Annotated in this window: 52 protein-coding genes, 1 tRNA gene, 2 pseudogenes and 1 riboswitch (1 of these 56 running past the window's edge); of the genes and pseudogenes, 35 read left to right on the top strand and 20 right to left on the bottom strand. The window is 52.6% G+C overall.

The genetic code is table 11. From position 1 onward, the window contains the following. Positions 1 to 99 carry the start of a DUF1353 domain-containing protein gene (locus WNY38_RS11720; RefSeq protein WP_342857523.1) on the bottom strand. Its footprint begins 708 nt before the window's first position, so 99 of the gene's 807 nt are visible here — the first part of the coding sequence; the start codon lies at positions 97 to 99; the stop codon falls past the left edge of the window. A 109-nt stretch (positions 100 to 208) separates the two neighbouring features. Further along, positions 209 to 685 carry a DUF2938 domain-containing protein gene (locus WNY38_RS11715; RefSeq protein WP_342857522.1) on the bottom strand — a complete coding sequence of 159 codons (477 nt, stop codon included), beginning with the start codon at positions 683 to 685 and terminating at the stop codon, positions 209 to 211. A 274-nt stretch (positions 686 to 959) separates the two neighbouring features. On the opposite strand from WNY38_RS11715, the gene WNY38_RS11710 reads away from it, so the two are divergent. Beyond that, positions 960 to 1,166, top strand: a complete 207-nt coding sequence (locus tag WNY38_RS11710) for a cold-shock protein (protein WP_085848732.1) — start codon at positions 960 to 962, stop codon at positions 1,164 to 1,166. Positions 1,167 to 1,299: 133 nt separating this feature from the next. Here the strand turns inward: WNY38_RS11710 and WNY38_RS11705 are convergent, their stop codons facing one another. Then, a complete protein-coding gene (locus WNY38_RS11705; protein WP_342857521.1) occupies positions 1,300 to 1,809 on the bottom strand; it encodes a PhnA domain-containing protein in 510 nt (169 codons plus the stop codon). Positions 1,810 to 1,958: 149 nt separating this feature from the next. On the opposite strand from WNY38_RS11705, the gene WNY38_RS11700 reads away from it, so the two are divergent. Continuing rightward, positions 1,959 to 3,737, top strand: coding sequence for a BamA/TamA family outer membrane protein (locus tag WNY38_RS11700; RefSeq protein ID WP_342857520.1), 1,779 nt, complete (start codon positions 1,959 to 1,961; stop codon positions 3,735 to 3,737). After that, positions 3,734 to 7,081 (top strand): translocation/assembly module TamB domain-containing protein, encoded by a 3,348-nt coding sequence (locus tag WNY38_RS11695; protein ID WP_342857519.1) that lies wholly within the window; start codon positions 3,734 to 3,736, stop codon positions 7,079 to 7,081. The genes WNY38_RS11700 and WNY38_RS11695 overlap by 4 nt, the downstream gene beginning before the upstream one ends. A gap of 45 nt (positions 7,082 to 7,126) precedes the next feature. On the opposite strand, the gene WNY38_RS11690 is transcribed toward WNY38_RS11695, so the two are convergent. The 5 genes from WNY38_RS11690 to gltX form a co-directional block, all read right to left on the bottom strand. Continuing rightward, on the bottom strand, positions 7,127 to 7,573 hold the full coding sequence (locus WNY38_RS11690; protein WP_342857518.1) for a thioredoxin domain-containing protein: 447 nt from the start codon (positions 7,571 to 7,573) through the stop codon (positions 7,127 to 7,129). Between the two features lie 94 nt (positions 7,574 to 7,667). Beyond that, positions 7,668 to 10,514, bottom strand: a complete 2,847-nt coding sequence (gene gcvP, locus WNY38_RS11685) for an aminomethyl-transferring glycine dehydrogenase (RefSeq protein ID WP_342857517.1) — start codon at positions 10,512 to 10,514, stop codon at positions 7,668 to 7,670. An 84-nt stretch (positions 10,515 to 10,598) separates the two neighbouring features. Further along, positions 10,599 to 10,958: a glycine cleavage system protein GcvH gene (gene gcvH / locus WNY38_RS11680; protein WP_342857516.1), complete on the bottom strand. Its 360-nt coding sequence runs from the start codon at positions 10,956 to 10,958 to the stop codon at positions 10,599 to 10,601. Positions 10,959 to 10,977: 19 nt separating this feature from the next. Then, positions 10,978 to 12,105: a glycine cleavage system aminomethyltransferase GcvT gene (gene gcvT / locus WNY38_RS11675; RefSeq protein WP_342857515.1), complete on the bottom strand. Its 1,128-nt coding sequence runs from the start codon at positions 12,103 to 12,105 to the stop codon at positions 10,978 to 10,980. A 157-nt stretch (positions 12,106 to 12,262) separates the two neighbouring features. Next, positions 12,263 to 12,360: riboswitch (glycine riboswitch) on the bottom strand. Between the two features lie 126 nt (positions 12,361 to 12,486). After that, positions 12,487 to 13,809, bottom strand: a complete 1,323-nt coding sequence (gltX, locus tag WNY38_RS11670; protein WP_342857514.1) for a glutamate--tRNA ligase — start codon at positions 13,807 to 13,809, stop codon at positions 12,487 to 12,489. A 108-nt stretch (positions 13,810 to 13,917) separates the two neighbouring features. On the opposite strand from gltX, the gene WNY38_RS11665 reads away from it, so the two are divergent. Next, positions 13,918 to 14,331 carry a metallopeptidase family protein gene (locus tag WNY38_RS11665; RefSeq protein ID WP_342857513.1) on the top strand — a complete coding sequence of 138 codons (414 nt, stop codon included), beginning with the start codon at positions 13,918 to 13,920 and terminating at the stop codon, positions 14,329 to 14,331. A gap of 3 nt (positions 14,332 to 14,334) precedes the next feature. Here the strand turns inward: WNY38_RS11665 and WNY38_RS11660 are convergent, their stop codons facing one another. Further along, entirely contained in the window at positions 14,335 to 15,579 is a 1,245-nt protein-coding gene (locus tag WNY38_RS11660) for an Hsp70 family protein (protein WP_342857512.1), read from the bottom strand. A gap of 121 nt (positions 15,580 to 15,700) precedes the next feature. Next, positions 15,701 to 17,359 carry an NAD+ synthase gene (locus tag WNY38_RS11655; protein WP_342857511.1) on the bottom strand — a complete coding sequence of 553 codons (1,659 nt, stop codon included), beginning with the start codon at positions 17,357 to 17,359 and terminating at the stop codon, positions 15,701 to 15,703. 222 nt (positions 17,360 to 17,581) lie between these two features. On the opposite strand from WNY38_RS11655, the gene WNY38_RS11650 reads away from it, so the two are divergent. Continuing rightward, the gene (locus WNY38_RS11650; protein ID WP_342857571.1) at positions 17,582 to 19,024 is read left to right on the top strand and encodes a 2-isopropylmalate synthase; all 1,443 of its coding nucleotides are present in this window, start codon (positions 17,582 to 17,584) and stop codon (positions 19,022 to 19,024) included. 83 nt (positions 19,025 to 19,107) lie between these two features. Here the strand turns inward: WNY38_RS11650 and WNY38_RS11645 are convergent, their stop codons facing one another. Then, positions 19,108 to 19,770, bottom strand: a complete 663-nt coding sequence (locus WNY38_RS11645) for an SDR family NAD(P)-dependent oxidoreductase (RefSeq protein ID WP_342857510.1) — start codon at positions 19,768 to 19,770, stop codon at positions 19,108 to 19,110. Positions 19,771 to 20,032: 262 nt separating this feature from the next. Here WNY38_RS11645 and WNY38_RS11640 point away from each other — a divergent pair, with 262 nt between their 5' ends. The 9 genes from WNY38_RS11640 (at position 20,033) to WNY38_RS11600 (ending at position 29,895) form a co-directional block, all read left to right on the top strand. Continuing rightward, positions 20,033 to 20,389, top strand: a complete 357-nt coding sequence (locus WNY38_RS11640) for a cupin domain-containing protein (RefSeq protein WP_342857509.1) — start codon at positions 20,033 to 20,035, stop codon at positions 20,387 to 20,389. Between the two features lie 13 nt (positions 20,390 to 20,402). Then, complete coding sequence (locus tag WNY38_RS11635) at positions 20,403 to 21,965, top strand: 2-isopropylmalate synthase (protein WP_342857508.1); 1,563 nt, start codon at positions 20,403 to 20,405, stop codon at positions 21,963 to 21,965. 180 nt (positions 21,966 to 22,145) lie between these two features. After that, positions 22,146 to 23,123, top strand: a complete 978-nt coding sequence (locus tag WNY38_RS11630; RefSeq protein WP_342857507.1) for a zinc-binding dehydrogenase — start codon at positions 22,146 to 22,148, stop codon at positions 23,121 to 23,123. Positions 23,124 to 23,335: 212 nt separating this feature from the next. Then, on the top strand, positions 23,336 to 24,373 hold the full coding sequence (locus WNY38_RS11625; protein ID WP_342857506.1) for a rod shape-determining protein: 1,038 nt from the start codon (positions 23,336 to 23,338) through the stop codon (positions 24,371 to 24,373). A 66-nt stretch (positions 24,374 to 24,439) separates the two neighbouring features. Beyond that, complete coding sequence (gene mreC, locus WNY38_RS11620; protein ID WP_342857505.1) at positions 24,440 to 25,345, top strand: rod shape-determining protein MreC; 906 nt, start codon at positions 24,440 to 24,442, stop codon at positions 25,343 to 25,345. Then, positions 25,338 to 25,877 (top strand): rod shape-determining protein MreD, encoded by a 540-nt coding sequence (locus WNY38_RS11615; protein ID WP_342857504.1) that lies wholly within the window; start codon positions 25,338 to 25,340, stop codon positions 25,875 to 25,877. Before mreC ends, WNY38_RS11615 begins: the two co-directional genes overlap by 8 nt. Beyond that, positions 25,874 to 27,799 (top strand): penicillin-binding protein 2, encoded by a 1,926-nt coding sequence (mrdA, locus tag WNY38_RS11610; protein WP_342857503.1) that lies wholly within the window; start codon positions 25,874 to 25,876, stop codon positions 27,797 to 27,799. Before WNY38_RS11615 ends, mrdA begins: the two co-directional genes overlap by 4 nt. Continuing rightward, entirely contained in the window at positions 27,796 to 28,944 is a 1,149-nt protein-coding gene (rodA, locus tag WNY38_RS11605) for a rod shape-determining protein RodA (protein ID WP_342857502.1), read from the top strand. The genes mrdA and rodA overlap by 4 nt, the downstream gene beginning before the upstream one ends. 18 nt (positions 28,945 to 28,962) lie before the next feature. Further along, on the top strand, positions 28,963 to 29,895 hold the full coding sequence (locus tag WNY38_RS11600) for a glyoxylate/hydroxypyruvate reductase A (RefSeq protein ID WP_342857501.1): 933 nt from the start codon (positions 28,963 to 28,965) through the stop codon (positions 29,893 to 29,895). A gap of 31 nt (positions 29,896 to 29,926) precedes the next feature. On the opposite strand, the gene WNY38_RS11595 is transcribed toward WNY38_RS11600, so the two are convergent. Next, a complete protein-coding gene (locus WNY38_RS11595; protein ID WP_342857500.1) occupies positions 29,927 to 30,730 on the bottom strand; it encodes an SseB family protein in 804 nt (267 codons plus the stop codon). Positions 30,731 to 30,838: 108 nt separating this feature from the next. After that, the gene (locus WNY38_RS11590) at positions 30,839 to 31,525 is read right to left on the bottom strand and encodes a GntR family transcriptional regulator (RefSeq protein ID WP_342857499.1); all 687 of its coding nucleotides are present in this window, start codon (positions 31,523 to 31,525) and stop codon (positions 30,839 to 30,841) included. Positions 31,526 to 31,775: 250 nt separating this feature from the next. Here WNY38_RS11590 and WNY38_RS11585 point away from each other — a divergent pair, with 250 nt between their 5' ends. The 7 genes from WNY38_RS11585 (at position 31,776) to WNY38_RS11555 (ending at position 39,266) form a co-directional block, all read left to right on the top strand. Beyond that, on the top strand, positions 31,776 to 32,750 hold the full coding sequence (locus WNY38_RS11585; protein ID WP_342857498.1) for an ABC transporter ATP-binding protein: 975 nt from the start codon (positions 31,776 to 31,778) through the stop codon (positions 32,748 to 32,750). A 38-nt stretch (positions 32,751 to 32,788) separates the two neighbouring features. Then, entirely contained in the window at positions 32,789 to 34,054 is a 1,266-nt protein-coding gene (locus WNY38_RS11580) for a PotD/PotF family extracellular solute-binding protein (protein WP_342857497.1), read from the top strand. Between the two features lie 105 nt (positions 34,055 to 34,159). Continuing rightward, on the top strand, positions 34,160 to 35,014 hold the full coding sequence (locus WNY38_RS11575; protein WP_342857496.1) for an ABC transporter permease: 855 nt from the start codon (positions 34,160 to 34,162) through the stop codon (positions 35,012 to 35,014). 1 nt (position 35,015) lies between these two features. Beyond that, positions 35,016 to 35,852 carry an ABC transporter permease gene (locus WNY38_RS11570; protein ID WP_342857495.1) on the top strand — a complete coding sequence of 279 codons (837 nt, stop codon included), beginning with the start codon at positions 35,016 to 35,018 and terminating at the stop codon, positions 35,850 to 35,852. Continuing rightward, complete coding sequence (locus WNY38_RS11565) at positions 35,852 to 36,508, top strand: aspartate/glutamate racemase family protein (protein ID WP_342857494.1); 657 nt, start codon at positions 35,852 to 35,854, stop codon at positions 36,506 to 36,508. Before WNY38_RS11570 ends, WNY38_RS11565 begins: the two co-directional genes overlap by 1 nt. 300 nt (positions 36,509 to 36,808) lie before the next feature. Further along, entirely contained in the window at positions 36,809 to 37,462 is a 654-nt protein-coding gene (locus WNY38_RS11560) for an ATP-binding cassette domain-containing protein (RefSeq protein ID WP_342857493.1), read from the top strand. Beyond that, positions 37,446 to 39,266, top strand: a complete 1,821-nt coding sequence (locus WNY38_RS11555) for a capsule biosynthesis protein (protein WP_342857492.1) — start codon at positions 37,446 to 37,448, stop codon at positions 39,264 to 39,266. The genes WNY38_RS11560 and WNY38_RS11555 overlap by 17 nt, the downstream gene beginning before the upstream one ends. Positions 39,267 to 39,326: 60 nt before the next feature. Here the strand turns inward: WNY38_RS11555 and WNY38_RS11550 are convergent, their stop codons facing one another. Continuing rightward, positions 39,327 to 39,449 carry a hypothetical protein gene (locus WNY38_RS11550; protein ID WP_342857491.1) on the bottom strand — a complete coding sequence of 41 codons (123 nt, stop codon included), beginning with the start codon at positions 39,447 to 39,449 and terminating at the stop codon, positions 39,327 to 39,329. 394 nt (positions 39,450 to 39,843) lie between these two features. Between WNY38_RS11550 and WNY38_RS11545 the strand changes: the two genes are divergently transcribed. Beyond that, positions 39,844 to 39,918 (top strand) — tRNA-Gln (locus WNY38_RS11545). Between the two features lie 302 nt (positions 39,919 to 40,220). On the opposite strand, the gene WNY38_RS11540 is transcribed toward WNY38_RS11545, so the two are convergent. Next, positions 40,221 to 41,378 (bottom strand): ROK family transcriptional regulator, encoded by a 1,158-nt coding sequence (locus tag WNY38_RS11540; RefSeq protein ID WP_342857490.1) that lies wholly within the window; start codon positions 41,376 to 41,378, stop codon positions 40,221 to 40,223. Positions 41,379 to 41,488: 110 nt separating this feature from the next. On the opposite strand from WNY38_RS11540, the gene WNY38_RS11535 reads away from it, so the two are divergent. The 7 genes from WNY38_RS11535 (at position 41,489) to WNY38_RS11505 (ending at position 48,210) form a co-directional block, all read left to right on the top strand. Continuing rightward, entirely contained in the window at positions 41,489 to 42,787 is a 1,299-nt protein-coding gene (locus WNY38_RS11535) for an extracellular solute-binding protein (protein WP_342857489.1), read from the top strand. Positions 42,788 to 42,857: 70 nt separating this feature from the next. After that, positions 42,858 to 43,739, top strand: a complete 882-nt coding sequence (locus tag WNY38_RS11530) for a sugar ABC transporter permease (RefSeq protein WP_342857488.1) — start codon at positions 42,858 to 42,860, stop codon at positions 43,737 to 43,739. A 5-nt stretch (positions 43,740 to 43,744) separates the two neighbouring features. Next, positions 43,745 to 44,665 (top strand): carbohydrate ABC transporter permease, encoded by a 921-nt coding sequence (locus WNY38_RS11525; protein WP_342857487.1) that lies wholly within the window; start codon positions 43,745 to 43,747, stop codon positions 44,663 to 44,665. Positions 44,666 to 44,667: 2 nt separating this feature from the next. Beyond that, positions 44,668 to 45,726 carry a sn-glycerol-3-phosphate ABC transporter ATP-binding protein UgpC gene (gene ugpC, locus WNY38_RS11520; protein ID WP_342857486.1) on the top strand — a complete coding sequence of 353 codons (1,059 nt, stop codon included), beginning with the start codon at positions 44,668 to 44,670 and terminating at the stop codon, positions 45,724 to 45,726. A gap of 1 nt (position 45,727) precedes the next feature. Beyond that, the gene (locus WNY38_RS11515) at positions 45,728 to 46,498 is read left to right on the top strand and encodes a DUF1868 domain-containing protein (protein WP_342857485.1); all 771 of its coding nucleotides are present in this window, start codon (positions 45,728 to 45,730) and stop codon (positions 46,496 to 46,498) included. Then, positions 46,495 to 47,319 carry an inositol monophosphatase gene (locus WNY38_RS11510; protein WP_342857484.1) on the top strand — a complete coding sequence of 275 codons (825 nt, stop codon included), beginning with the start codon at positions 46,495 to 46,497 and terminating at the stop codon, positions 47,317 to 47,319. Before WNY38_RS11515 ends, WNY38_RS11510 begins: the two co-directional genes overlap by 4 nt. A gap of 3 nt (positions 47,320 to 47,322) precedes the next feature. After that, on the top strand, positions 47,323 to 48,210 hold the full coding sequence (locus tag WNY38_RS11505) for a hypothetical protein (RefSeq protein WP_342857483.1): 888 nt from the start codon (positions 47,323 to 47,325) through the stop codon (positions 48,208 to 48,210). Here WNY38_RS11505 and WNY38_RS11500 read toward each other — a convergent pair. Continuing rightward, positions 48,208 to 48,405, bottom strand: a pseudogene (locus tag WNY38_RS11500) (IS30 family transposase); the annotation flags it as partial. The gene WNY38_RS11505 and the pseudogene WNY38_RS11500 overlap by 3 nt on opposite strands. Positions 48,406 to 48,550: 145 nt before the next feature. On the opposite strand from WNY38_RS11500, the gene WNY38_RS11495 reads away from it, so the two are divergent. Genes WNY38_RS11495 through WNY38_RS11480 form a run of 4 tightly spaced genes read left to right on the top strand, consistent with a single transcriptional unit; the run spans position 48,551 to position 52,284 of the window. Further along, a complete protein-coding gene (locus WNY38_RS11495; protein ID WP_342857482.1) occupies positions 48,551 to 49,321 on the top strand; it encodes an ATP-binding cassette domain-containing protein in 771 nt (256 codons plus the stop codon). Positions 49,322 to 49,359: 38 nt separating this feature from the next. Next, positions 49,360 to 50,343, top strand: coding sequence for an autoinducer 2 ABC transporter substrate-binding protein (locus WNY38_RS11490; protein WP_342857481.1), 984 nt, complete (start codon positions 49,360 to 49,362; stop codon positions 50,341 to 50,343). A 7-nt stretch (positions 50,344 to 50,350) separates the two neighbouring features. Next, complete coding sequence (locus WNY38_RS11485) at positions 50,351 to 51,313, top strand: ABC transporter permease (protein ID WP_342857480.1); 963 nt, start codon at positions 50,351 to 50,353, stop codon at positions 51,311 to 51,313. After that, complete coding sequence (locus WNY38_RS11480; RefSeq protein WP_342857479.1) at positions 51,310 to 52,284, top strand: ABC transporter permease; 975 nt, start codon at positions 51,310 to 51,312, stop codon at positions 52,282 to 52,284. The genes WNY38_RS11485 and WNY38_RS11480 overlap by 4 nt, the downstream gene beginning before the upstream one ends. A 2-nt stretch (positions 52,285 to 52,286) precedes the next feature. On the opposite strand, the gene WNY38_RS11475 is transcribed toward WNY38_RS11480, so the two are convergent. Genes WNY38_RS11475 through WNY38_RS11460 form a run of 4 tightly spaced genes read right to left on the bottom strand, consistent with a single transcriptional unit; the run spans position 52,287 to position 56,341 of the window. Beyond that, positions 52,287 to 53,285 carry an SIS domain-containing protein gene (locus WNY38_RS11475; RefSeq protein ID WP_342857478.1) on the bottom strand — a complete coding sequence of 333 codons (999 nt, stop codon included), beginning with the start codon at positions 53,283 to 53,285 and terminating at the stop codon, positions 52,287 to 52,289. Positions 53,286 to 53,300: 15 nt separating this feature from the next. Further along, the gene (locus WNY38_RS11470) at positions 53,301 to 54,242 is read right to left on the bottom strand and encodes a hypothetical protein (RefSeq protein ID WP_342857477.1); all 942 of its coding nucleotides are present in this window, start codon (positions 54,240 to 54,242) and stop codon (positions 53,301 to 53,303) included. After that, on the bottom strand, positions 54,235 to 55,161 hold the full coding sequence (locus tag WNY38_RS11465) for a carbohydrate kinase family protein (RefSeq protein ID WP_342857476.1): 927 nt from the start codon (positions 55,159 to 55,161) through the stop codon (positions 54,235 to 54,237). The genes WNY38_RS11470 and WNY38_RS11465 overlap by 8 nt, the downstream gene beginning before the upstream one ends. After that, positions 55,151 to 56,341, bottom strand: a complete 1,191-nt coding sequence (locus WNY38_RS11460; protein ID WP_342857475.1) for a PfkB family carbohydrate kinase — start codon at positions 56,339 to 56,341, stop codon at positions 55,151 to 55,153. Before WNY38_RS11460 ends, WNY38_RS11465 begins: the two co-directional genes overlap by 11 nt. A 232-nt stretch (positions 56,342 to 56,573) precedes the next feature. On the opposite strand from WNY38_RS11460, the gene WNY38_RS11455 reads away from it, so the two are divergent. Together WNY38_RS11455 and WNY38_RS11450 are read left to right on the top strand one after the other, a co-directional pair. After that, positions 56,574 to 57,236, top strand: a complete 663-nt coding sequence (locus WNY38_RS11455; protein ID WP_342857474.1) for a hypothetical protein — start codon at positions 56,574 to 56,576, stop codon at positions 57,234 to 57,236. Positions 57,237 to 57,504: 268 nt separating this feature from the next. Further along, positions 57,505 to 57,671, top strand: a pseudogene (locus WNY38_RS11450) (IS3 family transposase); the annotation flags it as partial.

The raw sequence follows: 57,671 nt of genomic DNA, 5'->3' as shown, positions 1-57,671 counted from the left end.
ATTGCCTTCAAAGGTGCCACGAGACACCTGCGCGGGGTCGACTTTGCCACAGCTGGCCAAAACCAGCGCAGCACACAACGATAAAAGACATCTTTTCATAGTCATCCTCAAAATTTATTCGATCAATGTCGGACGGCTATCACAAAAAGGGTCAACGAAGTAGTGTCACTATCCGCATCCGCGCGCCCAAACAGGCCCGCGTGTATGTTCAAATGATGAGAGCTGTGAGCCAAAGCCCAATTCCAAAGGATGTATGCGCCATCAGACCAAAGCAACGGTTTTTCCAAGGCGTATCGGTTTTGGACAAAGCCCAGCCCAGACCAAGGCCAGGATGCAACAAAAACCAGCCTGCGCCGATGGTCACAATGGCAAAGATCCAAGCGGGGAAAAATGTCGGGGCCGCGAGCCAGTCTGCTCCAGCAATTGCCACGAAGATCACACCGTAGACCAGACCGACCACATAGTGAAATACCCAACCGATGACGGTTTCACGCGGCACAGGCGTGGCCTCAGAGATCGCATTGTGAAACACCGTGCCATGGCGCAGATGTGCAACCCAACGCCCAACATTGCCCCAATTCGGCAAAGGCATTCCGAGCAATCGATTCAAAGCAAGCGCCCAAATATCCATGGCAATTGTGCCACCAAGCCCAATCGCGAGTCCTGCAATCAATAACGTGCCCATTCTGCCTACCCTTCAAATTTCTATAAATAGTGGTCTATGTCGTTGTTTTCACAAGATCATGCAAAAGGCGCAAGACGCTATCTGCACAATATTGCTCATAAGGGATGTGCATTCGAAAAGTCTTTCCTTACGCGCGGATATGTGATCTATAGGCGTTGCGACGTTATCTCTATCGACCCTTCTGTTTTCCCTTTATCCGGCACTCAGTCTTCGATCGACCCCTGACACGCCGATCTGCCGCAATATCGTGGGCAGTGATTTAGGAGAAAATAAAATGGCTAATGGCACAGTAAAATGGTTCAATTCCACTAAAGGTTTCGGCTTTATCGAGCCTGAAGGTGGCAACAAAGACGTGTTCGTTCACATCTCTGCTGTTGAGCGTTCCGGCCTTACAGGTCTTCGCGACGGTGCGAAAGTTACTTTCGACATCGAAGCTGGCCGTGACGGTCGCGAATCTGCGATTAACTTGACTGTAGAATAATCTACACTCTCGTTTGAGATAACGCTCGGTGCTTTTGCATCGGGCGTTTTTTTATGCCCAATTGATTGAGTGAACTGAAAAAGCGCGAGGGGGCCACCCGCGCTTTTGTTGATTTAAAGACGACCCGAAGCCGTTACTTCTTTTTGACGAATTCGGTCAAAATGACGATACGCTGACTTTCAACACGTCCCTCAATGTGACCAGCATTGTCAGCAACCAATGAAATACCGCGCACAGCTGTGCCACGTTTGGCGGTAAATCCCCCGCCCTTCACGGGCAAATCTTTGATCAACACAACCGTGTCGCCCGCAGACAGAACAGCGCCATTGCTGTCACGGTGGATCACATCCGGCCCGCCTGATTTGGCCCACTCTTCGACGTCCGGTTCAAGGTAGAGCATTTCCAGCGCATCCGCGGCCCATGCCTCTTCTGCAAAGCGAGTCAGTAGACGGTATGATAGTACCTTCACCGCATCAGATTCAGACCACATAGAGCCGGTCAAAGCGTTCCAATGCCCATCAGGCACCGCCTCACCTTTCAAGCCGCCTGAACAGACGTCACACAGGGCGACCACATCGTGACGAGGCGCCACAGAGACCTGGGTCAAAGTGCCTGCAGCACCACAAATTTCACATTCAGACATATCGTTCTCCATGATTTGATCGGACCCTAGGCGCGCGCCCAAAACAGAGCAAGCGACAAACCGCCATTTAGAGCGCTTAGCACTGGAAACTGGTTCACAAACAGACCATATTGAGCGGATGTCCCGCGCATCGAATTGGATCAAAAACCATGACCCTTCATACTACACTGATCGCGGCAGCTTTGTGCGCAACTGTGTCCACGCCCGTTTTTGCGTTCAATGCCCGTTTGGAAAGCGACGCGTCAGATGCTGTAAAAGAACGGCTATCGTCCGCCTCGGCCATTTTAGCGGCCCAACGCGACGGGATCACAGCCACCTCCGACATCATAGCCGCCGTCCAATCGGACTATCGCACCTTGTTGGGAACACTCTATCGATCAGGGTATTACGCTCCAGTCATCCGTATTTCCGTCGATGGGCGCGAAGGCAGCACGTTGTCGCTGATTACCTTGCCAAAAAGTGTCGAAGACGTCGTCATATCCGTTGACACAGGTGCAAAATTTACATTCGGGGCAACAAAGGTCGCGCCACTCGCGCCGCAAACAGAATTGCCCGAAGGGTTCTCCACCGGACTGACTGCCAAGTCTGGCAACATAAGCTTAGCCAAAAACAGTGCCGTTGACGCATGGCGCGCGGCATCATACCCAAAGGCTGCACTCTCGTCCCAATCCATTGTGGCGGATCACAACGCCAAAACCCTCGACGTTGCTCTTGGCATCGCGCCCGGCCCTGAAGCTGTGTTTGGGCAGTTGAGCTTTGCTGGCACCAAACGCGTGTCGCAAGAGCGACTGACGGAAATTACTGGCGGGATCGAAGGCAAAGCCTTTAATCCAGAAACGCTTGAAACCGCAGCGGCGCGATTGCGCAAAACCGGTGCGTTTCGCTCGGTTGCCATAAGTGAAGCCGACACGCTGAACGCCGACGGTAGCTTGGACATTACCGCCACCGTCACCGATGCCGCCCCGCGCCGCGTCGGGTTTGGCGCCGAAATTGATTCCGTCGAAGGAGGCACGCTTTCGGCTTACTTCATGCACAGAAACATTTCAGGCAATGCAGATCGCTTGCGCTTTGATGCTGAAGTTTCAGGTCTTGGGTTGGATTCAGGCGTCGACTACACTCTGTCGACAACCTACCGCAGGCCTGCGACGACACGCCCTGTTTTGGCGCTCGTAGCCGAAGCTGAGATTGCGCGCACAGATGAGTCAAGTTACCTGTCGAACTCGGCTACGTTCTCGGTTGGCGCAGAGGTCACTCTGTCAGACACAACCTACTTCACCAGCGGCATCGGATATCGTTATTCTGATGACTCGGACGATCTTGGCGATCGCACGTTTTCGCATTTCATTGTGCCCATCACCGGCGCACGTGACTCGCGTAATAATACTCTAAACCCAACAACTGGGACGTATTTTGAAGCCGAGATCATGCCATTCATTGGATTTTCAGGCTCAACCACAGGCGGACGCCTGTTTGCCGACACCCGCGCCTACAAAGGGTTCGCAGATGACAGGTTTGTTTTTGCGGGGCGATTCATGATCGGATCTATCGTCGGCAGCGATGTCTCAGACACACCGCCCGACTTGTTATTTTACTCCGGCGGGGGCGGTACTGTTCGCGGACAACCTTATCAATCGCTTTATGTAGATTTGGACGATGACACCACGACCGGAGGTGCCAGCTTTATTGGTCTTTCGACCGAATTGCGTGCAGGAATTACGGACAAAGTCTCTTTGGTTGGCTTCGCAGATGTCGGTGGCATTGGTGAAAATGCGACACCCGACGACACGATGAACTGGCACGCGGGCGCAGGACTTGGACTGCGCTATGACACTGGATTTGGCCCCGTTCGCCTCGACATCGCGGCCCCCGTTTCGGGCGACACAGGCGATGGCGTGCAATTTTATGTTGGAATTGGACAAGCATTTTGAACACTCGTTTTGCACTCATAGCTGTCGCCTCATTGCCTTTGATCACTGCTGCACAGGCTCAAGACACGTCGGACGATACATCGCGGGATCGGTCCCTAATTGTCGGATTTCTTGAGGACAATTTGTCAGGCGCAGGCCGTGACATTCGCATCGATGGATTCAAGGGGTTGTTATCTTCCACTGCCACGATGGACAGCCTCACCATCTCAGACACGGAAGGTGTTTGGTTCACGTTGAACGATGCCGTTCTGGACTGGAACCGGTCCGCTTTATTGGCAGGGCGGCTCGAGATTGAACAAGTGTCAGCCGCCTCAATCGAAGTTCTCAGACGCCCGATATCACAAGCCTCTCCTGCCGAGCCCGAGGCGAGCGTTTTTTCCTTGCCAGAGTTGCCAGTCAGTATCGAAATAGGCGAAATCACGGCCGAAAGCGTCAAGCTTAGCGCCGATATCTTGGGTCTGAGCGAAGCGGTTGAGCTGTCGATATTGGGGGCAGCAACGCTCAAAGACGGCGATGGTTCTGCCGTGTTGGAAATCAAAAAGCTAACCGGCTCTGCTGGGGCCTTCACATTGGACGCGTCTTACAACAATTCCGACGCCTATTTTGATCTCGACCTGTCGCTGTCTGAGGGGCCAGACGGGATCATTTCGACGCTCATCGGCTTGCCCGACACTCCCGATCTGTCGCTGACCGCCAAAGGCTCAGGCCCGCTTGACACCTTCACAGCTGACATCGAATTGGCCACCTTGGGTCAACCGCGCTTGTCTGGCACAATCGGATTATCGACGTTCATTGAAGCAACCGCGACGGACCAAAAGCTTTCACCAACGCAGAGCGCAAACACCGACGAAACAGAGGCGGCGCAACCCAAAGTTCGAGCATTTTTCGCGGACATCAGTGGCGATGTCACTCCACTGTTCGATTCATCATACGCGCCATTCTTTGGTGCCTCCACATCTTTGACCGCCAAAGGGACATCGTACCCAGACGGTCGTTTGACGCTTGAAGACTTCGCGTTGGCAACAAGCACCCTTTCGCTGGGGGGCTCTGTGGCCATTGGCACGGATTCTTTGCCAACATCCTTTGACGTCTCTGGCGTGGTTGCAAACACATCTGGGGCCCCGACACTATTACCCGTCGCGGGAGACAAACAATATTTGCAGCGCGCTGAAATCTCAGCTCAATACGACGCATTGAAGGGTGAAACTTGGACGGCGACAGCACGCGTGACTGATTACAGCCAAACAGATATCGCCATCGCGGACATGTCTTTGGACGCTTCCGGCACCATTTCTCGCAGAGCAAATCCGCAAGGATCAACCTTGCTGCGGGCGTTTGATGCCAGCCTTAAGATCGTCGCAGACGGTATTGATCTGGACGATACGGCACTGATGTCCGCTGTCGGTTCCAACGTAACGGCGCAAACCAAACTGGTATGGCGCGATGGCTCTCCTTTGGAGCTTGAAGCGGTTTCTATTGTTGCGGCGGATGCATCCATGACCGCGGACGGCACAATTTCCGGCTTGGACAGCGGCTTCACGTTTAAAGGCAACCTTGGCCTTGAGGCACCCCGCCTGTCCCGTTTCGCGGATATCACAGGCCTGTCGTTGCAAGGCAGCCTCAGCGGCGCGGCCACAGGGACATTCACACCGCTTGGCGGCAGTTTTGACGCCGAGATCGCCGCCCAAGCGCAAAACGCCCGCATTGGCATTCCCAAAGTGGATGCGCTTTTGACCGGCAAAAGCCAAGTGAGCCTGCGCGCACAGCGCAATGAAACAGGCCTGTCGCTTGAAGCGTTTGATGTCGAGACATCAGCTGTGACTGTGCAAGGGTCGGGCACCTTAACCGGCACGACAGCAGATATGAACCTCACCGCACGATTGGATGATGTCGCACGCCTAAATGCAGGGGTAAGCGGCCCACTGACGGCGACGGCGCGCATATCTAAAGAAACACGAGATGGCCCGTGGCAAACCTCTGCCGAGATGAGTGGGCCCGGTGGATCAACGGCGAACCTTTCAGGGGATATCGCCCAAAGCTTTGGCTCTGCGGCTCTGCAAGTTTCCGGATCGGTCCCTCTTGGTCTTGCGAACAGTTTGACCACAGCGACTTTATTACAAGGCACCGCTGATTTCGACCTGCAGTTAAACGGGCCACTGGCTATGTCTTCTTTGGCGGGGACGGTGTCTGCGCGCACAGGTGCACGTGCCGTTTTACCTGCAGCTGGACTTTCGCTGACTTTCGATCAATTGCGTGCAAACCTGACCAATGCCAATGCGGATATCACCGCGACAGCGCGTGCGGACACGGGCGGCCGCATTTCTGTCTCTGGGGCCGTTGGCCTAAGCTCTAATTATGCAGCAGATATCAAACTGATTTTAAACAACCTTGTTGTGGCTGACCCAGAGCTTTACACCACCTCGATGAATGGCACCATTGCGCTGACGGGACCGATGTTGAGCGGCCCAAGGGTCAGCGGTACAATAAATCTAGGGAGCACGGACGTGCAGCTCGCAACAGTATCGACAGGGGCTGGCGGCGACATCCCAGAGATTGTGCATAAATTTGAACCAAACTCTGTGCATCAAACCCGTGATCGCGCAGGTGTTTTGTCAGACGGCCAATCCTCTGCCAGTGGCGGCAGTAGCAACGCCATTGCTCTTGATGTCACCGTAATCGCGGAAAATCAGGTGTATATTCGCGGACGCGGCCTAGATGCAGAACTCGGAGGTCGATTGCGCTTGGTAGGGACCACTCAGAATATTGTTCCTATCGGCCAGTTTTCTTTGGTTCGCGGGCGTCTGAGCTTGCTTGGAAAACGTATAGACATGGAAGAAGGCGAATTATATCTGCAAGGGAACTTTGATCCTAGCTTTTCACTGGTCGCGGCCACAACCACCGATGATTTGACCATTAGCATCACGACTTCAGGACAGGTCAGCGCGCCAACAGTCGGTTTCTCATCTTCGCCAGAATTGCCTGAAGACGAAATTTTGGCGCAGCTTTTGTTTGGGCGTGCGATTTCGGAAATTTCAGCGTTTCAAGCCGCGCAAATGGCGGCCGCCGTTGCCACATTGACAGGTGGCGGCAGCGACATTGCCGGATCAATCCGTGATGAGCTTGGCGTGGACGACTTGGACGTGACAACCTCTGACGAGGGGGAAACCGAGTTACGAGTTGGCAAGTATTTGTCCGATGAAATCTATACAGATGTGACCATCGACAGCGCGGGGCAGTCGGTCATCAACCTAAACTTGGATGCCTCTGACTCGGTGACGTTCAAAGGCTCTGCATCACCTGATGGGGCAACCAGCCTTGGGGTTTTCTTCGAAAAAGACTATTAAAGCCCTTATCAAAGCGCGTGACTTCCACATTTCAAAAGTAACGCTTTAGGCCGGTTTTTTGGTTTTTTGCTGCACAAAGGCGACGATATCACGCGTAGGGCGCGCGCCCGTCAACCGCGCGATTTCTTTGCCGCCTTGAAACAAAATCAACGCAGGGATGCCGCGAATGTTGTTCTTTTGGGACACAGCGGGAAAGTCTTGGGTGTTCACTTTTGCAAAGCGCGCACGGCCTTTCAAAGCGATCGCAGCCTTGGCAAAATCAGGCGCCATCTGACGGCAAGGCCCACACCACGGCGCCCAAAAATCGACAATCAAAGGCATATCGTCCAGCTTGGCGGCTTTGGCCAAAGACGTTGGATTCAACTCCGCCACTTTGTCAGAAATCAAGCCAACACCACATGTGCCGCACTTGGGGCTTGAGGCCAGTTTTTCTGCGGGCACACGATTGGCCTGACCACATTTGAGACAGGCAAGTTTGACAGGATAGGTCATCGTGTGATCCCTCATTAAATTCACTACACAGCATATATTTGTGCTTGAGGCCAAACAATCAAGGCCCCGATCTGTGGATCAGGGCCTACGTCGTTTACTCAGCGGCTTCAACGTAGTTTTCAAGCGGAGGACATTGGCAGATCAAATTGCGATCCCCGTGCGCATTATCGACACGCCCAACAGGGGGCCAATATTTGTCAACGCGGAACGCACCCGGAGGGAAACACCCTTGCTCTCGGCTGTAGGGACGATCCCACTCTGCAACCAAATCGTTAACCGTATGTGGCGCAAGCTTGAGCGGGTTGATGTCCTTGGGCAGAGCCCCACTTTCGATCTCGGCGATCTCAGAGCGGATCGACAACATCGCCTCGATAAACCGGTCCAACTCGGCCTTGGTTTCAGATTCCGTAGGCTCGATCATCAAGGTGCCCGCGACGGGCCAAGACATCGTCGGCGCGTGGAAACCACTGTCCATCAAACGCTTGGCAATGTCTTCGACAGTGACCTCAGAGCTTTCATCAAAAGCACGCGGGTCGATGATACATTCATGAGCCACGCGCCCGTGCCTGCCACGATACAGGACCGGAAACGCATCATCCAAGCGCGCGGCGATGTAATTGGCATTCAAGATAGCGACCTTTGTGGCCTGCGTCAGACCTTCGCCCCCCATCAACATACAGTAAGCCCATGAAATTGGCAGGATCGACGCCGATCCATACGGTGCGGCAGACACTGGACCAGTTTCGCCACCGCTCTCAGGATGCCCCGGCAAGAACCGTTCAAGGTGCTTTTTCACCCCGATCGGCCCCATGCCCGGACCGCCGCCGCCATGAGGAATGCAAAAGGTCTTGTGCAAGTTCAGATGGCTGACATCCGATCCGATTTCACCTGGTTTAGATAGACCAACCATAGCATTCAAATTCGCGCCATCCAGATAGACCTGCCCGCCAAATTCGTGGGTGATGTCGCAGACCTCTTTGACGGTTTCCTCAAATACACCGTGGGTCGATGGATAGGTGATCATGCAAGCAGAGAGACGATCACCAGCGGCCGCGGCCTTGGCGCGGAAATCGCCGATATCGATATCGCCGTTTTCCGCAGATTTCACCACGACAACCTTCATCCCGCACATCTGAGCAGAAGCAGGATTTGTGCCATGCGCTGACATCGGGATCAGGCAGATATCGCGTGCGTCCTGCCCGTTTGCACGGTGATAGGCCGCGATGGCCAACAGTCCCGCATATTCGCCCTGCGCGCCAGAATTGGGCTGCATCGACATTGCATCATAGCCTGTGATTTCGCAAAGCTTCGCAGACAGATCATCGATCATCTCTTGATAGCCCACGGTTTGATCCACAGGTGCGAACGGATGGATCGTATTGAATTCAGGCCATGTCACGGGCATCATTTCAACAGCAGCATTAAGCTTCATCGTGCAAGATCCAAGCGGGATCATCGTGCGGTCCAGCGCCAAATCACGGTCCGCCAAACGGCGCATATAGCGCATCATTTCGCCCTCGGCACGGTTCATGCCAAAAATCGGATGGGTCAGGTAATCGGTGTCGCGCACGAGCGCCTCAACAAAGCCCAAGTCAGTGGGCTCATTGCCCGCCTCTGCTTCATGCCCGAAAGCGCGCCAAACCTTTTCGATGATCTCTACATCGACCATTTCATCGACAGAAATACCAATATGCGTCTTGCCGATGGCACGCAAATTGATGCCTTCGGCTACAGCGGAGCGCAAAATAACCCCTTGCATCGCGCCGACATCGACAGTGAAGGTGTCATAGAAATTGTCAGGCGCGATTTTAAAGCCTGAGGATTTCAAACCATCGGCCAACCGCACCGCGTTAAAGTGGATCATCTCGCCAATGGCACGCAGTCCTTGAGGGCCATGAAATACCGCATAAAAAGACGCCATCACCGCGAGCAAGGCCTGCGCCGTACAGACATTGGACGTCGCTTTTTCGCGGCGGATATGTTGTTCGCGCGTTTGCAAAGATAAGCGGTAAGCCCTGCCGCCATTGGCATCAATTGACACGCCAACAATACGCCCTGGCATGGCGCGTTTCATCGCGTCTTTGCACGACATAAACGCAGCATGGGGACCACCAAACCCAATCGGCACGCCAAATCGCTGGGCAGAACCCACCGCGATATCGGCATCCATGGAACCGGGATCTTTAAGCATTGTCAACGCCATCAGGTCTGTCGCCAAAATGGCCACGGCTTTGGCCACGTGCAGCTCTGCTATATCGGTGGTGTAGTCACGCACACCACCATTGGTGCCAGGGTATTGGAAAATCGCCCCAAATACTTTGCTTGTGTCGATGTCTTTTGGATCACCAACAATCACATCTATATCCAGTGGGGCTGCGCGGGTTTTCATCACAGCGATATTTTGCGGGTGGCAGTTTTCATCGATGAAAAAACCCTTGGCCTTGGATTTTGACACGCGCTGCGCCATGGTCATAGCTTCAGCGCAGGCTGTGGCTTCATCCAGCAAAGAGGCATTGGCGACAGGCAAGCCCGTCATATCCGATACCATCGTTTGAAAGTTCAACAGTGCTTCCAAACGGCCTTGGGCGATCTCGGGCTGGTAGGGCGTGTAAGCCGTGTACCATGCGGGATTTTCCAAAATATTGCGCTGGATCGCAGGCGGTGTCGCGGTGGCGTAATAGCCCTGCCCGATCAAAGAGGTCATGATCTTATTCTTGCCCGCGACCTTGCGCATCGCGCCCAAAACTTCATGTTCCGTCATTGGCCCCCAAGACAGTGGCTCTAGCTGACGGATATTCATGGGCACGGTTTGGTCGATCAAGGCGTCCAAAGACGAAGCTCCGACAACGTCCAACATCTCGTGCATTTCATCAGGCGACGGGCCAATATGGCGGCGGTTGGCAAAGTCGTATGGATTGTATGTAGACGGAATATAGGCCACAAAATGATCCTTTTGAGCGAACAGGGGAAGACGCTGAGGGGGGGTGTTGTGGGGCCAAGGCTGCACGCCAAGGCCCCCTAAAGTTTAGCCGACCAAAGTTTTGTATTCAGCTTCATCCATGAAATCGTCAAGCACAGAGAGGTCTTCGATTTTCATCTTGAAAAACCAAGCATCGCCAATGGCGTCTTCATTTACTTTCGACGGATCAGCGACCAAAGCCTCGTTCACTTCAACAATTTCGCCATCAAGCGGTGCCAAAATATCGGACGCGGCTTTCACGCTTTCAATCACGCAGATCTCTTCGTCTTTGGTCACGGTGATGCCCTCATCCGGCAGCTCAATAAACACAACATCGCCAAGCTGCGCGGCCGCGTGTTCGGTGATGCCGACAACAACAAGATCGTCTTCGACGCGCAGCCATTCGTGTTCTTCAGTGAATTTCATAGGTCTTATCCTTGGAGTTTTAGCGTTTGTAAGTGGATGGGCGAAACGGCATTGGCGCGACTGTCACAGGCAGGCGCTTGCCACGCAGTTCAGCAAAAATTTCGACCCCATCGGCGGCAAAGTCAATGGGCAGATAGCCCATGGCAATAGGTCCTGCGACAGAGGGACCAAAACCACCAGAGGTGATCGTACCGATTTGATCTGTACTCTCAGCTGTGGCAAACAAGGGCGTGCCTTCGCGCATCGGCGCGCGGCCTTGCGGCAACAGGCCAACGCGCAGCTTATTCGCACCCTCGTCCAGTTCGGCCAAGATACGAGCCGCACCAGGAAAACCACCGACACGCGCGCCGCCTTTGCGCCGGATGCCTTGGATTGCCCATGCGATATTGCCCTCAACAGGCGATGTCGTGGCGTCGATGTCATGGCCATAGAGGCACAGCCCAGCTTCTAAGCGCAGACTATCGCGCGCGCCAAGGCCGATCAGTGCGACCTCGTCCATATCGACCAATTTGGTTGCCACATCCGTTGCGATATCTGCAGGTATCGAAATTTCAAACCCGTCTTCGCCGGTATAGCCAGAGCGCGAAATCCACCACTGGGCGCCGTCCACAGTCACACGATGACTGTCCATAAAGCGCATGGTTGTGACATGCGGCACGATCCGCGCAAGGACCGCTTCGGCTTTGGGGCCTTGCAGAGCAAGCAATGCGCGATCGGTTATTTCTGTAACAGTGACATAATCTGGTAGATTGGCACGCATATGGGCAATGTCTTGGGCTTTGCAGGCTGCATTGACGACCAAAAACAAATGATCGCCGGTGTTGGCAATCATCAGATCATCCAAAATACCGCCGTCGTCGTTGGTGAAAATGCCGTACCGCTGACGATCGGCTTTGAGACCCGCCACTGACACAGGCACCAAAGCCTCAAGCGCAAGCATCGCGGCCTCAAGACCCTGCGTGGATGTCAGCGCGACCTGTCCCATATGCGACACATCAAACAATCCTGCATCGGTGCGCGTGTGCAGGTGTTCTTTCATCACGCCAAGCGGATATTGCACAGGCATATCATAGCCCGCGAATGGCACCATTTTACCACCGTTTGCGACGTGAAAATCGTATAGGGCAGTGCGTTTAAGCTCCGTCATTTTGTCCTTTCCAAGCGCATCACACGCTGAATTTCAAAACCGGAACATGTACCGGCATCATGACAAAGCCATCCTTTGTCTGATGCCCCCTCTGTCTTTTGCGCCTGAGATCGTTATCCCTTCGGCGGGCGCATCCACGCCTCTCTCCAGAGTTTTATGTTCTTCGAAGGTCCGTTTGCCTGAGAGTTTACCGGGGCGGTTGCTCCTTCGGCACGGGTACACGCGCGATGCGCCCCGTTCTCCCAACGAAGATGATGCTTGATCATTATGTCAGCTGATCGATTCCAGCAAGAGGGGCTGTGCAAAAAAGCGAGCCCCTAAAGAAAAACCCGCCAAGCGCATCAGCGTGGCGGGTTTTTAGACGTTCATTTGGCTGTGTGATTACAGAGCAGGCGCTTTTTGCAACAAAGGCATCACGTTGGACATATCTGGTCCACGTTCCAAACCAGTGACAGCTTTGCGCAGCGGCATGAACAGGCCTTTGCCCTTGCGACCCGTCGCTTCTTTCACGGCTGTGGTCCACTCTTTCCACGTTTCGTCAGTGTAAGGCTGTGCTGGCATCATCGCGAAAGCTTGCGCGACGAAATCTTTGTCCTCGTCGTCCACAAGCGGCGTAGCCCCGTCGCGGAACAGGTCCCACCAGCCCGCCATATCGGCCTTAACTGTGATGTTTTCACGCACAACGTTCCAGAACAATTCGGCTTTGTCGGCCGGCACACCCAATGCTGCGATCTCGTCTGCGACATCCGCAAATGGACGCCCCAAGTTGACTTGCGCCGTCAGCGGAAACAGGTCTTGTTCGTCGAATTTGGTTGGCGCAGATCCGAATGTGGAAATGTCGAACCCCTGAATGAGTTCTTCCATTTTTGAGCGCACTTCAACAGGCTGCGATGATCCAGTGCGGGCCATCAGAGACATCAAGGCCATAGGCTCGATCCCTTGTGCGCGTAGATCGCGCAACGACAGCGTGCCCAAACGTTTAGACAAAGCCTCGCCTTGTGGGCCAGTCAACAAAGAGTGGTGCGCAAAGTTTGGCACGGTGCCGCCCAAAGCTTTGATAATTTGGATTTGAGTCGCGGTATTTGTCACGTGATCAGACCCGCGCACAACGTAAGTTACGCCGTAATCGATGTCGTCACAAACAGACGCAGGCGTGTACAAAAACTGCCCATCTGCTTTGACCAAAACAGGATCAGACACAGATCCACAATCGATAGAGATATCGCCCAAGATGCCATCAGTCCATTCAACGCGTTCCAGATCAAGTTTGAAACGCCAATGACCATCGCCGCGCTCAGCGCGCAGGGCGTCTTTTTCGGCATCCGTCAGGTTCAGGCCAGCGCGATCATAAACCGGTGGCTTACCCATGTTGAGCTGTTTTTTGCGTTTCAAATCAAGTTCTACAGGTGTCTCGAAACACTCGTACAAACGCCCTGCCGCTTTCAACTCTTCCATCGCCGCCGTGTAGCGATCAAGACGTGCGGATTGGCTCTCTGTGCGATCCCATGTCAGACCCAACCATGTCAGGTCTTCTTTCAACGCGTCGATGTATTCTTGCTTTGAGCGCACAGGGTCGGTGTCGTCGATGCGCAAAATAAACTGCCCACCCGCTTTACGCGTGATCAAGTAGTTGAAAAGCGCCGTGCGAAGGTTGCCGACGTGGATATAGCCTGTGGGGCTTGGTGCAAAACGTGTGACGGTCATGGTGATCTCCTGTTGTGCTTGCTCTTTCATATTGCGCGCAAAGAGTCCATATCTGTGCGCGTGCTTGCCTCAGATGTGAGTGCAAAACCTGCGCTATTGGAGCCCAATATGTCCGACGTCCTACTTAACGCTATTGCCCCCGATCTTGCGATGTTTGAACAGATCGCGCGTGCCACGATTTCTGAGCTGCCGCCTGCGTTCAAAGTTCTGGCGGCTTCCGTTGGCGTCACCGTGATGGATTTTATACCAGAGGATTTGATGGCTGAAATCGGCCTTGAGGACCCTTTTGCGCTCACAGGGCTTTATACGGGCATTCCGATGACGGAAAAGTCCACGATGGATCAGGCCACGTCGCCTGACACCATTTGGCTGTTTCGCCGGCCTATTTTGGACGAATGGTGCCTGCGTGGTGATGTAACGATCCAACAAATGGTCGCCCATGTGACGGTGCATGAATTAGCGCATCACTTTGGGTGGTCAGATGAAGAGATCGCCAAGATCGACAAATGGTGGGAACACTAGGTTTCAGGCGGCGACAGATCTTTGCCCCGCCGCTATCGCCAAGCCATCCACCACGGCTGTGAAGGCTTCGGATTTGATGGATCGTGCGTTGGGGACAACCTGTTTGATGGCGTCCGGCACGATTGACATCAGACTTGTGCCGCCGACATAGACAACCGCGCCGATGGCATCAGGGGATACGCCAGCAAGCTTCAATGTCTCAGTCGCGGCCTCAGTCAGTTCTGATTTATAACGCTCAAGTGATGCGCTCATCCCCGCCTCATTCAGCTGTGCAGACAGACCTTTTTCAACCAATCCAAGCTCGATCAGGCCCTGCCCGTCGGTGTTGACCGCAATTTTTCCGGCCTCTACTGCAAAGGCGACGTCATGGCCAAGTTCTGCCTCGATCACCTCGTAAAGCCGTGCCAATTTGTCGGGTTCAACCGCATGACGTTGCAGGTCTTTGACCAAACGTTCGGTGTCTTTGGTGTAGAGAAACGGGATTTTCTGCCATGTCGCCAAATCGTTAAATAAGGTGGCAGGCACAGGCAAAAGCCCATCAGCCAAAGCGCGACGCACGTTCGTTCCTGCCCCAAACAGTGGCATCACATGATCAAGCGACAAAGCGCGATCCAAATGCGTACCGCCAAGGCGCACACCGTAGGACGCCAAGACATCCGCCTTGCCGTCAGCTTTGCGAAACACGGTAAAATCCGATGTGCCACCGCCGATATCGACCACCAAACCGATTTCGCCCCCGGCCAAATCTTGTGCTGCCAACGCGGCAGCTTCGGGTTCGGGCAGAAAATCGATGTGCTTGAACCCCGCCATTGTATAGGCTTCAGCCAAGTCGATCAAAGCCTGCGCGTTTGCCGTGTCATTTTTGGAATGGAAGCGAACGGGACGACCAGAGACAACGCCTGTTACAGGCTGGCGCACGTGATTTTCGGTGCGGATACGCAGCTCGGTCAAAAATTGCGCGATCACATCCAAAAGGCTTTGCCGTTTGGGGCCGATCATCCGCGTTTCGCGCAGCAAAGGCGTGCCCAAAACCGACTTGAGCGCACGCATATAACGCCCCTCATCCCCCGCAATCAGCGCGCGGTTAGCGGCAGACCCAAGGCGCATATTGCCGCGCGCATCAAAGAACACCGCCGTGGGCAGGGTTTTCGACCCTTCTTCGATGTCCACCAACCAAGGTTGCCCATTCACGGCCAAACCCACAGCAGAGTTGGAGGTTCCGAAATCGATTCCGACAGTGAGTTCCATAACCGCGCGCTCTATCTTATGCTGTAAAGAGCGTCGTGATACGGCAAGGATTGGACCTGTTCAAGAGTTCAAATCGGCGCAAGCCAACTTGGGCGCATCGGCGATCTTTTATTCTGCGGTTTTATCCCTGATCACGCCAGCGGTTGGCGATCGGATACCGACGATCCAACCAAAACGCGCGCGGCGTCAGGCGTGTGCCGGGGGCAGATTGGAACCGCTTGTATTCAGAGATATACAGCAGATGCTCGACCCGTTTCACCACATCGCGCGCGTAACCTTGTGCGACGATTTCTGCCACGCTTAGTTCATGATCGACTAAGCCTTCTAAGATGGCATCCAGTACCTCATAGGCCGGCAAACTGTCGTCATCGCGTTGATCCGGGCGCAGCTCTGCCGAGGGCGGTTTATAGATGATCGACACAGGGATCACCTCGCCCGCAGGACCAGCCATCCAAGGCCGGTGGTTGGCATTGCGCCAACGACATTGTTCAAACACACGGGTCTTGTAGAGATCTTTGATCGGGTTATAGCCACCATTCATATCGCCATAAATCGTGCAATAGCCCACTGCGACTTCGGATTTATTGCCTGTGGTCAGCAGCATTTCACCAAATTTATTGGACAAGGCCATCAACAAAAGCCCACGAAGGCGCGACTGCACGTTTTCTTCGGTGGTGTCGGCCTCACGCCCTTCAAACAGCGGCGCAAGCGTGTCAGTAATCGCATCACGTCCCGCTTTGATTGGCACGAAATCATAGTGACAGCCCAATCGATTGGCGATGTCTTTGGCGTCATCCAGCGAGCTTTGCGATGTATATTCGGACGGCAACATCACACAGCGTACATTCTCTGCGCCCAGCGCATCGACTGCAATCGTGGCCACAATCGCAGAATCGATCCCGCCAGACAGACCCAACAAAACCTTTTTGAAACCCGTTTTGCTCATGTAATCGCGCAAGGTTTCGACCATGGCGCGATAGTCTTGTTCCCACTCATTGGGGTGTGATGTGATCTCGCCTTGTTCGGCCATCCAAAGCCCATCCGTTTGCACGAAATCGACATGGCGCAGCACTTCATCAAACACGGGCAGTTGGTGAGCGATTTGACCATGACGATTGAGCACGAAAGAGCCACCATCGAACACTTGATCGTCCTGACCGCCCACCATGTTGAGATAGACCAACGGCAAATCGTTTTCCGTCACACGAGCGACCATGTGCCCCAAACGACGGTCAAATTTATTGCGGTAATAAGGCGATCCATTGGGCACGAGCAGGATTTCAGCGCCTGTTTCAGCCAAAGCCTCAGATACATCGGCATGCCAAGCGTCTTCGCAAATAGGCGTGCCGATGCGCAGCGGTCCAATGCGGTAGGGCCCATGCACATCGCCGCTCTCAAACAGGCGCACCTCGTCAAAAACCAATTCATTGGGGCGGTGATGTTTGAGCACCACGGTTTGCACCTTGCCCTCGGCCAAAATCCAATAACCGTTGTAAAGTTTGCCCTCGCGCAAGCATGGCCCGCCGATGCCAATAGCTGGCCCATGCGCGGTGATCTCAGCCAGCTCTTCAATCGCCAGAATCGCATGTTTGGCGAAAGCTGGCTTCATAACCAAATCTTGCGGTTGGTAGCCCGTGATGAACATCTCAGGAAAGGCAATCATATCCGACTTGGCCGCAGCCGCCTCGTGATGGGCTGCGATCACAGCCTCGCCATTGGCCGCAATCGCGCCAACGGTGGGGTTCAATTGAGCCAAAGTCAGGCGGAATTTATCGGTCATAACACAGGCCTCTTACACTTTAAGACAGGTTTAGCAGACTGAGCGGCAAGGGAAAGCCGATGACGCCAAAAACATTTGCTCACAGCCGCCAGACTGCCTAGGCTAGCGGCGACTCTTGGCTCAAACGCGGGCCGTATTTTCAGCAATGCGTCAGATTTGGACGCACTTGCCACAGACTGCAACGGGAAGCCCATAGTGACCAACATCAAACGCAGCCTTGTCATGCTCAGCCTCGCGACAACTCTTGTCCTTCCGTTTATCGCCCTTGCGCAAGACGGCAAAGTTCAAACACGTCAGTATAACGAAGGCGGGCTATACGAGGGCACATTTCAAGACGGTCAGCAACATGGCACCGGCACCTACCGCTTGCCCAACGGCTTTGAATACACCGGCGATTGGGTTATGGGCGAAATCAAAGGCCAAGGCGTGGCGCGCTACCCTGACGGGGCCGTGTATGAAGGCGCGTTCGAGAAGGGCAAACAGCACGGGTTCGGCAAGATAACCTATGCAGACGGCGGCACCTATGAGGGCGATTGGGAAAACGGCGTGATCACCGGATCAGGTGCGGCACATTACGCCAGCGGCATCACCTATGAAGGCGGATTTTTGGCCAACAACCATCACGGTCAAGGCCGCATGGAAAGCCCCACCGGCTATGTCTATGAGGGCGCTTGGGTCAATGGCGTCAAAGAGGGCAAAGGCACGATCACCTATCCAGAAGGCGCCATCTATGTCGGCAATTTGGCCCACGATGCGCGCAATGGCTTGGGTGTTTTAACCTTAGCCGACGGTTTGACGCTGGATTGCCAGTGGGTAGCAGGCCAATGCAACGGGACCGGCACCATTAGCCAACCCAATGGCGACGTCTACACAGGCACCCTTGTGGATGGAAAACGCCAAGGCAAGGGTCAGGTGACTTATGCAAATGGTGACGCTTATGTCGGCGACTTTGATGACGACAAGCGCCACGGAGTGGGCACGTTTACCGGCACTGACGGCTATATCTACACCGGTGCATGGGTCCAAGGCCGCATCGAGGGCAAAGGCCAAGTCACCTATCCTGACGGCTCTGTCTATGTTGGCGATTTCTTAGACGATCTGGCGCATGGCATGGGCAAAATCACCTACCCCGGCGGCACGACATATGATGGCGCATGGCAATATGGAGTGATCGAAGGCATGGGGCGCGCCGAATACGCCAACGGGCTGATCTATGAAGGCATGTTCAAAAACGCGCAAAACCACGGCAAAGGCAAAATGACCTATACCGATGGATTCATTTATGATGGCGATTGGGACAATGGCGAACGCTCTGGCAAAGGCATGGCGACTTACGCGGACGGCACCACCTATGACGGCGACTTTTTGAATGGCAAACGCGAAGGCACTGGCACGCTGGTCATGACGACGGGCTACACTTACGTGGGCGAATGGAAAGACGGCGAAATCAACGGGCGCGGCACCGCCACCTATGCCAATGGCGATGTCTACGTTGGCCTGTTTGCAGATGGCAAACGCCAAGGCAGCGGCACGATCACTTATGCTTCTGGCGAGATCGCATCTGGCGAATGGGCTGATGGGGCATTGATTACGGCAGCTGAGCCAGATGTGACCGAAGAGGCAGCACCCTCTACAGAAACAGTAGAAGTCCCTGCCAGCGAATAAAGGGATTTATACAACTTAGCTTACCGAAAGATCGCGGACTGAGAGGCGGTTAAGCTTGGGCCCTTTGATAGAAATTTGATCGCTTACCACGGGATTTCTGCCCCACGCCAATCATAGAACTTTCCCGTATTTTCAGGGGTTACGATCTCCAAAATGCGTAAGATGTTTTGCGCGGCCACCTTTGGCAATACGGTCTTGTTCGTGCCTTGATAGTTGGTGGTAAACTTGGTCGCGACGGTCCCCGGATGATAGGCAATCACGCAAGACTGTTTGTGCGAACGGGCCAGTTCAATCGCGGCTGTATGTACCATTTGATTGAGGGCGGCTTTAGCGGCGCGGTAACTGTACCAACCGCCCATTTTATTATCCGCGATTGAGCCAACGCGTGCTGTTAACACGGCAACTTTTGACAGACTATTCTTTGGCAACAGACGTGGCAGTTGGCGCAAAATCATCGCGGGGCCAATGGTGTTTACCGCAAATTGGTCCGCCATGGCCGCAGCCGTCACAGCTTTGAGCGACTTTTCAGGCGGCGCCCCTGCTCCATCAAGCTGCCCTGTCGCGATCACCACCAAATCAAACGGACCGATGATAGTCGCGAAAGCCGCTTCGATGCTGTCAGGCTGGCAAAAATCCAAACCGTGAGTGCTGCGTGACACCCCGATCACCTGCCAACCGGAGGCGCGCAAATTTGCACTCAGCGCCGCCCCTATCCCGCCTGTATGTCCGATGATCAGTGCCCGCATGACTGTCTCCTTTTGAAAGGTTACGTTCTGGTGTTGAAAAAAGTTCACTTTTTGGGGTTTTCTTTACCAGCCCCGTGATTATAGTCCCCCACATGACGAACCAGACTCATATTTCAATCCAGTCCCTGCGCCACAGCGCAGCGCTTCGTCACGGCCTTCTCCTTCTTAGCTGCCTCTGAGCGTGCTTCGGCGCGATGCTCAGAGGTGAGACTTGCGCCAGATTAAACATACGCACATCAAAACAAGCTAAGGACATTTCGGCATGAAGCCCGTAAATCTCGCACAAAAACTATCGCTCTTTAACAGCCATTGGGACCCCAAAGTCGTTGGCGATTACAACGACAATGACGTCATGGTGGTCAAATTTAAGGGCGAGTTTCCTTTTCACCAGCATGAGAACACCGACGACTTCTTTCTTGTCCTTGAGGGCGAGATGGTGATGGAGTACGAAGATGCCGATCCGGTCACTGTGAAAGCTGGCGAACTGGTGATCGTCCCAAAAGGACAGATCCACCGCCCGCGCGCTGATCAGGAAGTCAAAGTCCTGTTGATCGAGCCCAAAGGCGAACCCAATTCCGGCGATAGCGGCCAAGCGCCCGCGCCAAAGAACCGTATTTAAGGAAGACCAGCAGATGACTGACCAAGTATTGATTTTCGACACGACCCTGCGCGATGGCGAGCAATCCCCTGGCGCTACCATGAGCCACACCGAGAAACTGGAAATTGCCAGCTTGCTTGATGAAATGGGCGTCGATATTATTGAAGCTGGTTTTCCGATTGCCTCACAAGGCGACTTTGACGCGGTGTCCGAAATTGCCAAGAACGCCAAGAATGCTGTGATCTGTGGTCTGGCTCGCGCCAGCTTTGGCGATATTGATCGCTGCATGGAGGCGGTGAAACACGCAGCACAGCCACGCATTCACACCTTTATCGGCACCTCGCCTTTGCACCGCGATATCACTGCGCTGACCATGGATGAGATGGCGGATAAGATCCACGACACCGTTACCCATGCGCGCAATCTGTGTGACAACGTGCAGTGGTCGCCGATGGATGCGATCCGCACCGAACATGATTACCTGTGTCGTGTGGTCGAAATCGCCATCAAAGCGGGTGCCACCACGATCAACATCCCCGACACTGTTGGCTATACCATTCCGCGCGAAAGCTCTGACATCATTAAGATGCTGTTGGAACGGGTGCCGGGCGCAGATGACATCATCTTTGCCACCCATTGTCACAACGATCTGGGTATGGCGACCGCCAACTCTTTGGCCGCTGTTGAAGCAGGTGCGCGCCAGATCGAATGTACGATCAACGGCTTGGGCGAACGCGCGGGCAACACTGCTTTGGAAGAAGTCGTGATGGCGCTGAAAGTGCGTCAAGACATCATGCCTTATGCGACCAAAATCGACACCACCAAGATCATGAACATCTCGCGTCGTGTGTCGCAGGTGTCGGGGTTTGTGGTGCAGCCGAACAAAGCCATCGTTGGCAAAAATGCCTTCGCCCACGAGTCTGGCATCCACCAAGACGGCATGCTGAAAAACGCGGAAACCTTTGAAATCATGCGCCCTGCAGATGTGGGTCTGTCTGGCACATCCCTGCCTTTGGGCAAGCACTCAGGCCGCGCCGCTTTGCGCGCGAAACTCGAAGAGCTGGGCTATGAGCTGGGCGATAACCAGTTGAAAGACGTGTTTGTGCGCTTCAAAGAGCTGGCGGACCGCAAAAAAGAAGTGCTCGATGATGACATCGTCGCTTTGATGCAAGACACTGGATCCGAAGGACAAAACGAATTCATCAAGATCAAGAAACTGCGGGTGATCTGTGGCTCGGAAGCACCACAAACCGCTGATATCACTTTGGAAATCGACGGCGAAGAGAAGCATTGCACAGCCGAAGGCGACGGCCCTGTGGATGCAACATTCAAAGCGATCAAGACGCTTTACCCCACTGAGGCGCGTCTGCAGATTTACCAAGTGAACGCCGTGACCGAAGGCACCGATGCGCAAGCCACAGTCTCTGTGCGTTTGGAAGAAGACGGGCGCATCGCTACAGGTCAAAGCTCGCACACAGACACCGTGTTTGCCTCGGCCAAGGCCTATGTCAACGCGGTCAATCGCTTGATCGTGCGTCGGACTAAATCTGCGCCGGGGGTTGACACCAAAGAAGTCAAATACACCGACGCTGGCTAAATCGCCTGTATAAAACTTTTAAAGGGCGTGCCATTTGGCGCGCCTTTTTTATTGAACCAAGCGTTCAGCGCATGGACGATGTGCAATCTCATTTTTACGTTGCGTAACAGGGGGGCAAGCCTTGAATTGGCCCATCAGATGCGCACATGAAAAGATAGATTTTACAAAAGGATTCACCCAATGAAAAGCGCCGTACACACCACTTTTGGCGACCCTGTTGATGTCATGACATCTTCCGATATGCCACGGCCTGACCCTAAAGACGGCGAGGTGCGCATCCGCATGATCCTGTCGCCAATCCACAATCACGATCTGTGGACGGTACGCGGCGAATATGGCTACAAACCAGTGCTGCCAGCCATCGGCGGGTCCGAAGCTGTCGGCACCATTGAGGCCGTGGGCGCAGGCGTCGACGCGGCCATGATCGGCACACGTGTGGCCGCAGCGGGCATCCACGGATCATGGGCAGAATACTTTATCGCACCAGCTGCAGGCGTTATCCCCCTGCCCGATATGATTGCTGATGAGGCAGCAGCACAGTTGGTCGCAATGCCCTTCTCGGCCATCTCTTTGCTTGATTTCATCAACGTATCCGAGGGCGATTGGGTTGTCCAAACCGCAGCCAATGGCGCTGTAGGTAAAATATTTGCCGAACTTGCGCGCTCTAAAGGCATTCACACCGTAAATCTTGTGCGCCGCAAAGCTGCTGTGGCAGAACTAGAATCCATGGGTCTTGAAAATGTGATTTCAACGGATCAAGACGGCTGGAAAGATAAAGCACAGGCCTTGGTCGGCGAAGCTGGCGCAAAGGCGGCAGTGGATTCTGTGGGTGGCGCAATGGGCGAAGATTTGGTTGATTTGCTCGGCTGGCAAGGCGAATTGATCACCTTCGGCACCGCCTCGGGCGCGCCATTAACGCTCAATTCCGGCGCTTTGATTTTCAAACATATCACTGTGAAAGGGTTCTGGGGCTCCAAAGTGTCTGAAATGATGGAACCAGCCAAACGCGTGGGGTTGATCACTGAACTTGTCACGCTGGCAGCTACAGGCAAGTTGACTCTGGACGCAGGCGGCGTGTTCGCCATCGACGAAATCACCCAAGCGGTGACGGCGGCGCAAACCCCTGGACGCAAGGGCAAAATCCTGATCCGCCCATAACCCGCACAATCTAAGATTGGAATGATGCAAGCATGGGAGCTTTTCTGTGCTTGCATTCCCTAACCGCTCAATAATCCGCGACAGCTCTGTCACAAAGGCAAGACTTTGCCGGAGGAGTGCATCCGCCCCTTTCCCAAGGCGACGCAGAGGCATATAAGCCCATTTACGGGGAGATTCTCCCGTCTTTAAGATTGACGAGGAATGTAGGAACTATGGCGGGATTTAGAGGACTTTTCTCTTCGGATATGGCGATTGACCTTGGGACAGCGAACACGCTTGTCTATGTCAAGGGCAAGGGCATCATCCTTAATGAACCATCCGTCGTGGCCTACCACGTCAAAGACGGGCGCAAGCAAGTTTTGGCTGTGGGCGAAGACGCCAAGCACATGCTGGGTAAAACGCCTGGATCTATCGAAGCCATCCGCCCTATGCGTGACGGTGTGATCGCGGATTTCGACACTGCCGAAGAAATGATCAAACATTTCATTCGAAAAGTGCACCGCCGCACCTTGTTCCCCAAACCCAAGATTATCGTCTGTGTGCCACATGGCGCGACGCCTGTTGAAAAACGTGCGATCCGCAACTCTGTTCTATCGGCTGGTGCCGGACGCGCCGGTTTGATTGCAGAACCGATTGCTGCGGCGATTGGCGCAGGCATGCCGATCACAGACCCCACAGGCAACATGGTTGTCGACATCGGTGGTGGTACAACTGAGGTCGCGGTTCTGTCTTTGGGCGACATCGTTTACGCGCGGTCTGTGCGTGTCGGTGGTGACCGCATGGATGACGCCATTATCGCGTATTTGCGCCGTCAGCAAAACCTGTTGATCGGTGAAGGCACGTCCGAGCGCATCAAAACCACCATCGGTACAGCACGTATGCCTGACGATGGGCGCGGTGCCGCTATGACCATTCGTGGGCGTGACTTGCTCAACGGTGTGCCAAAAGAAATCGAAATTTCACAAGCCCAAGTGGCCGAAGCTCTGTCTGAGCCCGTGCAGCAAATCTGCGAAGCCGTGATGGCAGCGCTTGAGACCACGCCACCAGATTTGGCGGCAGACATCGTGGACCGTGGTGTGATGCTTACCGGTGGCGGCGCTCTTTTAGGCGACCTTGATCTAGCATTGCGCGAGCAAACAGGCTTGGCGATTTCTGTCGCTGACGAGCCGCTTAATTGTGTAGCTTTGGGCACAGGCAAAGCTTTGGAGTATGAAAAACAGCTCCGTCATGTGATTGATTACGACAGCTGATCGTTGGCCACAGGGGCGTATTTCATGCGCCCCAAGCCTGCGATCCTTTAAAGGTTCGAAGTAAACGTGGCCAAAGACGTGAACACATCTGACAACTTTATTAGGCCTCTGCGCAGATTGCTGTCTGCGCTGTTTATTATTTTGCTCTTTAGCATTTTCATTTTGTGGCGCATCGACAGCCCGCGCGTGGAACGCATCCGCGCGCAGCTTGTGGATCGAGTAGTACCGTCCTTTGAATGGGCTTTGGTGCCGGTAACCAAAACAATCGACATGGTCGAAAACTTTCAAAGTTACAGCCGCATTTACGAGCAAAACCAAGAACTGCGCCGCGAGTTGCGTCAAATGCAAGCGTGGAAAGAAGCCGCGTTGCAGCTGGAACAAAAGAACGCCAAACTGCTTGACCTGAACAACGTGCAGCTTGACCCTAAATACACGTATGTGACGGGCGTCGTTATGGCCGACAGCGGATCGCCGTTTCGTCAATCTGTGCTGTTAAACGTCGGATCGCGAGACGGTATTTTGGATGGCTGGGCCACAATGGACGGAATCGGCCTTGTGGGGCGCATCTCGGGGTTAGGCGAAAACACTGCACGTGTTGTGTTGCTAACAGACAGCAACTCGCGCCTGCCTGTGACCATTCAACCCTCGGGCCAACGCGCGATTTTGTCGGGCGACAACACGGCCCGCCCACCACTTTCATTCATCGAAAGTCTTGAATTGATTCGCCCTGGCGATCGGGTTGTGTCCTCAGGCGATGGTGGCGTTTTTCCGTCGGGCCTGGTGATCGGTCAAGTGGCGCTTGGCGCTGATCGGCGCTTGAGGGTTGTTTTGGCCGCAGACTACGAGCGGCTGGATTACCTGCGCGTTTTACGATCGCTTGAAGGCGAGCGCATTACCGATCCGGGCTCATTAATTTTGCCCGATGCTCCGATTTCAGCAACAGCAGACACTGCGGAGGCATCTAATGGTTGAACCATGGGTTGTCAGACAGTGGATGTATCGTGGAGGGTTTGTGTTAATTTGCATGACCGCACTGTTCTTTTGCATTCTACCGCTTGAGGTTGGCGCAGGTCGCTGGCCCGGGCCCGATCTGATGCTTGCTTTTGCTTTCACGTGGGTGCTGCGCCGCCCTGCTTATGTGCCCATGCTCTTGGTGGGCCTTACGTTTTTGATGGGTGACTTTATTTTCATGCGCCCACCCGGTCTTTGGGCAGCACTTTGCGTCGTTGCCGTTGAGTTTTTACGCGGGCGCGAGGGTATGTCGCGCGACATGCCTTTTTTGGTCGAGTGGGCGACGGTTTCTGTGCTCATGTTTGGGCTCGCTGTGGTGTACCGTATCTGTTTGGGGGTTTTTATGGTCGATCACACATCGTTTGGCTTGGTTATTTTGCAACAAATTTCGACGTTGTCGGTTTATCCGCTTGTCGTAGTCGCCTCGACATTTCTGATGGGCGTGACTAAAATTAGCCCCGCTGAAGCCGAGCAGATTGGATACGCACGATGAGACGATCCCCTGCAGATACTGCCGAAAGCGCAAGGAAAATATCGCGCCGCGCCCTGTTTTTGGGTGGTGCTCAATTAACCTTTATGGGCGTGCTTGGTCTACGGATGCGGTTCATGCAAGTGGATCAGGCCGAAGAATTTCGTCTGCTTGCGGATGAAAACCGTCTTAAAGTGCGCCTTTTGCCGCCTGCGCGTGGATTGCTCTATGATCGCAATGGCGTGATTTTGGCTGAAAATGAACAGACCTTTCGCATTGTGATCCGCAAAGAGGATGCAGCACACCTAGATGTCGTTTTGGCAAAGCTTGAAAAACTGATTGGTCTTACGCCAGACGAGCAAGAACGTGTGCGCAAAACGCTAAAAAGTCGCGACACCGGCCCCTCTGTGCCCGTGACCATTGCAGATCGTTTGACCTGGGAAGCCTTTTCCACCGTTGCGGCCAATGGACCTGCTCTACCGGGCGTGTCGCCCGAAGTGGGGCTGACGCGATTTTACCCATTCCGCGATGATTTCGTGCACACAGTTGGGTATGTTCGCCCTGTGACCCGCGACAAACTGGATCAGATGGAGGTCGTCGACCCTATTTACCGCATCCCTGATTTCCAAATCGGCCTGACGGGCGTTGAAACCAAATTGGAAGACCTGCTCAAAGGCCGCGCAGGCACTTTGCGGGTTGAGCAAAATGTGCACGGGCGCACTATTCGCGAGTTGGACCGGCAAGAAGGCGTGGCGGGCTCTAACATTCAGTTGACCTTTGATCAAAAAGTTCAAAACTTCGTTCAAGCGCGCTTGGCTGGCGAAAGTGCTTCTGCCGTGATTATGGATGTGCGCACTGGTGATGTGATCTCTGCGGGCTCAACCCCTGCCTTTGACCCAAATAAGTTCGTCCGCGGCATTTCAAGCGCTGACTACAAAGCCTTGCTGGAAAATATCTATCGCCCCTTGCCATCAAAGTCCGTCCAAGGCGCCTACCCGCCCGGATCGACGTTCAAGATGGTCACAGCGCTCGCAGCCCTTGAGGCAGGTGTAGTGACCCCTGACGAGACCGTGCGTTGTACTGGCCATACCGAAGTCGGTGGGCGTCGGTTTCATTGTTGGAAGCGCTCTGGGCACGGCAACATCAATCTTGTTGGGTCGCTGCGCCATTCTTGCGATGTCTATTACTATGAAATGGCGCAACGCGCTGGCATCGAAAAGATCGCAGACATGGGGCGCAAACTTGGGCTTGGCGAGGACTTTGCATTGCCGCTGCCCGGCATGTCCACAGGACTGGTGCCCGACAAGCAATGGAAACGTGACAAACGCGGCGCGGATTGGGTGATCGGTGACAGTTTGAATGCCGCAATTGGCCAAGGCTTTGTGTTGACGACCCCGATGCAACTGGCGGTGATGACATCGCGATTGGCCACGGGGCGCGCGATCACGCCACGGCTTGTCAAAACAATCGATGGGGTAGAGCAGCCAATCCAAGACGCAGGCCCATTGGACATCAACGAAAACATGTTACGCGCTGTGCGCCAAGGTATGTATGAGGTGTCCAATAGTTCACGCGGTACGGCCTATGGGTCACGGATTGTGGAAGATGGCATGCAAATGGCTGGCAAGACCGGAACAAGCCAAACCCGCAACCTGATTGTGAACAATAAAAACGTGCCATGGGAAGAGCGCGACCATGCATTGTTTGTCGCTTTTGCGCCCTATGACAATCCCAAATACGCCGTCTCTGTAGTCGTCGAACACGGCGGTGGCGGATCTACGGCGGCAGCACCCATTGCACGTGATTTGATGCTATTCGCCTTGCATGGAGCTGTGCCGCCTTTGGCCTCATATCCTCAATCTCAGCGCGCGACGATCAAAAATCGTCTCGATGCTTTGCCCTTGCGCCCCGATGGTGACAGCACAGGCAAAAGGAGCAACGCGTGAGTTATCTAGAGCAAAACCTAAAGACCGTTCCAACGGGCCTATCCAAGGTGCTCTACGTCAATTGGGCTTTGGTAATATTGCTCACAGCCGTGGCCAGCATCGGTTTCATCATGCTTTATTCTAATGCCGGAGGGTCATTTTCGCCATGGGCCGCGCCGCAAATGAAGCGGTTCGGCCTTGGGCTAGTGCTTATGTTGATGATCGCCATGGTGCCGATCTGGTTTTGGCGCAATGTCGCGGGCATCGGCTATCTGCTGTCTTTGGCTTTACTGCTGGTGGTCGAATTTTTCGGTGATGTCGGCATGGGCGCGCAACGTTGGATTGACCTTGGGTTTATGCGATTGCAGCCTTCTGAGCTGATGAAGATCACCTTGGTTATGCTGCTGGCAGGCTACTACGATTGGCTGGACATCAAAAAAGTCTCGCGCCCTCTGTGGGTCGCGATCCCTGTTTTGTTGATCTTATTACCAACCGCTTTAGTGCTCAAACAGCCTGATCTTGGCACCTCGCTTTTGCTGGTGTTTGGCGGCGTGATTATCATGTTCGCAGCGGGCGTTAGTTGGTGGTATTTTGGTGCGGTTGCGGCCATGGGCGCAGCTTTGGTGACATCCGTGTTCTCGTCACGCGGCACGTCTTGGCAATTGCTCAAAGACTATCAATACCGCCGCATCGATACGTTTTTGGACCCAGCCTCTGACCCTTTGGGCGCTGGATATCACATCACCCAATCCAAAATTGCCCTCGGCTCAGGCGGCTGGACGGGGCGCGGATTTATGCAAGGCACACAATCGAGATTGAACTTTTTGCCTGAAAAACACACCGACTTTATATTCACCACATTGGCCGAAGAGTTCGGATTTTTGGGTGGATTTTCCTTGCTCATGCTTTATGCGGGCATAATCGTGTTTTGTTTGATTTCGGCGATGAATAACAAAGATCGCTTTGGTGCCTTGGTCACAATCGGCATCGCCGCCACGTTCTTTTTGTTCTTCGCGGTAAACATGTCGATGGTCATGGGCCTCGCTCCCGTTGTGGGTGTGCCCTTGCCAATGGTGTCTTACGGAGGATCGGCCATGCTGGTGTTGATGGTTGCCTTTGGGATTGTGCAATCTGCCCATGTCCATCGTCCGCGTAGTAAATCCTAACAGAATTCGAGGCGCGCCATGACCGTGAACATTCTTTTCTCAGCGCAGCGCAGCCTGTGGGATGCCTATAAAGACGCGCTGCCAAAAGCGCTCAACGCGCAAGGCATTGCGGCGCAGATTAGCACCGCGATGCCCCCAGATCAGACTGATTACATCGTGTATGCCCCCAATCCGTCCCTGACCGACTTCGCACCTTTCGTGCGGACAAAAGCAGTTTTGAGCTTGTGGGCGGGCGTGGAAACCATTGTGGGCAATGCAAGCCTGACCCAACCTTTGTGCCGAATGGTGGACGAAGGTTTAGAGCTCGGCATGACAGAATGGGTCGTTGGCCATGTGATGCGTCACCATTTGGGAATGGACCGTCACATTCACGGATTGAACGGTAGGTGGGATCAAACCACACCTCCGCTGGCGCGCGACAGGCAGGTCACAGTGTTGGGTCTAGGGATGCTTGGCGGGGCGGCAGCCAAGGCTTTGGCCTCGCTCGGTTTTAACGTCACGGGATGGTCACGCAGCCCCAAAGAGATCAAAGGCATCACCTGCTTGCATGGCGCTGATGGGTTAAAACACGCGCTGCAACAGGCTAAAATTTGCGTTCTACTTTTGCCCAACACCTCTGCGACAGAAAACACACTGCGCATTGAGACACTCGCAATTATGCCGCGCGGCGCAGTGATTTTAAATCCGGGGCGTGGCGTGTTGATCGACGACGACGCGTTACTTGCAGCCCTTGAAACAGGTCAGATTTCTCACGCCACATTGGATGCATTTCGTATCGAGCCTTTGCCCAAAAACCATGTGTTTTGGCGGCACCCGAACATCACTGTGACACCACATATTGCCGCTGAAACAAGACCTAAATCAGCGTCTCAAGTGATTGCAAGCAACATCAAACGATCCGAGTACGGCCAGCCTTTGTTGCATTTGGTGGACCGCAATGCGGGTTACTGACGCGATGCCAATCTGCGCCTAAAGCGAGACATCAGCGCAAAATAGGCGGCTTGTTTGGGTCCATACCGGGCGCGGAAGGCCCTGTGGATTGGGGGTCTGGCTGGGGCAGATCAAAGCGCAAGCCGTGGCGCGCAAGTGCCGCGCAAAGCGGATCGCTGGGGGCAAAGAACGCAACATCCAAAGCCCCCGCTTCAATTCCTGAAAACGTCAAAGCCTCGGCCACCAGTTGCGCCAAAGCACCTTCCGAGCCGGGCATGTGGTCAACATAGGCCAAAAGATGGGTTTTCGCGCCACCTTCATAGGTCACCCCCGCCAAATAAGCGACTCGCGCCAATCCTCCAGCAATCGCCAGTTTGGTGTCTAGCGCAGAAATCAAAGGTTCGGGCAGACCATGCGGTGGGGTGATTTCTTCGGGTTTGGCCTCGGCTTCGCTTGGGGCGTGGGCCAGCGTGTCTTTGAGCCAATCCATTGCCTCAGGCGGCAACAGCATCTCGGATGGCGCGACAGTCAAATTCAATCCTAGACCGATACCCTGCCCTGCCAACATGTCCGCCAAAACCCGACCCGATAGCGCCGCATATGGCGCTTCACCTGCAAATTCGGCCAAGCGTTCTTCGCGGTCAAACACCAAAACATAGTTTTGATCTTCGACAGGGAAGACACGGGGCTCAAGAGGCGCCTCGCCTTCATGTTCCACATCCAACAGCAAAAATAATTCACAATCGGCCAGCCGTTCAAAGAACCGCAACCGCAAAGTGTCATCGTTTTGGTCAGCGTCCATAGCGGCATGCGCCACATCGATGGGCGTAAGATCAGGCGTGGATTGATCGGTCATACAGGCTCCTCTACCGACGCAGATCAAGCCCATCGCAACATAGGCCCAAACGGTCTGGTTTGTTTGACACAACCCGTATGGCTCTCAGGCCGACGAGGCAAGCAAAACTCACAAAGACAACGCCGCCCTGAGCGACACGGGGGCAGAGGTTTTGTTGCGCAAATCAAGCGATGTCACAAGGTCAAGAAGATGACTTTTCATCAGTTCCTCAGCGCGTGGCCCATCATGAGCCGCAAAAGCCGTGATCAACGCGTCATGGGCATGGCTTTCACATATCGCAGCCCGTCTTTGCCAATAAAGCGCGATGATCAATGAAGACCGTGAAATAAGCTGCGTGATAAAAGCTTCTATCGTGTGTTGATCGGCAATTCGGGCAATATCAATGTGAAACTGTCCTGACAGATACAGCGCGCGCCCGTGATCGCCAGCATGAAGCGCTCCGTGCTCAGCATCTATATGTGCCTGCAACTGAGCAACTTGATTGTCCGTGATGCGCAAGGCGGCAGAATAGGCTGTACGTGGTTCGAGCAAAGCGCGGGCTTCGAACACCTCGCGCGCCTCTTGCACCGACGGTTGCGCGACATAGGCCCCACGATTGCGTTTAAGTTCCACAAGTCGTTGATGGGCTAAAGACTGAAGAGCCGCGCGGACGATGGTCCGACTGACCCCATACACTTCAGCAATATCGTCCTCGCCCAGTTTGGTACCTGGGGCCAAACGGTGTTCGTGGATGGCCAACTCAAGTTTTTCAAACAGCAGGTCGGCGGTCATTGGCGTAGAGCTCAGATCAGTCATCTTAGTTCCTTTGACCTACATTGGAATCGCATGACCTCTATGGCAAGCGCCAAAGCTTTCATCATTTTGTTTTCATAATTGTATACAATATTGCGCACATAAATGCGCACTTTCCGCCCAACACAGCACAAACTTTAGGCAACTCATGCTTTCGCACACAAATCACCACAGATTTCAATGCCGCATCGCAACAAAATCTGCTGACCATGAGTCCAGACGAATACAAATTTTCAAACGGCAAGGGGTGCACATGGGCGCTGGATACGATCTTGAACTGATCAATCTGACGAAAAAATATGGCGATACGCTTGCTGTAGATCGGATCAATTACAAATTCAAAGCAGGCAGTTATGTCTGTCTTTTGGGACCATCTGGTTGCGGAAAATCATCGACTCTCCGGATGATCGCAGGGCATGAAACCCTCACGGACGGATCTGTTGTTTTGGATGGGTTTGATGTCTCGACGCTCGCCCCCGCAAAACGTGGCACAGCGATGATGTTTCAAAGTTATGCCCTATTTCCGCACCTAAGTGTGCGCGACAACGTGGCGTTCTCCTTACGCATGAAGGGCGTCGACAAGCCGACACGCCATGCCAAAGCCAATGCTTTGTTAGAATTGGTCGACATGACATCCTTTGCCGAACGGTTTCCTGAACAGCTGTCCGGCGGCCAACAGCAACGGGTCGCTTTGGCTCGCGCTCTTATCACGGAACCCAAGGTTTTGTTGCTTGACGAGCCGCTGTCTGCTCTTGATCCGTTTTTGCGTATTCGGATGCGTAGCGAACTCAAACGCTTGCAGCGTGAGCTTGGTATCACCTTTATCCACGTCACCCACGGCCAAGACGAAGCGTTGGCGTTGGGCGATGAATTGGTGGTGATGAACAATGCAGTGATCGAACAGGCAGGCACGGCACGCGATGTCTGGTCAGCCCCGAAAACCGAATTCGTGGCGCGTTTTATGGGCGGGCACAATGTTATTTCACTGGACGGGGGCAAAGTCGCTTTGCGATCTGATGAAGTCAGGCTCGATAAAAACGGATTGGCCGCGACCGTCACCTCTGTCGAATACCAAGGCGGACATGTGGCCCTCACAACTCAAACGGATTCAGGTGAAGAAGTTTTGGCCTTGGTGCCAGAAACCGACTTTTACGCCTCACCCAAAAATCCAGGCGACGCAGTCAATCTCGCTTGGGATGAGGGGCGGCTGCACCGCCTCCTGACTTAAACACGTTCAATTCTTCCAAACTAACAAGGGAAAACTCAATGTCAAAAATGCGTTATAGCCGTCGTTCCGTCCTCAAGGGCGCCGCAGGTGCCGTTGCTGCCTCTACTTTGCCAGCACCTATGGTCTGGGCTCAAGAAATCAAAGACATCACTTTGCGCCAGTTCGGCACAGGCGTGTCGAACCTCAATGATGTGGCCAATAAGGTTAAAGAAGATCTTGGCTTCACCCTAGAGATGACAGCGCTCGACAGTGACAGCGTCACCCAACGTGCCGCCACACAACCGGATAGCTTTGACATCGCGGATATCGAATACTGGATCTGTAAAAAGGTTTGGCCAACAGGCAACTTGCAGGCGATGGATACATCTAAGATTGACAACTACGACAAAATCGTCGGCACCTTCCGTTCTGGTAAATTGACCCCAACAAGCCAGATTGCTCAAGGAACCGCACCACACACTGTGGGCTTTGTTGATGGCCCAGGCAGCAAAACTTTTGCCACTGAAGAATCCGGTTGGATGACTTTGATCCCAACCATCTACAATGCTGACACCTTGGGCATTCGACCTGACCTTATCGGTCGTCCAATTAGCAGCTGGACTGAACTTTTGAACCCTGAGTTCAAAGGCAAAGCCTCAATTCTCGACATCTCATCCATCGGCATCATGGACATGGCGATGGTTTGTGAAGCCATGGGTGAAATCCAATATGGCGACAAAGGCAACATGACCAAAGAAGAGATCGACAAAACATTCGCGATCTTCACAGAAGCCAAGAAAAACGGCCAATTCCGTGCATTCTGGAAATCCTTCGATGAATCCGTGAACTTGATGGCATCCGGCGAAGTTGTCATCCAATCCATGTGGTCCCCTGCGATCACGGCTGTGAAATCACGCGGCATTCCATGTGTCTATCAACCACTTAAAGAGGGCTACCGCTCTTGGGGTGGTGGCCTTGGTCTATCATCTAGCTTGTCTGGCATGGAATTGGATGCGGCTTACGAATACATCAACTGGTACTTGTCCGGTTGGGTTGGCGGCTACTTGATGCGTCAAGGTTACTACTCTGCTGTGCCTGAAACCTCGAAAGAGTTCATGAGTGAGAACGAATGGGGCTACTGGTTCGAAGGCAAAGCAGCCACTGGCGACATCACATCTCCAACGGGCGACGTCTTGGCCGGTGCTGGCGATCTGCGCGATGGTGGGTCTTTCACCGACCGTATGGGCGCAGTGGCGTGCTGGAACTCCGTTATGGATGAAAACCAGTACATGGTCCGCAAATGGAACGAATTCATCGCGGCCTAATGTGACCTTTCTTGAGGTTCTACCTCCCTCGTGTGGGCCTTCGGGCCCGCACACCCCATCCCCCCAAAAGACCATAGATGTGCATCGGCACACCGGCGAGGACACATGGAAAAGACACGCAATTTGGTAACATACCTACAGGCAGCACCCTTGGCTGTTGTTCTGCTTGGGTTCCTTATCGCGCCTATCGTTATGATTGTGATCGTCAGCTTTTGGGGCGCGACAGAGTTTTCGATCTATCCGGCTTTTCAATTCGACAACTACGCCTTTTTGTTCGGATCGCCCGTCACCTACAAGGTGTTTTTTGCAACGTTCAAATACGCGATTATCACTTGGGCTTTGACCCTGTCCATCGGCTTTACCATCGCCTATTTCCTTGCCTTTCACATCCGCACACAGGCCATTCAAACGGTGCTGTTTTTGCTCTGCACCATCCCGTTTTTAACCTCGAACATCATCCGCATGATTTCTTGGATTCCTTTTTTAGGTCGCAACGGGATTGCCAATCAGGCGCTGATCTCATGGGGTGTGATTGACGTACCGCTTGAGTGGCTTTTGTACTCGGATTTCGCCGTCATCTTAGCGTTTGTGCACCTATACACCTTGTTTATGGTGGTGCCGATTTTCAATACAATGATCCGCATCGACAAATCCTTGATTGAAGCCGCCTATGACAATGGTGCCTCGGGATTTCAAACGCTCAAGCACGTCATCATTCCACTGACAAAACCGGGCATCATGATCGGAACGATTTTTGTGGTCACATTGGTGATGGGCGATTTCATAACAGTGCGATTCATGTCGGGATCGCAAAAAGCCAATGTCGGGCGTTTGATTTCAAACGACATATCGCTGCTGCAATACCCGTCTGCTGCGGCCACTGCTGTGATCTTGCTGTGCACCGTTTTGATTGTCATTGGCGTCTTGCTGCGCTTCGTTAATATTCGAAAGGAGCTATAAGATGGAAAGCCGCCCCCGTTCCTTTTACCTGCTCTCCGCCTTTTTCATTTTGTTTCTCATGTTCCTTTACGGTCCAACACTGACCATCGGCATCTTGTCGTTTCAAGGCCCCAAAGGCGGGCTGACGTTTCCGATGAACGGTGTCTCGATGCATTGGTTTGCGGACCTGTTCAAGCAACAGGCCGTGGGCGACATTTGGGGGTCGTTCCGGCGCTCATTCGTGCTGGGCCTCATGGTTATGGTGTCGACCGTGATCGTGTCTGTGTCCGCAGGCCTTGCGTTCCGTAAAAACTTTAAAGGATCGGGAGTGCTGTTTTACATGGCGATCACATCGCTGGTGATTCCGTCCATCTTGGTGTCACTGGGCGTCGGCCTGATTTTTAGCCAGCTCGGGTTCAAAGTGCATTGGGCCACTTCAGGGTTCGGATCACAGCTGACTTGGACACTGCCTTTTGGTCTTTTGATCATCTTCGCGGTCTTCAACCGGTTCGATAAATCCTTTGAAGAAGCCGCCCGCGACCAAGGAGCCACCCCATGGCAAACCATCCGCTTTGTGATTTTGCCCATCATTGCGCCCTCTCTCATTGGCGTCGCGTTGTTCGGCTTCACATTGTCCTATGACGAATTCGCCCGCACGCTTTTGACAGCGGGCAGTTACAACACCCTGCCCCTCGAAATCTTCGGGATCACCACAAACGTCACAACCCCCGTAATCTACGCGCTCGGTACGCTGACCACGCTGTTTTCATTGCTCATCATCGCCGTCTTTTTGGTGATCGTTTGGATCATGGGCAAGCGCCGTCGCGGGCTTGGGTCTGATGCTGGGTCTGGTGTCTGATGCGATTGATCTACATAAACCCAAACGCAACCGAAACGATGACCCAAAGCATCGTCGACGCTGCACGCAAGGCCCTGCCTGACGCCCATATTATCGGACTAACAAATCACGATGGCCCCCGCGCCATCGAAGGCCCCGAAGACGGCGAACATGCCGTCACAGGACTGCTAAAACTGATCCCCAAGGCCAAAGCATTGGGCGCAGACGCCATCATTATCGCTTGTTTTGATGACACAGGACTGGCCGAAATGCGTAAAGCTGCGGATTGTCCTGTCTTGGGGATCGGTCAATCCGCATACACTATGGCGCAGATCATCGGCGCAGAATTCTCAGTTGTTACATCACTTGCTGTTTCCATTCCAGTTATTGACGGCAATATTCAAACCACTGGGTTTGGCTCAATCTGCCGGTCCGTGCGCGCCAGTGGGCTTGGTGTCCTCGACATAGACGCCGGCGCACCTGAAGCGATTACTCGATTGTCAGAAGAAATCAATTTAGCCCAAACGCAAGACGGTGCGACAGCCGTCGTACTTGGATGTGCCGGTATGGCGCATCTGCGTGAATTGCTTGCAGCAAAGACCAATGTACAATTGATTGACGGCGTTGCAGCCTCTGCGTATCTCGCACAATCTGCTGTCCGTTTTTTGAACACCTGAGGCGCGAAACGCAAATACACCGTATTTGCCCGACATATATGGTAATAGTGATTCCGCTTATCTGCAAAAAACTGTGTCGCGTTGAGCGACAATAGCCATGTAAACCACAAAAAACTGAAGGATTGTTTCCTAAATCCACCCAAATCGCGCGGATCTGGCCCCATTTCTGGTGGAAGGCGACGTTCTGATGTGGATTAACCATGCTTTGCCCGACATAATGTGAACAAATTGAGTGCGTAAGACTCTCTTTAAGCAAAGTCCGTTAAGGATAAATGAGCTAAGCAGTTTCGAGGCGTACCAATGCTTGAGTTTGATAATGTAAGCAAGTCCTATTGGACTGGCACACAGCGTAAGGTGATCCTTGATCGGGCGTCCTTTAGGGTGGAGCTTGGCAATTCACTTGGTATTTTGGCGCCAAACGGCACCGGCAAAACCACGATCATCAACATGATGAGTGGTTTGGAGAAACCTGACGAGGGCGAAATTCGTCGCGGCTGCCGTATTTCCTTTCCTTTGGGGTTTATGGGCGGGCTAATCGGCAAACACACAGGGCGCGAAAACGTCCGCTTTATTGCGCAGCTTTACGATCTTGATCCCGATTACGTCGAAGCCTTTTGCAGATGGCTGTGCGACATCAATGAATATTTTGACATGCCCGTGGGCACCTATTCTTCGGGCATGCGTGCGCGACTGTCTTTTGCGTTGCTGCTGGCGCTTGATTTTGACATTTACTTGATCGACGAAGGCATGCCCTCCACAGCGGATGTCAATTTCAACCGCAAAGCTGGTGCAATCTTGCGCGAACGACTAGAGAAAGCGACGATCATTGTGGTGTCTCACCAAGCCTCCACTTTAGAGAAATTCTGTCGATCCGCTGCTGTCTTGCGCAAAGGTAAATTGCATATGTTCGATACATTAGAAGAGGCAAAAGCGCTCTATGACTACGAAGCCTAAAGCCCAGAAATTTCGCGTCCGCAGGACTCCGCGCGCGGCAAGCGTGTCCGATGCGGCTGCACTGGTCGACGCCCTGAAAACACCAACACTTGCACCAGCCAACACGCAGGCGCAGCAACCTTCGATTTCACCCGTGCAAGCGACTGCACCCGCCGCAGCTGTCGATCACTCGCAGTTGTTTGACAACGGAGGCGACGATGACGGATTTGGAAGCATGCCCTTTCCTGGCGCTGCAGCCGCGGCGCACCCAAAGCCAATAGAAACGCCGCGCCGCACCTCACGCGGTGCTATTTCAGATGCTTTGGCCTCTGGCGCACGGGGCAAACAAACATCACGCCAAGCGGTCACCGGAGACATCACGCCGGCTGATGAAATATCCGTGGATCAAGATATCGACACGATCAAACGCGAGGGTTTAACGGGTCGTCAATTGCGCATGGCACGTCGCGTCGCGCAAAAACACAGCCTTGCCCCGACCTCAGACTTTGATGCGGTGCGTTTGCTACGTAAGCAAGGGATTGATCCCTTCCAACGCTCAGCCATGCTCGACATGGTCTCCACTGAAGACGATGCCAATCTTCCCGCGACAACGGGCAATAAGCTGCCTAAAACGATTGAAACCGCCGCCATGCCGTCCGCTGATGTGATGGAACGGCTGTCGCGCGAAAACGAAATTTCGCAAATTCAGCTCGATATTGCAAAACGGCGTCGTCGCAAAACGGCCTTGCTTGCCTCACGTTTAGCGGTGTTTGTCGGCGTTCCCACGTTTCTGTCAGCGATCTATTTCTACACAATCGCCACGCCAATGTACGCGACGAAATCCGCCTTTGTAATTCAGCAAGCTGATTCTGCGACTTCTGGCGTAGGTGGTCTCTTTTCTGGGTCGCCTTTGGGGGGGTCCCAAGATTCCATTGCCGTTCAAGATTATCTTGAAAGCCGCGACGCTATGCTGCGCCTCGATGCTGATGTGGGATTTAAAGAACACTTCGCCTCAGAAGCCATCGATTCGATACAGCGGTTGCCAGAGAATCCAACCAATGAAAAAGCCTACAAAGTCTACTCAAAACGCGTCAGCATTGGCTATGATCCCACCGAAGGATTGCTGAAAATGGAGGTGGTCGCCGCAGACCCGAATGTGTCCAAACAGTTCAGCGACGCTTTGATCCAATACGCTGAGGAACGAGTGGACAACCTGACTCAGCGCAAACGCGAAGACCAAATGAAGGGCGCGCGAGAGAGCTTGGAAGACGCCGAACGTAAAATGGGTGAAGCGCAAGAAAGCGTTGTGGTCTTGCAAGAACAGTTGGGTATCATTTCACCTGAGGCCGAAACCGGTGCACTGATGGGGCAAATTTCAACATTTGAAACGCAACTGCAACAAAAGCAATTGCAACTGCAGCAGTTGTTGGACAACTCTCGTCCCAACCAAGCCCGTGTTGAAGGTGTCCGAGGTGACATTGGTCGCTTGGAAAATATTGTCGCTAATCTGCGAGCTCAGATGACTGATGCTACGGGCACATCAGGATCTTTGGCGCGGATCTCGGCCGAATTACGCATGGCGGAAGTTGATCTTCAAACCCGCCAAATGATGGCGCAGCAGGCCATTCAATCGCTTGAGGTGGCCCGTATCGAAGCCAATAGACAAACGCGTTACTTGTCGCTGAGCTCTAGCCCCGTGGCACCAGATGAACCCACTTATCCGCGCAAATTCGAAAACACGATTTTGGCGTTTTTATTGTTCTCAGGCATCTATCTACTGGCGTCGCTCACCGCTGCCGTGCTGCGCGAGCAGGTTTCGGCGTGAAGCTGGATAAGGCTTTAAAGAAGAAAAGTTTTAAAAGGATGCCGCATCGGCGTCCTTTTTCTATTTGACGAGGATCAAAATATCTTCAAGCGTCAACGCCACACCGCCTGTCACTGGCACATGAGTACGCCCTTCAATGGACACTTCGGCCCCCAAGTCCATGAACGCTTTAATGTTTGTCACCTTGGTCGCCAAATGCATATGAAATATCCGTGATTTCAATACCTTGAGCATCTGCGCAATGAAACAAAAGTGTGCGGTTCCCAAACAGATTTGCGCAAGTGTCGTTTTCTCAATCAAAAAAATTTGGAAACAATGTTTCTGGTATTCCCAAGGAGCACAAGATGATCCTGTGCCATCTTGAAGGCGATCATCCCCTGCGCACACCAATAAGAGACCATTCCCACATTGATGGCAATCTGTTCAGGCGAACACGAAGACGCGTTCAAATCGGTCCGCCACTAAGATGCCAAGCCAATTCTATCATGGCCTTTGAAAATTTTCTCATTCGAGTTTTCAAATTTCTGCAAAAAGGGGTTGCACAGCCCGCAGCGACAGACTAATCAACGCTCCAAGTTGGGGTGTAGCCAAGTGGTAAGGCAATGCTTTTTGGTAGCATGTACCGTAGGTTCGAATCCTACCACCCCAGCCATTTCCACCATGACTAACAAGCATAGACCCAGCAGACTAACCTGCTGAGGAATGCCCCAGATTTATGCCCCACCCTCAGGCGAGAGGGAGGGACGGGTACGGCACATATGCTATTGCAGCGCAGCGCGTGTCGTGATTCCAGCCATTCATGTGCAGCACAGAGTAAGGCAACTTGACCAAATTTCGCCTCCAAATGATGGAAATAGTTTAGTCGCCGATTATTGTGAGGTTTGGGAAGAACAGAGGCGTGCTAGTTCACTTTCAGGTAACCTATATATCGGTCTAGTTAGGAACCACGGTTGATCAGAAGAAAAGGTGCTTCAAAGGAAGGCTCGCGGCACCGATTGCGGCCGAATTTCCTTCGATCCGCGAGATAACTTCCTCTGGCCGCCGTCGGCGCACCCCGTGGCGGGTTTCCCCAAAATCAACAGATCTTTGGATGAGAGATGATGCAAGAGCGCTCGGTATCTGGCCGCCATAGACAATGCTTTGTGGATCGATAACTGCGCTCAACGTATTGATAAGCCTATTATGCTGGGGCGTCACCCGGTCAAGCCAACGTTGAACGCTAGGGAGGCTGGGATCGAAGTCATCCTTAAGTTGTTCGATCATTGTAACCTCCAATCCGTCTTTTCGTAGCTCTTCTATTAGGCTTTTGAGAGCTGGTCGGTGCGGCATCTCCTGCGGTGTGAACATTCCGCTGACCTCGCCTGCATTCCCAAATCCACCGGTTTGCAGCTGACTGTTCAGCACTACACCCGCCCCTAAGCCGTAGTTGAAAGAAAGGTAAACGAAGTTCTGAACATTGCGCCCAACACCGAGCATCAATTCGCACACTGCGCTGCAATTTGAGCCATTTTCAGTCCAGACCGGCAATCTAAACCGATCCGATATGAAGGGTGCAAGTTGTAGCGAGGACCAATCTGATAAGGGCTCAGGCGTACTATATCGAGACCCTTCTATCCTAAACCCCGCAATGGCAACCCCGATCCCAATGATGTCTGTCCGCTTCACATTGTTATTGGCAAGAAGTGTATCAACGGCGGTTTCAATTTCATTCAATGCTTTGTTGGCGGAGCGATCTTCGATTTTGATATTTGACGTGTCATATGACCCGTCAAATCGCATCAGGGTGAGTCCCGCGACATCGGTGTCAATGGAAAGACCGAGCGAGACTCCGAACAATGGATTGAGATGCAAGGCTGGGCTTGGCTTTCCTTTGTATACGGGCGGGCATAATTCTCCCAATTGGATCAAACGACGTGCTTCTAACTGGGCCACTAGCCTGTGAATGGATTGTTGTGTCAGCTCAAGACTTGCCCCCAACGACGACCTCGGCAAACCTGGATTGCGCCAAATCTCTCCCAACAAAGCACGTTCGTTTTGGGTAACGACATTGTCGCGGTCGCGTCGGAATCGGTCAGCTACCAATTGGTCTGGTTCGTAATCTTCTATGTCCATGAAAAGACGGTAGGAACAAAAAAATTGATTGTCACGCCTTATGTGCCACAACTTTGTTACACTTCATGTGTGATAAAGTGGTATCACGAATTGTCATTGGGAGAAGCGACATGAAACCGGGAAAGATCATTTTGGCATCGATAGTTTTCGCGGGCCAATCAAGCTTGGCAACGGCCGAAGACATTGAGTTCTGGTATGGTAATACTGGCACCATCGAGGCAGCGATCCAGACTGCTTGTGAGGCTTTTAACGAAAGCCAGAGCGAGCACAGTGTCACCTGTGTCGGCCAAGGCGGATATGAGCCAGCTATGCAAAAGGCAATTGCGGCCTATCGCTCTCAGCAACATCCAGTCATGATCCAGTTGTTTGATGCCGGCACTTTGGATCTGATGTTGTCAGATGCTGTTGTTCCGGTTCAAGACATCATGCCTGACGTAGATTGGAATGACTATCTGGGCGGTGCTCGCTCATATTACGAAACTTCGACGGGTGCGATGTTCTCGCAACCTTATAACGGCTCGACGCTGATTTTCTACGCCAACATGGACGCTTTAGGTGAAGTTGGCGTGACGGAAATTCCTGACACGTATGAGGGTGTCGTCGAGGTTGCGCGCCAACTTAAGGAGAACGGACACAGTTGTCCTGTCTTGCAACGGGTCCATCCGTGGTTCTCGCTTGAGCAATTCTCGGCTCGTCACGGCGAACCCATTGCCACGAACGGCAACGGGTATAGTGGTTTGGATGCCGAATACGTTTTCAACGAGGGCTTGGTCGCCGAACATTTGACCAACATTGCCGCTTGGCGCGAAGAAGGGTTGTTCAGGTTGCCTGTTGATACAGAGGGCGAAAAGAACGCATTCAATACGGGCGAATGCGCCATGCTGGAAACGTCAACTGGAGCTTACGGTGGAACATACGCAGCCCTTGGCGACAGTGTTGGCGTAGGTCTTGCACCAGTCTATGAGGGCTATGAACGGCACAATACACTAATTGGAGGTGCGTCGATCTGGGTCATGAAGGGTCATGGCGATGCCGAATATTCCGCCGCCTCCGCTTTCCTGGAATTCGTGCGCCAAGACGCGCAGCAGATCGAATTCACCCGCACAACAGGCAATCTGCCTGTGACCAAAAGTGCCCTGGAAACTTTACGTGGGAGCGATGAGGCGGGTGCGATTGAGTTCGCGACTGCCGAATTGGGTGTCACTTCACTAAGCCAACCCGGCGATGACAATAGCCGCGGGATCCGCCTCGGATTCTACGTACAGTTCCGCGATATTTTTGTGGAAGAGGTTACAAAAGCTATGAACGAAGAACAGTCGGTGCAAGAGGCGCTTGATGCGGCTGCAGGGCGCGGAAACGAGTTATTGCGTAGGTTCGAGCAGACCTATGCAGGCGTTGCTCTACCCTAAGACCTATTCGTTTCGAAGGCGGCCCGAGAACATTCTGGCCGCCTGCTTGCTACCGAGGAGGGAGAGCGTCGTGGCGCAAAATTTCTATAAAGGGCGCTGGAGCTATACAGCCTTTGTGGCACCGATCCTCTTATTGATCGGGATGTTTTTCTACATTCCGGTGTTTCTTTCGTTTTTCTGGTCATTTTTTCTTGAACGGCCCTTCGGCGGCGGATCCGAATTCGTCGGCTTTCAGAATTACGCGCGCATTCTGGGTGACCCTGAGTTCTGGTCTGCAATGCGCCGAACACTGTTGTTTATGGTCATCGCACCAGGTTTAGCGATCGGGGTTTCACTCGTTCTAGCACTTGCCGTCAACCGGGGCCTTCGCGGTTCACATGCGGCACGAAATATCATTATTTGGCCCAAGGCAGTGGCCGGGGCTTCTATTGGCGTCGTATTCGTCTTTATCTTCGATCCTTTTCTTGGTGTTTTTCAGTCTATAAACGCTATCTTTCCCGGTCTTTGGAATCCGCGTGTAGACGGGACGGATGCATTTATCACAATTGTCATTGCGCAAATCTGGAACGGCATACCGTTCAACTTCATCATTCTATTATCAGGGCTACAGACCATCCCCGACACGTTGACTAAGGCTGCCGCGATGGACGGGGCCGGGCCGTGGCGTCGGATTGTGGACATCGAACTACCGCTGCTGACCCCACAGTTGTTTCTGACATTCGTGTTGGAGTTTGTGGGCACGATCGTGGAGGCTTTTGGCCTCATTGACACCATGACCCAAGGCGGGCCGGGCGGCGCGACTAACCTGCTAATCTACAAAATCTATTCCGACGGTTTCAAAGCCTACGATCTTTCGGGCGCGGCCACACAAACGGCCATTCTGACGATTTTTGTCACGGTGATGGTTCTGCTTCAGTTTCGACTGGAGAAACACGTGAAATACGAAAGGTGAGCACGATGATCGAACGATCAAATTCAATCCAGCGTGTTGCCGCTTTCGTAATGGTCATCGGCACTATCTTTATTTTGGCCCCGCTGGTCATCGCATTTCTGACTGCGTCACGCTCTTATGAAGAATTTGTACAGGCGGGTGGTATCGAGTTCTCAGTCGGCAGCCACTTCGTCGCCAATATTCGCGAAATCCTGTTTGAAACTGAGCTTCCACGTCAGTTGATCAATTCCTTTGTGATTTCTCTTTTGGTTGCCTTTATCAAATGTAGTTTTGCGTTTCTGGCGACCTTCGCGCTGGTCTTTTATCAATCCCGGCTAAACACGCTCATATTTGCGCTGACCATTGCGACGGTTATGTTGCCGCTCGAGTTGATCGTAATAACAACCTATCAAGTGGTCGCTAACGTCGCGATGCCGCTCAACTGGCTCTTGTCGATCCTTGGTATTGCCAATCTATCCGAATGGATTTTCGGCTGGCGGCCTGAATTCCAGCTAAGCTTACTGGATACTTACATCGGCGTCGCAGCGCCCATTGCCACATCTTGCACATCCGTCTTTATTTACAGGCAATTTTTCCTGAGCCTCCCACAGGACCTGCCAAAAGCGGCTACTATGGATGGGGCGGGGCCGATCCGATTCATGATCGACATCTTGCTCCCACTGTCGTGGACGCCATTGGTTGCGACCTTCATGTTCTGGTTCATTGGCGGCTGGACGTCCTATTTGTGGCCGCTGGTGGCCGCGTCTACGCCAGATGCGCAACCGGCCATCGTCGGGTTGGCCAAAATGGCCAATGCCGACGACGAAACAATCCCCAATGTGCCCTTGCTGATGGCTGGAGCGTTGTTTGTATCCTTTATTCCCGTCCTTCTGATCGCGTTCATGCAGCGCCAGATCGTTCAAGGCCTTAACCTGTCGGAGAAATGATGATGACAGACCACGCAATCTCGCTCGCCAATATTGTCAAAAGTTACGGTGCCTCGACAATCATTCCCGGCCTGACCGCTGAACTTGGGGGCGGTGAATTTACGGTTATTCTTGGCCCGTCCGGCTGCGGAAAATCCACACTTCTTAATATGATCGCCGGTTTGGAAGAGGTGAGCGGAGGCACAATTCGGATCGGCAATGCCGAAGTGCAAGACATGGCCCCCAAGGATCGTGGCTGTGCGATGGTTTTTCAAAACTACGCGCTTTACCCACACATGTCTGTTGCGGCCAACATCGGGTATTCTTTGAAGGTTGCAAAGGTTCCAAAACCAGAACGGGATCGCCGCGTCGCCGAGGCCGCCGACATTGTTGACCTTGCAGGGCTGCTGGACCGCAAACCTTCGCAGATGTCGGGGGGACAGCGTCAACGTGTAGCCATTGCGCGTGCAATTGTGCGTGAACCAAAGGTGCTATTGTTTGATGAACCGCTGTCCAATCTTGACGCCAAGCTGCGACACGGCATGCGCAAAGAGTTGTCCCAACTGCATGACCGGATTGGAACAACATCCGTCTTTGTGACCCACGATCAAGTCGAGGCGATGACTTTGGCAGACAAAATCCTGATTCTTGACAAGGGGCAAATCGAACAATTCGATACGCCAAATCAAATTTACAATCATCCGGCCAGCGTATTTGTCGCCAGTTTCATTGGCAGCCCGCCGATGAATCTTATTGAAGTGACGGGCGACGGGCAAAATCTGACGGACACGGCAGGGACTGTCCTTGCGTCCTTGCTGCATACTGGGCCTGCAACATTGGGCGTGAGACCCGAAAAGCTGCGCTTTAGTGACACCGGTATTCCATTTGAGGTTACTTATCGTGAAGATCTGGGTTCTCATACGATTATTTTGGGCACGCTTCCGAACGGGCAAGAAATAAACGTCGCGACGCCAATCGGAGACAGCCGGGTCGGCGCCGACCGCCTGATGTTACAGTTCAACAAAGAAGACCTGCACCTGTTCGACTCTACCACAGGCCGCAGGATTGAGGGTCAGGTTTAAAATGGCGGCATTCAGACGTGACCCCTTCAAATACCTGACCGGCCAACTTGAAAACAGTGTAAGACCGCTGAGTGTCACCCAGCCGGGACTGGGAGGGAAATTCACCCCTGATGGACGGGTGCAGAGTTTTCCAGGCAACACAGTAATCTGCCATCTTGACCCTGCCTGTCCAGCATATGCTGCTTTGAGTGATATTCATTCTGCCCTGCAAAGCGGACCTCATGCTGCGAGTTTCGTATTCCTTCCCCCGTCAAGCTTTCATATGACGGTGTTTGGCTGTTTGTCGGGGATCGATCAATTTGCAGCCTTGTCGCGCGGCAAAAGTGGACCTGACGGCTCTCGGGAGGCGATCACACACGGCTTAGAAAATAAATTGACGAGCGCGAGCGACTGGCCAACTGAATTTTGTGTTAGCGCCCGCGGGTTGCATGGTGGATATTCGATTACCTTGGAAGGCTGCAGCGAAGCAGAAGAAGCCAAGCTGCGCAGAACACGTGATCAGTTGGCAAATGCGACGGACATCAAGCATCCTGACCATGATCGCTACACGTTCCATTTCTCGCTTGCTTATCTTATTGAATGGCTTTCGCCGGACGCTGCTAAAGCGGTCATGTCACTGAGCGACAGGCTGTTTGAAGAACATAGCAGTGCTCTTCGGAATATTCATCTTGGCCCGATGGAATTCCGCGATTTCGACGACATGTTTGCGTTCCGGCCGGTCCGATTGCTGGACAATACGCAACCTGCCCACGAGGTCATAGGTGCGAAATGAGCATTTCCGACGCTCATCTTGAAGGTCTCATCAATGCTGTTAGGTCCGCCGGCCAAAATATTATTGTCCCCGGGTTTCGCAATCTCTCGCCTGACCAAGTTGCGACCAAAACTGACCAATATGATTTTGTGACAACAGCTGACAAAGAGGCTGAGTTAACAATCACCAAGGCGGCGCGAGGGATCTGGCCAGATGCATTGATCGTCGGAGAAGAGGCTGTCGCTGATACCCCTGAAATACTGGATCATCTCGATTCTTCGGATGTGTCGATCATAATAGATCCGATAGATGGCACTGGAAACTTTGTATGTGGACTGCCGGTTTTTGGCACGATTGTTGCGGTTTGCCGTCAAGGTGTGCCGGTATTTGGTCTGCTTTACGATCCTTTGGCCGACACGTGGATTTATGCCGTGCAAGGCGCTGGTGTCCGTTTTGTCGACCCGTCGGGTGCGGAGCGAGCGTTACCGAAGCCCCCACTCCGTGCAAAAGAGGACAGTCGTGGGTATGTGCCCATTCACCTGTTTCTGCCTCAAGACCGCGACGCACTGGCCAGCAAAATCACCAAATTTGCCCGCGCCACTACGCTTAGCTGTTCGTGCCACGAATATCGGCAGATCGCCTTGGCAGGTGCCGATTTTTGCCTGTCGCCGTCGCCAAAGCCATGGGACCATGCGGCTGGTGCATTGATCGCAACAGAAGGTGGCGGTGTCGCCGTTTCTGAGACGGGTGCCCCGTATCGGCCCGGTGTTCCGTCCTCTCAACTACTCGTCCTCGCCAACCGCGATAGCCCAATCGGGTTCGCAGATTTCAACACGATCTAAGCCATGGCACTCATCCTTTTATTTTTTCAGGTGAGTGGTGCCACGATGCTGCCGCTCTTCGCCGTAAGGCAGGTTCAGGCAGGTATCGAGGAAACGATCGGTGCAGCACTACGGCGCGAATTTTCAGGTCAAGGCAAGTCGCGCTTGCGCAATACGGCGATTGGAACCCTGCTGGCTATCTTATTGCAGAGCTCCACGGCGGTAATCCTTCTTGCGGCCAGTTTCGTTTCCACCGGAGCGTTCGGTTTCATTCCAGCAATGGCTGCTGTCGTGGGGGCAGATCTTGGATCAGCGATTGTTGTCCAACTCTTTCTGCTGGCCACTAAGATCCTGAAACGCAGCGCTGCGGAATCGATCCTTCTAGCGATGAGCGGTGTGATCGCCAACAATGCCTTCTACGTGCTGCCCATAGCATTGCAGCGTTACGGGCCGGTTAGCGCACAGCCGTTTATCGCGATTACGGCGCTTGATGCGCTGGTAGGGTTCAGTGCGGTCATCATCGCGCTGGGGTTTGTCAAACAAGGAAAGCTGTCCCTGTCAACGCTGGTGTCCAGCATCACAAGCTCTCCGGTTATTATTGCATTGGCGTTGGGACTGGCCTTTGCGGCGACGGGGTGGACCATGCCCGCGTCCTTGGAAACCTTCATTAGCTTTAACGGCGCCGCCGCCGCGCCTGTCGCGCTGTTCGCGCTTGGTGTGGTCCTATCGCAAACCAGCTTTAGCGCAGACCCTGCCGTTATCGCGTTCACCGGCGTTAAACTTTTGCTATTCCCGGCTGCGGTCTGCTTCGGGCTGAAGGCGGTATCTTATCAAGCAGATGATGTGCACATCTATCCCCTCACGGCACGCAGGCCGTCCAACACGATCCTGATCTTCTCTTCTGATGAATAATGCTTGAATGACGCTGTAACTGGCTTTGTTGCCAACCTTCGCCAGCATCACAAAGCGGGTATGGCGTTCAACCAATATTGCGATAAAGCTATTGCCAGATCCTGCGATTAAGTCCCCTTCCCAATGACCTGGTACGGCCCGGTCCTCGACTTCTGCAGGTCTGTCTCTGATTGAAATCGCATCGTTGAACTTACCTAACTGCCTTTGAATTAGGCAGCTGCCCTTTGATCTAATAGGCTTGCTGGCGATCGGGGACCTAATGGCCGGAAAACCTGTTGACAGATCAGTATCAGGTAAACGTAATAATAAATTGAAACGTTTCAATTGAAGGTGTAATCCTATGAATGACATTTTAAAGCTATCGGTTGAGGGCGTGGTAAAACGATTTGGTGGCGTTGTAGCCTTGAACCAAGTAGATTTTGAAATCCGCCAAGGCGAAGTTATGGCATTGGTAGGCGATAACGGTGCGGGAAAATCCACTTTGATCAAAACTCTCGCTGGAGCACATAAACCAGACGAAGGTAATATGATGCTAGATGGCCAGCCCATCAATTTCACATCTCCACAAGATGCTTGGAATAGAGGTGTCGCCACTATTTTTCAGGAACTCGCACTTGCCGGAAAAATGACGATTGCCGACAACATTTTTCTAGGGCGCGAAATTACAAAAAAATTTGCAGGTATTTCGTTTTTAGATCGACGAGCCATGTTCAAGCGCAGCGTACAACTTCTAGATGAGCTAGATGTGGTGGTCCCAGACATTCATACATGGGTTGAGCATTTATCTGGCGGACAACGGCAAGGAGTCGCAATCGCACGTGCGCTTAACATTGATGCAAGCCTTATCATAATGGACGAACCTACCGCGGCACTTGCTGTGGCTGAGGTACGTAAGGTTTTGGAATTTATCAAAACGCTGCGGTCACAAGGCAAGTCCGTCATTCTTATTTCTCACAATATTCAAGACGTTTTCGAAGTCTCTGACCGCATCACGGTTTTGCGGCGCGGGCAAAGGATTGGCCTCCTTGAGACGTCCCAAACGACACCAGAAGAAGTTGTAGGGCTTATTACAGGTGCCACGTTAGCAAAAAAAACCGCACCAACTCACTAACCCAACATTCCCATCACAAACGAAACAGGAGTTTATAAATGTCTTTGAAAACGATTTTTGTCGCCGGTATGGCACTAACCCTAGCCAGCACGTTCAGTGCAGCAGCTCAAGAGGCAAAACGCATCGCATTCATTCCGCAAATCGCTGGAATTCCTTACTACATTGCAATGCGAGAAGGCGCCGAGAAAGCCGCGAAAGATTTGGGAGCTGAATATGTGCAACAAGGCCCTACAAGCACTAACGCTGCTGACCAACTCCGCATTTTCGATAGCTTTGTAAATCAAGGATTTGATGTAATTGCGATTTCGCCATTGGATGAAGAGACATTAAAGCCCGCAATCAAACGTGCATTAGATCAAGGAATCGTCGTGTTGACATCTGATGCTGACGCACCAGGCAGCGCTCGGCAATTCTATGTTGCTCAGGCGTTAGATCAGGATCTCGGCTATACTTTGCTGGATGAAGCCGTCGAACGTATAGGCGACAGTGGTAAAATCGCCATCGTATCGGACTCTCCAACGATCCAATCAATGCAAAACTGGATTGCAGCCGTACAAGAGCGGGCAGAACAAAAATATCCAAATATCGAAATTGTTTCTGTTGACCACACAGACGGTACTGCGGCACGTGCCTATGCATTTGCATCGGATGCTATGACCCGAAACCCTGACCTAAAAGCCGTTTTAGGTATGGCATCCACAACTTGTCCAGGCATTGCACAAGCCGTAGAAGCTGCGGATGCAATCGGAGAAGTTCTTAGTGCCGGTTTTTGTTCTCCAAATACGGCACGCGGTTACATCAAATCAGGAGCGATGCCCTACTCCGTTCTCTGGAACCCAGCCGATTTAGGATACCTTACAGTCTTTGTTGGCAACCATTTGGCAATGGGGAATGAGATTACTAGCGACTTGGAAGTACCAGGCTTAAACCGCACAATCGAAGTCCAAACAGAATCCAAAGTGATTGTTCTAGGGACACCTTCTGTGTTTACGATCGACAACGTCGACAATTTTGACTTCTGATCCTTACATGGAAAACACATTAAAAAAATCTGTTTCTCGGCCCATAACTGTGGGTCGAGAAGGCTTATTACTTATCACCTTGATCATACTATGCATTGTATTCGCCAGTCAGTCGGAATTCTTCTTATCTTCACGCAACTTGACAACTGTATTGCGCAACTCAGTAGATCTTTCTGTTATTTGTGCAGGAATGACGATCATCATAATTCTTGGTGGGATAGACGTAAGTGTTGGCGGCATCTTAGCAGTTTCTGCGGTCATGATTGGTCGAGCCTATCAATATGGAATGCCAGATATTATTGTTATACCTATAGGACTTCTTACCGGAGCAGCTCTCGGCTACGGCAATGGTCTTCTCATTGCAAAAACGCGCGTGCCACCTATCGTAGCAACGCTAGGCTCTATGTATATTTTCACTGCGACCTTATTTATCGTGATAGGTGGCGTGTGGATCAGTGGTTTGCCAAATTCATTATCCTTTCTCGTATTAGGCAGCTTTGCGGGCATACCATCCGGTGTGTTTGTAATTGCAGTCGTATATGGGGGGTCGTGGACAATTTTGCGACGCACACCTTGGGGGCAGCGCGTTGTCGCCATCGGATGTGACGAAAAATCCGCTCAGTTAGCTGGCATCTCCGTCGTACGCACAAAAATACAAGCCTATGCGTTGCTCGGTCTCTTTGCAGGCGTAGCTGCTCTTCTTTATGTGGCACGCTTGCGGAATGTAGAAGTTAATATTGGCACAAATATTGCTCTAGAAGCCATCGCGGCAACAATTCTTGGAGGTGCCAATATTCGGGGAGGAGTAGGCTCTCTACTTGGGGCGTTGTTAGGTGTTATCTTTATAAAAATTACGCAAAACGGCCTAGTGCTGATTGGTGTATCATCATTGTGGGAAACTGTCGTTATAGGAGGCCTGCTCATCGCGGTCCTTGCAATCGATGCCTTCGAAACTAGGAGAACATCATGAAAGACCCATTAAATCAGCGCATGTTTTTTCTTACGGCGCTCTTGATTGCTGCAGGGCTTCTCGGAGCATTCCTTTCTCCTTATTTTCTACAAGCTTCGACTGTCACCTATCTGTTACAATATGTGCCTGTTCTTGGAGTTTTAGGGATGGCTCAAACGCTAATAATCCTGTCTGGCGGACCGGGAATTGATCTATCTATTGGAGCTACAATGTCGATAGTTGGCCTCGCAATCGCAGGCCTCGCCGCAAATGGGATACCTATCTTGCTCGCCTGTGCGATCGGTATTGGCCTTGGTGGGATGCTGGGTGCCGTCAATGGCTTCTTGGTTTGCATTTTGCATGTGCCTTCACTAATGGCGACGCTTGCAACGTTTTTCACCTACTCAGGCCTAGCTCTAGCTTTGACTGGCGGCGCGCCGATTGGTGGAATTCCAGAATGGTTTGGAAGCCTTGCCCAAGGTAGGTTTTTAGGAATACCAAATCACATGTGGATTGTTTTCTTACCACTTGCCGTAGTTTTGCATGTCATATTGTCTCACACACGGCTTGGCTCACATATCTACGCTGCAGGCAACGACGAACGCGCAGCATTTTTATCAGGAGTAAAAGTTTGGCATCTGCGCTTTGCGCTCTACTGCATCAGTGGGATGGTCGCTGCATTAGCTGCGATTATGACCATATCATGGTTTCAAGCCGCCCGCGCAGACGCGGGTGACGGCATGGAGCTTCTGTCGGTCACTGTTGCAGTTTTAGGTGGTGCGCATATTTTCGGAGGCATAGGTCGCCTTTCCGGAACAATCCTAGCTGTTTTGATTGTAACGACACTACAAGTCGGGCTCCAATTAGCAAATGTATCGCAAGCTTGGCAGCTAGCGACCATTGGCATTCTACTTATCGGTAGTGTAATCACCGATAACATTACTGAAGACCACTGGCGCGCTCGCGTCCGTAAACGCTCTAACCAATCTTAAAGTTAAGATGCCGTCCAGCTGAACCACTTACTCTGGACGGTATCTGCACCAGAACCATTTGCGGGATCAGACACGTTTAACTCAAACGCAGCTGCAACACTTTGACAAAGTGCCTGACAATGTAATCCCGACAAGACCGCAGCGGATAGTGCATCATCAGTATCTAAGCCCGCTGAGCTCACAGAAACTCCCAATTTTTCAAATCCTGTGTACAGAGACGCCGTCCGAGCATCAGAGCGTCCGCCCGCCCCCAAGAGCACCACATGATCACCCTTTTTAAGCATAAACTGCGCCCCGTGAGCAAAATTTTCAGCTTCAAATGCCCATGCTGAGAGACCGCCGGCCTCGTGCATCTTTGCTGCTCCGTAATTGGCAGACCCTAATGCCGCACCGCTGCCAAGAAAAAAGAACCTGGTATTTGAAGTAACACGCGCAGCTATAGCTTGCGTTTCTGTCATCATTTTAGGACCTGCATCAGCAAGGATCACATGTGGCTCAGTAACCAGAGTGTCACCTGCTAAAGCAATCAGTGCCAGCAAAGTCATATGATAGTCCATACCATGGGGAATAGCGCGACTGATCGGAACAAAAGGCAAGGAAAGCGTCTTAGTCGCAGCTTGCGCCAAATCACTGTTAGAGTTCAACGTAATGGCAATAGTATAAGCGCCAATCGCAGATGCTGCACGAATTGCCTCAACAGTACGGCGCGTGGAACCTGACATTGAAATCCCCACCACGCTATCCTCCGGTTGAATATCCACGTCCCAGAGCATCTCAGCAGAACTAACTGGCCGTACCGCCCATCCTTGTTGCCGAAAATATAAGCTCAGCGCTTGGGCTGCAAATAAACTATCCCCACAGCCCCCTATCCAGATCGTTTCAGCTTTATGTGGTCGAATTAAAGCGGCTTCTCGAAAAATTGCATCACGGGCGGCCGCCAACGTTTGAGGCTGCTCGATCAGTTCGCGTTTCATCAAAGCTAAGCTATCATGAAGGGTCATTTTTGATACTCCTATTTATACGTTCCGCCAATGCAACGAGCTTTCAAGTTCCATTGGCACAACGGGACCGACCTCAGTGAGGATGGCTGATATGAGTGCAGGAGGAACTATTTCTAGCTCTGGGGCCGACGTCCTAGCTGCCTCGTTGGCTTTGAGTAAAAATGGGAACTCTCGCAAGGGCCTTGAAGGCATTTCGTTAGCGCGCTTCGTACCAACTTTGAACAAATCAGCGGCACCATACACAGGGACATTATGTGCCTGCGCCGCGCGCGCAGTCGACGTGGACCCAATTGTATTTATAATTCCACCGTCAAGCGTGACGCTCTCGGCACCTAAAAATACGGCATCAGCGTAAGTCGCTGCATATTCAATAGCCGAATCCGGTAAGAAATCGATATTAACATTTAGGTCGGCCAGCGCATTCATATATCGACGCCCCCCATCAATTGCACGGCTCTCAGGAATAATGATAGCCTCCAATCCCGTATTAATTGCCAGAGTACGGATCAGATCGGCAACGGTACTTGAGTAATCGTAGATCATTGGCCTACGAATTGACGTAAGCATTTCATTTGCTTTAGCCAGAAGTTTGTCACGTCGATCCCGCGCTGACACCTCCCAATCGAGCGCCCGATCTTGCAATCTTTGCACGGCGTTCTCATCGGATAAGCCTTCAAGTCCTTCCACTTGCCAGTTCACAGCATTGGCTACGATCGGCGCCCCCTCACCCCTTACAAGCGCAATAAAATTCGCCAGCATCAGTGCCTCAACGCAAGAGTTTTTACCTCCCTGCGCGGCAACCTTTGCTATTAACGACAACGATAGAGAAACGTGATTGGAAGCCCCCAACACCCCTTCGTCCACGATATCAAGGAGACCATCCATGACATATGCCTCAGGGGTGAGAAACCCCTTGTCAGTCATGATCTTTGCAAACTCGAATCTATGCTCAGGCATTATCAATCTCATTCTTTTGTGCCAATAAAAATTCTTCGATTTGGGTTTTAGATACCATACCAGCTTGCCCCCCATACGCCTGCGTTGATAGCGCCCCAGCTATATTGGCTGCTTGCAAGGCCTTAACGGCATTAGATCCAGACAAAATGTAATGTAAGTATGCAGCCGCGAAAGCATCGCCAGCACCAGTCGTGTCAACAACATCGATTGTATGCCCTGAAACCTCATAGATTTCGCCATGCTGCTCGACCGACGCCCCATATGGGCCGCGCGTCATTACAATTGAACGGCATGCCGAGGCCAGCTGACAGCCAATCCTTTGTTCGACTGCCTTACGGCTATTTTCGCTGATGAATAACAGGTCAACGCTTTCTATCAACTTGGTGACGTCCCCACAATCATCAGGTACATCTGCAGCTTCAAGATCAAGCGAGATGCTAGCCCCCGCCGCATTGGCTTGCGCGATCACTGCGAAAGCCAAATCCGGCTTAGTGAACGTCATGTGAACATGGGTGACGCCGTCAAAGCTTGCAGCTTTTACATCAGAAACTTGCGGCAAATAAGCGGGACTGACTGCTTTTACTAATGACTTTTCGCCTTCGGCATCGACCAATACGACACAAAAAAATGTGGGAACGCCTACGCGAACCTGCGAATGGGTTAAATCAATTCCTTCATAGTTAAGTGCAGACAATGCTTCGCGGCCCATCTCATCATCGCCAACAACTCCAAGCAGTCTCGTCACGGTTCCTAATCGGCTCGCTCCAACAGCTACGTTTGCGGCCATGCCCCCTGCTGTCCTCGCAACACATTTCCCATCTATCTTTTGATCTTTTCCGGGAGGAGCAGGAACGGTTATGATAATATCCATATCAATATCACCAATGCACAAAAGCACAGGTCGCTTCCTATTCGTCATGAATATGATCCTTTGAGATAATATCTTCTGCACGAACAATCCGGCCTTGCGCACCCAGTGCTGTAACCGACAAACTTGCCCCATTCACCGCATGGCGTAGCGCGGCCTCCATATCACCGCATGACAGCCAAGCAGCCAGAAATAGCCCTGTAAATGCGTCGCCTGCACCGGTGACATCGACAGCTTGCGTCGCGGGGCAAGTTTGATTCAAAGGTGCAGTATCTGGACGCAATAATGTCGCCCCATGGATACCTTTCGTTAACACAATCGCACGACACAAGTGCCGCTTATCCCTTGAAAATAAGCGCTCAGGATTAACCTCCAGCTCAAGGTCTCCCCTTGTAATTTTCGCAAATGTATCTTGATCTAAAAATAGCAAATCAAATGTACACATCAGCTCAAGACAGCCCTCAAGCGTTTTCTGCTTTGCATCCAAACCGGCTGCATGCAGGGATGACAGATACCCTGCAGCTCTCATGCCAGATTTAACTTTTTGAGCCGTCTCAAAGTGAAATCCGTCAAAATGGATACAGGCTGGATTATCATTTTGTACCTGCTGTGATAAATGTTGCTCCAATAGATTTACTGGCACTTGAAGGGGTTCGTTTACAATCGTACGTTGCCCATTGGCATCCACCAAAACAATGCACCGTGATAGCCTCCCGCCAGCTTCCTGTAGCGTTCCGCTAACATCAACGCCATTGTGAGCGAGTTCCTCTAACGCCCATTGACTGTCAGCATCCCCACCGACCTGACTTATAATCTCGACATTCAATTCAAATGGCACCCCAAGCCCTGCAGCGAATACTGCAACATTTGCAGCAGGGCCGCCTAACATTTTATGAATCGCTTTAGATGTCATCCTTTCCCCATTAACAGGGACATGATCAATGCTTACCATGTAATCAACCGATAAATATCCCACCGAAATGATTGTTGGCGCATGGGACGTTTGTTTTGACGCAGGACGCGTCCGGCGAGCAATCAAAGACTTTGCTAAACTATTCGGGCGATAGTCCAGCTCGACCACTGCTTTCATGACAGCCGTCCGAGTTGCTTCGGAAGCGCCTTTTGATTTGTTCAAGACGTGTGATACTGTTCCGACAGAAACCTCTGCCGCTTGTGCCACATCTCGAATGGTTGCCCGACCCTTCAGATTATTGGTTTTGCCGCTAGACATTGTCGCTACCACTTTATCATTTTTTCATATTATTTAGTTAATTTCAGTAATCCACTTCTATCTGCATCATTCCAGAGAAATAAGCAATTGAAACGTTTCAACCGCATTGCGTGACGTCAGCAATTATGAAGATAATAACATTATTTGATAAGAGAGTATTTCTGGCTTATCGTATCAGTGCGATTTTCCAGTGTTTCGGCGTCGCTGGACTGACGTTGGGTGGAAGTATGAGTTGTCGGACGGAGATGAGTGGATCGATTCCGATCCTCGCGCGATGAATGCTTGGATTGAACTTCAGGTCTCTGCAAAAAGCCCAGAAACATCCGGAGGTTATCAGCTTCGCCGGGTCATCCGTTTGGGCAAGTTCTTCACCAAAACCCATACCGCTCGATTGAACCTTTCTTTTCCTGGTGGATTAGTTGCAACAGCTTTGTTCATTGAGGCCTACAACTCTGATGATGGCCGTGATGATCGGTCGTTCCGCGAGACCCTGCGTTCGCTGTCTCAGCGATCAAAATACGCACCAGTCTACGCTAACGGTATCCAAGTGTCTGACGACAAGGACGTTGATCGGATTGGTCGGCTAATTGACCAAGCCAAGTCATCACTCGAAACATTGGATGCGCTTGATGACGATGCCGACGACGATAAAAAAGCTCACGGTGCATGGCGTAAAGCGTTCAAGCACCGCTTTTTTGCTGAACCTGTTAAAGATGAAGCAAAGGCTGCAGTAGCTTTGGAAACCAAGTCAGCAGTGGGCGCGGGTCTTGCCGCACCCTTTTTAGCATCGGCAGCAGCGGCCGCTTTGTCAGACGCCGAGCGTGTTGAACGGATGGAATCCGCCGTTAAATCCCGCCAGTCCAGCGGCGAAGGCGGAAAGCCGTGGTCAAATTGAAGCCAGACCCCCGAATTCCAGAGAGGCTCTTAACTGATTTTTCTGCGGCAGTAGCTGAGCACCAGCCTGAATTAGCAATAACGACCAGGAAGGACTGCGTTGTTCTAACGGGAAACTTGGTCGTTTCTGGTCCAAATGGACCTTTCGACGCTTACCAGATTCAGGTTGCGATCCCGTCGGGCTTCCCATGGCAAGAACCTGTTGTCTTAGAAACTGGTGGCAGAATACCTAAAATCGTTGACCGACACGTTTTTGAGGATAATGAGAACTGTTGCTTACGCTGGACGCCAGCTTCTGTGTTGAGACTTTGAAAGAGGCCATCGCAAAATACGGAAAGCCCGAGATTATGAACACCGACCAAGGATCGCAGTTCACTGGTGCGGCCTGGATCCCCCCTTTGACTGAGGCTAAAATCAAAATTTCGATGCCTCTCGT

It is taken from the genome of Pacificibacter sp. AS14, from assembly GCF_038899935.1.
In the GTDB taxonomy this organism is placed as follows: Bacteria; Pseudomonadota; Alphaproteobacteria; order Rhodobacterales; family Rhodobacteraceae; genus Celeribacter.
Note: the sequence above shows the minus strand (reverse complement) of the source record. Positions and strands in the feature narration are given on the sequence as shown.

Bases quoted from the DNA above. Each gene is read 5' to 3' on its own strand.
- WNY38_RS11715 (WP_342857522.1), bottom strand. From the start codon at position 685: ATGGGCACGTTATTGATTGCAGGACTCGCGATTGGGCTTGGTGGCACA.
- WNY38_RS11710 (WP_085848732.1), top strand. From the start codon at position 960: ATGGCTAATGGCACAGTAAAATGGTTCAATTCCACTAAAGGTTTCGGC.
- WNY38_RS11705 (WP_342857521.1), bottom strand. From the start codon at position 1,809: ATGTCTGAATGTGAAATTTGTGGTGCTGCAGGCACTTTGACCCAGGTC.
- WNY38_RS11700 (WP_342857520.1), top strand. From the start codon at position 1,959: ATGACCCTTCATACTACACTGATCGCGGCAGCTTTGTGCGCAACTGTG.
- WNY38_RS11690 (WP_342857518.1), bottom strand. From the start codon at position 7,573: ATGACCTATCCTGTCAAACTTGCCTGTCTCAAATGTGGTCAGGCCAAT.
- gcvH (WP_342857516.1), bottom strand. From the start codon at position 10,958: ATGAAATTCACTGAAGAACACGAATGGCTGCGCGTCGAAGACGATCTT.
- gcvT (WP_342857515.1), bottom strand. From the start codon at position 12,105: ATGACGGAGCTTAAACGCACTGCCCTATACGATTTTCACGTCGCAAAC.
- gltX (WP_342857514.1), bottom strand. From the start codon at position 13,809: ATGACCGTCACACGTTTTGCACCAAGCCCCACAGGCTATATCCACGTC.
- WNY38_RS11665 (WP_342857513.1), top strand. From the start codon at position 13,918: ATGTCCGACGTCCTACTTAACGCTATTGCCCCCGATCTTGCGATGTTT.
- WNY38_RS11660 (WP_342857512.1), bottom strand. From the start codon at position 15,579: ATGGAACTCACTGTCGGAATCGATTTCGGAACCTCCAACTCTGCTGTG.
- WNY38_RS11655 (WP_342857511.1), bottom strand. From the start codon at position 17,359: ATGACCGATAAATTCCGCCTGACTTTGGCTCAATTGAACCCCACCGTT.
- WNY38_RS11650 (WP_342857571.1), top strand. From the start codon at position 17,582: ATGCTCAGCCTCGCGACAACTCTTGTCCTTCCGTTTATCGCCCTTGCG.
- WNY38_RS11645 (WP_342857510.1), bottom strand. From the start codon at position 19,770: ATGCGGGCACTGATCATCGGACATACAGGCGGGATAGGGGCGGCGCTG.
- WNY38_RS11640 (WP_342857509.1), top strand. From the start codon at position 20,033: ATGAAGCCCGTAAATCTCGCACAAAAACTATCGCTCTTTAACAGCCAT.
- WNY38_RS11635 (WP_342857508.1), top strand. From the start codon at position 20,403: ATGACTGACCAAGTATTGATTTTCGACACGACCCTGCGCGATGGCGAG.
- WNY38_RS11630 (WP_342857507.1), top strand. From the start codon at position 22,146: ATGAAAAGCGCCGTACACACCACTTTTGGCGACCCTGTTGATGTCATG.
- WNY38_RS11625 (WP_342857506.1), top strand. From the start codon at position 23,336: ATGGCGGGATTTAGAGGACTTTTCTCTTCGGATATGGCGATTGACCTT.
- WNY38_RS11615 (WP_342857504.1), top strand. From the start codon at position 25,338: ATGGTTGAACCATGGGTTGTCAGACAGTGGATGTATCGTGGAGGGTTT.
- mrdA (WP_342857503.1), top strand. From the start codon at position 25,874: ATGAGACGATCCCCTGCAGATACTGCCGAAAGCGCAAGGAAAATATCG.
- WNY38_RS11600 (WP_342857501.1), top strand. From the start codon at position 28,963: ATGACCGTGAACATTCTTTTCTCAGCGCAGCGCAGCCTGTGGGATGCC.
- WNY38_RS11595 (WP_342857500.1), bottom strand. From the start codon at position 30,730: ATGACCGATCAATCCACGCCTGATCTTACGCCCATCGATGTGGCGCAT.
- WNY38_RS11590 (WP_342857499.1), bottom strand. From the start codon at position 31,525: ATGACTGATCTGAGCTCTACGCCAATGACCGCCGACCTGCTGTTTGAA.
- WNY38_RS11585 (WP_342857498.1), top strand. From the start codon at position 31,776: ATGGGCGCTGGATACGATCTTGAACTGATCAATCTGACGAAAAAATAT.
- WNY38_RS11580 (WP_342857497.1), top strand. From the start codon at position 32,789: ATGTCAAAAATGCGTTATAGCCGTCGTTCCGTCCTCAAGGGCGCCGCA.
- WNY38_RS11575 (WP_342857496.1), top strand. From the start codon at position 34,160: ATGGAAAAGACACGCAATTTGGTAACATACCTACAGGCAGCACCCTTG.
- WNY38_RS11570 (WP_342857495.1), top strand. From the start codon at position 35,016: ATGGAAAGCCGCCCCCGTTCCTTTTACCTGCTCTCCGCCTTTTTCATT.
- WNY38_RS11565 (WP_342857494.1), top strand. From the start codon at position 35,852: ATGCGATTGATCTACATAAACCCAAACGCAACCGAAACGATGACCCAA.
- WNY38_RS11560 (WP_342857493.1), top strand. From the start codon at position 36,809: ATGCTTGAGTTTGATAATGTAAGCAAGTCCTATTGGACTGGCACACAG.
- WNY38_RS11555 (WP_342857492.1), top strand. From the start codon at position 37,446: ATGACTACGAAGCCTAAAGCCCAGAAATTTCGCGTCCGCAGGACTCCG.
- WNY38_RS11540 (WP_342857490.1), bottom strand. From the start codon at position 41,378: ATGGACATAGAAGATTACGAACCAGACCAATTGGTAGCTGACCGATTC.
- WNY38_RS11535 (WP_342857489.1), top strand. From the start codon at position 41,489: ATGAAACCGGGAAAGATCATTTTGGCATCGATAGTTTTCGCGGGCCAA.
- WNY38_RS11525 (WP_342857487.1), top strand. From the start codon at position 43,745: ATGATCGAACGATCAAATTCAATCCAGCGTGTTGCCGCTTTCGTAATG.
- ugpC (WP_342857486.1), top strand. From the start codon at position 44,668: ATGACAGACCACGCAATCTCGCTCGCCAATATTGTCAAAAGTTACGGT.
- WNY38_RS11515 (WP_342857485.1), top strand. From the start codon at position 45,728: ATGGCGGCATTCAGACGTGACCCCTTCAAATACCTGACCGGCCAACTT.
- WNY38_RS11510 (WP_342857484.1), top strand. From the start codon at position 46,495: ATGAGCATTTCCGACGCTCATCTTGAAGGTCTCATCAATGCTGTTAGG.
- WNY38_RS11505 (WP_342857483.1), top strand. From the start codon at position 47,323: ATGGCACTCATCCTTTTATTTTTTCAGGTGAGTGGTGCCACGATGCTG.
- WNY38_RS11495 (WP_342857482.1), top strand. From the start codon at position 48,551: ATGAATGACATTTTAAAGCTATCGGTTGAGGGCGTGGTAAAACGATTT.
- WNY38_RS11490 (WP_342857481.1), top strand. From the start codon at position 49,360: ATGTCTTTGAAAACGATTTTTGTCGCCGGTATGGCACTAACCCTAGCC.
- WNY38_RS11485 (WP_342857480.1), top strand. From the start codon at position 50,351: ATGGAAAACACATTAAAAAAATCTGTTTCTCGGCCCATAACTGTGGGT.
- WNY38_RS11480 (WP_342857479.1), top strand. From the start codon at position 51,310: ATGAAAGACCCATTAAATCAGCGCATGTTTTTTCTTACGGCGCTCTTG.
- WNY38_RS11475 (WP_342857478.1), bottom strand. From the start codon at position 53,285: ATGACCCTTCATGATAGCTTAGCTTTGATGAAACGCGAACTGATCGAG.
- WNY38_RS11470 (WP_342857477.1), bottom strand. From the start codon at position 54,242: ATGCCTGAGCATAGATTCGAGTTTGCAAAGATCATGACTGACAAGGGG.
- WNY38_RS11465 (WP_342857476.1), bottom strand. From the start codon at position 55,161: ATGACGAATAGGAAGCGACCTGTGCTTTTGTGCATTGGTGATATTGAT.
- WNY38_RS11460 (WP_342857475.1), bottom strand. From the start codon at position 56,341: ATGTCTAGCGGCAAAACCAATAATCTGAAGGGTCGGGCAACCATTCGA.